This window comes from Streptomyces sp. SP18CS02, from assembly GCF_036322365.1.
Classification (GTDB): Bacteria; Actinomycetota; Actinomycetes; order Streptomycetales; family Streptomycetaceae; genus Streptomyces.
The window spans coordinates 1-56995 of sequence record NZ_JAQYXC010000275.1 but is presented as its reverse complement, the minus strand read 5'-3'; the positions used below and the strand labels follow the sequence as shown (position 1 = coordinate 56995).

50 protein-coding genes, 7 pseudogenes and 1 CRISPR repeat array (1 of these 58 cut by a window edge) are annotated in these 56995 nt (G+C 68.8%); of the genes and pseudogenes, 32 read left to right on the top strand and 25 right to left on the bottom strand.

The features are described from left to right. On the top strand, positions 1–24 hold the final stretch of the coding sequence (locus tag PUR26_RS11310; RefSeq protein ID WP_329871716.1) for a TetR/AcrR family transcriptional regulator. It extends 537 nt beyond the left edge of the window; the window shows 24 of its 561 coding nt (coding positions 538–561); the start codon falls outside the window, past its left edge; the stop codon is at positions 22–24. A gap of 9 nt (positions 25–33) precedes the next feature. Here the strand turns inward: PUR26_RS11310 and PUR26_RS11305 are convergent. The 6 genes and pseudogenes from PUR26_RS11305 to PUR26_RS11280 form a co-directional block, all read right to left on the bottom strand. Beyond that, positions 34–488: pseudogene (locus PUR26_RS11305) on the bottom strand (glycoside hydrolase family 3 N-terminal domain-containing protein); the annotation flags it as partial. 141 nt (positions 489–629) lie between these two features. Next, positions 630–1721: a DUF1996 domain-containing protein gene (locus PUR26_RS11300; RefSeq protein WP_329871714.1), complete on the bottom strand. Its 1092-nt coding sequence runs from the start codon at positions 1719–1721 to the stop codon at positions 630–632. A 131-nt stretch (positions 1722–1852) separates the two neighbouring features. After that, positions 1853–2299: pseudogene (locus PUR26_RS11295) on the bottom strand (discoidin domain-containing protein); the annotation flags it as partial. After that, positions 2287–2643 (bottom strand): annotated as a pseudogene (locus tag PUR26_RS11290) (discoidin domain-containing protein); the annotation flags it as partial. The pseudogenes PUR26_RS11290 and PUR26_RS11295, both read right to left, overlap by 13 nt. A gap of 1711 nt (positions 2644–4354) precedes the next feature. Further along, positions 4355–4861, bottom strand: a complete 507-nt coding sequence (locus PUR26_RS11285) for a DinB family protein (RefSeq protein WP_329871713.1) — start codon at positions 4859–4861, stop codon at positions 4355–4357. Between the two features lie 131 nt (positions 4862–4992). After that, the gene (locus PUR26_RS11280) at positions 4993–5145 is read right to left on the bottom strand and encodes a hypothetical protein (RefSeq protein ID WP_329871711.1); all 153 of its coding nucleotides are present in this window, start codon (positions 5143–5145) and stop codon (positions 4993–4995) included. 134 nt (positions 5146–5279) lie between these two features. Here PUR26_RS11280 and PUR26_RS11275 point away from each other — a divergent pair, with 134 nt between their 5' ends. Continuing rightward, positions 5280–6488, top strand: a complete 1209-nt coding sequence (locus tag PUR26_RS11275; RefSeq protein ID WP_329871710.1) for a hypothetical protein — start codon at positions 5280–5282, stop codon at positions 6486–6488. Between the two features lie 145 nt (positions 6489–6633). Here PUR26_RS11275 and PUR26_RS11270 read toward each other — a convergent pair. Further along, a pseudogene (locus tag PUR26_RS11270) lies at positions 6634–7440 on the bottom strand (Tn3 family transposase); the annotation flags it as partial. On the opposite strand from PUR26_RS11270, the gene PUR26_RS11265 reads away from it, so the two are divergent. Continuing rightward, complete coding sequence (locus PUR26_RS11265) at positions 7439–7912, top strand: hypothetical protein (protein ID WP_329871709.1); 474 nt, start codon at positions 7439–7441, stop codon at positions 7910–7912. The pseudogene PUR26_RS11270 and the gene PUR26_RS11265 sit on opposite strands and share 2 nt — an antisense overlap. Positions 7913–8783: 871 nt before the next feature. Here the strand turns inward: PUR26_RS11265 and PUR26_RS11260 are convergent. Then, positions 8784–9005 (bottom strand): XRE family transcriptional regulator, encoded by a 222-nt coding sequence (locus tag PUR26_RS11260; RefSeq protein ID WP_443077035.1) that lies wholly within the window; start codon positions 9003–9005, stop codon positions 8784–8786. Continuing rightward, positions 9002–9346, bottom strand: a complete 345-nt coding sequence (locus PUR26_RS11255) for a transposase (RefSeq protein WP_443077034.1) — start codon at positions 9344–9346, stop codon at positions 9002–9004. The genes PUR26_RS11260 and PUR26_RS11255 overlap by 4 nt, the downstream gene beginning before the upstream one ends. A 509-nt stretch (positions 9347–9855) precedes the next feature. Between PUR26_RS11255 and PUR26_RS11250 the strand changes: the two genes are divergently transcribed. Continuing rightward, complete coding sequence (locus tag PUR26_RS11250) at positions 9856–10005, top strand: hypothetical protein (RefSeq protein WP_329871707.1); 150 nt, start codon at positions 9856–9858, stop codon at positions 10003–10005. Between the two features lie 586 nt (positions 10006–10591). Then, on the top strand, positions 10592–11812 hold the full coding sequence (locus PUR26_RS11245) for a hypothetical protein (protein WP_329871705.1): 1221 nt from the start codon (positions 10592–10594) through the stop codon (positions 11810–11812). Positions 11813–12336: 524 nt separating this feature from the next. Here the strand turns inward: PUR26_RS11245 and PUR26_RS11240 are convergent. Beyond that, entirely contained in the window at positions 12337–12531 is a 195-nt protein-coding gene (locus tag PUR26_RS11240) for a hypothetical protein (RefSeq protein WP_329871704.1), read from the bottom strand. Between the two features lie 340 nt (positions 12532–12871). On the opposite strand from PUR26_RS11240, the gene PUR26_RS11235 reads away from it, so the two are divergent. Continuing rightward, entirely contained in the window at positions 12872–13108 is a 237-nt protein-coding gene (locus PUR26_RS11235) for a hypothetical protein (protein ID WP_329871703.1), read from the top strand. Between the two features lie 409 nt (positions 13109–13517). Continuing rightward, positions 13518–14374 (top strand): IS5 family transposase gene (locus PUR26_RS11230; RefSeq protein ID WP_329871702.1). Its coding sequence is split into 2 segments (ribosomal slippage): positions 13518–13860 and positions 13860–14374, totalling 858 coding nucleotides; the frame shifts between segments, so codons are not numbered across the junction. A 59-nt stretch (positions 14375–14433) separates the two neighbouring features. Here the strand turns inward: PUR26_RS11230 and PUR26_RS11225 are convergent. Then, on the bottom strand, positions 14434–16791 hold the full coding sequence (locus PUR26_RS11225; RefSeq protein ID WP_329871700.1) for a hypothetical protein: 2358 nt from the start codon (positions 16789–16791) through the stop codon (positions 14434–14436). Positions 16792–16883: 92 nt separating this feature from the next. Here PUR26_RS11225 and PUR26_RS11220 point away from each other — a divergent pair, with 92 nt between their 5' ends. Beyond that, positions 16884–17090 (top strand): hypothetical protein, encoded by a 207-nt coding sequence (locus PUR26_RS11220; RefSeq protein WP_329871698.1) that lies wholly within the window; start codon positions 16884–16886, stop codon positions 17088–17090. Between the two features lie 42 nt (positions 17091–17132). Further along, the gene (gene mobF, locus PUR26_RS11215; RefSeq protein WP_329871696.1) at positions 17133–18935 is read left to right on the top strand and encodes a MobF family relaxase; all 1803 of its coding nucleotides are present in this window, start codon (positions 17133–17135) and stop codon (positions 18933–18935) included. A 140-nt stretch (positions 18936–19075) separates the two neighbouring features. On the opposite strand, the gene PUR26_RS11210 is transcribed toward mobF, so the two are convergent. Beyond that, on the bottom strand, positions 19076–19522 hold the full coding sequence (locus PUR26_RS11210) for a hypothetical protein (protein ID WP_329871695.1): 447 nt from the start codon (positions 19520–19522) through the stop codon (positions 19076–19078). A 901-nt stretch (positions 19523–20423) separates the two neighbouring features. Here PUR26_RS11210 and PUR26_RS11205 point away from each other — a divergent pair. The 4 genes from PUR26_RS11205 to cas2e all read left to right on the top strand — a co-directional run bounded on the left by PUR26_RS11205 (position 20424) and on the right by cas2e (position 23555). Beyond that, positions 20424–21236, top strand: a complete 813-nt coding sequence (locus PUR26_RS11205; protein WP_329871693.1) for a hypothetical protein — start codon at positions 20424–20426, stop codon at positions 21234–21236. 11 nt (positions 21237–21247) lie between these two features. Next, positions 21248–22158 (top strand): IS5 family transposase gene (locus tag PUR26_RS11200; RefSeq protein ID WP_329871691.1). Its coding sequence is split into 2 segments (ribosomal slippage): positions 21248–21596 and positions 21596–22158, totalling 912 coding nucleotides; the frame shifts between segments, so codons are not numbered across the junction. A 69-nt stretch (positions 22159–22227) separates the two neighbouring features. Next, positions 22228–23211 carry a type I-E CRISPR-associated endonuclease Cas1e gene (gene cas1e, locus PUR26_RS11195; RefSeq protein WP_329871690.1) on the top strand — a complete coding sequence of 328 codons (984 nt, stop codon included), beginning with the start codon at positions 22228–22230 and terminating at the stop codon, positions 23209–23211. Further along, positions 23208–23555 (top strand): type I-E CRISPR-associated endoribonuclease Cas2e, encoded by a 348-nt coding sequence (cas2e, locus tag PUR26_RS11190; protein ID WP_329871688.1) that lies wholly within the window; start codon positions 23208–23210, stop codon positions 23553–23555. The genes cas1e and cas2e overlap by 4 nt, the downstream gene beginning before the upstream one ends. A 21-nt stretch (positions 23556–23576) precedes the next feature. After that, positions 23577–24092: direct repeats of the CRISPR family, unit length 28 nt; unit sequence GTCGTCCCCGCGCCTGCGGGGGTAGTCC. A 457-nt stretch (positions 24093–24549) separates the two neighbouring features. Here the strand turns inward: cas2e and PUR26_RS11185 are convergent. Continuing rightward, positions 24550–25200, bottom strand: a complete 651-nt coding sequence (locus PUR26_RS11185; protein WP_329871686.1) for a TetR/AcrR family transcriptional regulator — start codon at positions 25198–25200, stop codon at positions 24550–24552. A 61-nt stretch (positions 25201–25261) separates the two neighbouring features. Here PUR26_RS11185 and PUR26_RS11180 point away from each other — a divergent pair, with 61 nt between their 5' ends. The 4 genes from PUR26_RS11180 to PUR26_RS11165 all read left to right on the top strand — a co-directional run bounded on the left by PUR26_RS11180 (position 25262) and on the right by PUR26_RS11165 (position 30128). Next, the gene (locus PUR26_RS11180) at positions 25262–26065 is read left to right on the top strand and encodes a 2OG-Fe(II)-dependent halogenase WelO5 family protein (RefSeq protein ID WP_329871685.1); all 804 of its coding nucleotides are present in this window, start codon (positions 25262–25264) and stop codon (positions 26063–26065) included. A 29-nt stretch (positions 26066–26094) separates the two neighbouring features. Further along, complete coding sequence (locus PUR26_RS11175; RefSeq protein ID WP_329871683.1) at positions 26095–27138, top strand: threonine/serine dehydratase; 1044 nt, start codon at positions 26095–26097, stop codon at positions 27136–27138. 692 nt (positions 27139–27830) lie between these two features. Further along, a complete protein-coding gene (locus PUR26_RS34655) occupies positions 27831–28436 on the top strand; it encodes a hypothetical protein (RefSeq protein ID WP_443077032.1) in 606 nt (201 codons plus the stop codon). A gap of 129 nt (positions 28437–28565) precedes the next feature. After that, entirely contained in the window at positions 28566–30128 is a 1563-nt protein-coding gene (locus tag PUR26_RS11165; RefSeq protein ID WP_329871681.1) for an FAD-dependent monooxygenase, read from the top strand. An 844-nt stretch (positions 30129–30972) separates the two neighbouring features. Here PUR26_RS11165 and PUR26_RS11160 read toward each other — a convergent pair. Next, entirely contained in the window at positions 30973–31425 is a 453-nt protein-coding gene (locus PUR26_RS11160) for a winged helix-turn-helix transcriptional regulator (RefSeq protein WP_329871679.1), read from the bottom strand. 129 nt (positions 31426–31554) lie between these two features. On the opposite strand from PUR26_RS11160, the gene PUR26_RS11155 reads away from it, so the two are divergent. Further along, on the top strand, positions 31555–32751 hold the full coding sequence (locus PUR26_RS11155) for an MFS transporter (protein ID WP_329872004.1): 1197 nt from the start codon (positions 31555–31557) through the stop codon (positions 32749–32751). A 203-nt stretch (positions 32752–32954) separates the two neighbouring features. On the opposite strand, the gene PUR26_RS11150 is transcribed toward PUR26_RS11155, so the two are convergent. Both PUR26_RS11150 and PUR26_RS11145 read right to left on the bottom strand, forming a co-directional pair. Then, complete coding sequence (locus tag PUR26_RS11150; protein ID WP_329871678.1) at positions 32955–33182, bottom strand: hypothetical protein; 228 nt, start codon at positions 33180–33182, stop codon at positions 32955–32957. 187 nt (positions 33183–33369) lie between these two features. Further along, on the bottom strand, positions 33370–34251 hold the full coding sequence (locus PUR26_RS11145; protein WP_329871677.1) for an alpha/beta fold hydrolase: 882 nt from the start codon (positions 34249–34251) through the stop codon (positions 33370–33372). Positions 34252–34409: 158 nt separating this feature from the next. Between PUR26_RS11145 and PUR26_RS11140 the strand changes: the two genes are divergently transcribed. Further along, complete coding sequence (locus PUR26_RS11140; protein ID WP_329871675.1) at positions 34410–36404, top strand: AfsR/SARP family transcriptional regulator; 1995 nt, start codon at positions 34410–34412, stop codon at positions 36402–36404. Between the two features lie 30 nt (positions 36405–36434). Here the strand turns inward: PUR26_RS11140 and PUR26_RS11135 are convergent. The 3 genes and pseudogenes from PUR26_RS11135 to istB form a co-directional block, all read right to left on the bottom strand. Further along, positions 36435–36766 (bottom strand): annotated as a pseudogene (locus PUR26_RS11135) (IS701 family transposase); the annotation flags it as partial. An 87-nt stretch (positions 36767–36853) separates the two neighbouring features. Next, positions 36854–37699: a hypothetical protein gene (locus PUR26_RS11130; RefSeq protein WP_329872021.1), complete on the bottom strand. Its 846-nt coding sequence runs from the start codon at positions 37697–37699 to the stop codon at positions 36854–36856. Positions 37700–38366: 667 nt separating this feature from the next. After that, positions 38367–39146, bottom strand: coding sequence for an IS21-like element helper ATPase IstB (gene istB / locus PUR26_RS11125; RefSeq protein ID WP_329872002.1), 780 nt, complete (start codon positions 39144–39146; stop codon positions 38367–38369). Positions 39147–40233: 1087 nt separating this feature from the next. Here istB and PUR26_RS11120 point away from each other — a divergent pair. From PUR26_RS11120 to PUR26_RS11105, 4 genes are all read left to right on the top strand, one after another. Continuing rightward, positions 40234–40644: a hypothetical protein gene (locus tag PUR26_RS11120; protein WP_329871673.1), complete on the top strand. Its 411-nt coding sequence runs from the start codon at positions 40234–40236 to the stop codon at positions 40642–40644. 82 nt (positions 40645–40726) lie between these two features. After that, the gene (locus PUR26_RS11115; protein WP_329871671.1) at positions 40727–41470 is read left to right on the top strand and encodes an ATP-binding cassette domain-containing protein; all 744 of its coding nucleotides are present in this window, start codon (positions 40727–40729) and stop codon (positions 41468–41470) included. Between the two features lie 3 nt (positions 41471–41473). Further along, a complete protein-coding gene (locus PUR26_RS11110; RefSeq protein WP_329871669.1) occupies positions 41474–42727 on the top strand; it encodes a DUF7224 domain-containing protein in 1254 nt (417 codons plus the stop codon). Then, positions 42724–43323, top strand: coding sequence for a hypothetical protein (locus tag PUR26_RS11105; RefSeq protein ID WP_329871667.1), 600 nt, complete (start codon positions 42724–42726; stop codon positions 43321–43323). The genes PUR26_RS11110 and PUR26_RS11105 overlap by 4 nt, the downstream gene beginning before the upstream one ends. Here the strand turns inward: PUR26_RS11105 and PUR26_RS11100 are convergent. The 3 genes from PUR26_RS11100 to PUR26_RS11090 are packed head-to-tail and all read right to left on the bottom strand — an operon-like array spanning position 43228 to position 44759. Next, complete coding sequence (locus PUR26_RS11100; RefSeq protein WP_329871665.1) at positions 43228–43830, bottom strand: DUF5958 family protein; 603 nt, start codon at positions 43828–43830, stop codon at positions 43228–43230. The two genes, PUR26_RS11105 and PUR26_RS11100, sit on opposite strands and share 96 nt — an antisense overlap. A gap of 16 nt (positions 43831–43846) precedes the next feature. Beyond that, complete coding sequence (locus tag PUR26_RS11095) at positions 43847–44473, bottom strand: DUF6000 family protein (protein WP_329871663.1); 627 nt, start codon at positions 44471–44473, stop codon at positions 43847–43849. After that, complete coding sequence (locus PUR26_RS11090) at positions 44466–44759, bottom strand: DUF6207 family protein (RefSeq protein WP_329871661.1); 294 nt, start codon at positions 44757–44759, stop codon at positions 44466–44468. The genes PUR26_RS11095 and PUR26_RS11090 overlap by 8 nt, the downstream gene beginning before the upstream one ends. Positions 44760–45136: 377 nt before the next feature. On the opposite strand from PUR26_RS11090, the pseudogene PUR26_RS11085 reads away from it, so the two are divergent. From PUR26_RS11085 to PUR26_RS11040, 9 genes and pseudogenes are all read left to right on the top strand, one after another. After that, a pseudogene (locus PUR26_RS11085) lies at positions 45137–45588 on the top strand (lamin tail domain-containing protein). A gap of 529 nt (positions 45589–46117) precedes the next feature. After that, on the top strand, positions 46118–46303 hold the full coding sequence (locus PUR26_RS34650; protein WP_443077031.1) for a hypothetical protein: 186 nt from the start codon (positions 46118–46120) through the stop codon (positions 46301–46303). Between the two features lie 843 nt (positions 46304–47146). Then, positions 47147–47530 (top strand): hypothetical protein, encoded by a 384-nt coding sequence (locus PUR26_RS11075; protein ID WP_329871659.1) that lies wholly within the window; start codon positions 47147–47149, stop codon positions 47528–47530. A gap of 26 nt (positions 47531–47556) precedes the next feature. Next, on the top strand, positions 47557–47904 hold the full coding sequence (locus tag PUR26_RS11070) for a DUF6233 domain-containing protein (protein WP_329871657.1): 348 nt from the start codon (positions 47557–47559) through the stop codon (positions 47902–47904). Between the two features lie 37 nt (positions 47905–47941). Continuing rightward, a pseudogene (locus PUR26_RS11065) lies at positions 47942–48476 on the top strand (IS5 family transposase); the annotation flags it as partial. 491 nt (positions 48477–48967) lie between these two features. Further along, complete coding sequence (locus tag PUR26_RS11055; protein ID WP_329871655.1) at positions 48968–49147, top strand: DUF6191 domain-containing protein; 180 nt, start codon at positions 48968–48970, stop codon at positions 49145–49147. Positions 49148–49450: 303 nt separating this feature from the next. After that, positions 49451–50209 carry a GntR family transcriptional regulator gene (locus PUR26_RS11050; RefSeq protein ID WP_329871653.1) on the top strand — a complete coding sequence of 253 codons (759 nt, stop codon included), beginning with the start codon at positions 49451–49453 and terminating at the stop codon, positions 50207–50209. A 49-nt stretch (positions 50210–50258) separates the two neighbouring features. Next, positions 50259–51536, top strand: coding sequence for an MFS transporter (locus PUR26_RS11045; protein ID WP_329871651.1), 1278 nt, complete (start codon positions 50259–50261; stop codon positions 51534–51536). A gap of 51 nt (positions 51537–51587) precedes the next feature. Beyond that, positions 51588–51986, top strand: a complete 399-nt coding sequence (locus tag PUR26_RS11040) for a hypothetical protein (RefSeq protein ID WP_329871649.1) — start codon at positions 51588–51590, stop codon at positions 51984–51986. A 10-nt stretch (positions 51987–51996) separates the two neighbouring features. Here PUR26_RS11040 and PUR26_RS11035 read toward each other — a convergent pair whose 3' ends face one another. The 3 genes from PUR26_RS11035 to PUR26_RS11025 form a co-directional block, all read right to left on the bottom strand. Continuing rightward, entirely contained in the window at positions 51997–54162 is a 2166-nt protein-coding gene (locus tag PUR26_RS11035) for a hypothetical protein (RefSeq protein ID WP_329871648.1), read from the bottom strand. 55 nt (positions 54163–54217) lie between these two features. Next, on the bottom strand, positions 54218–55036 hold the full coding sequence (locus PUR26_RS11030) for a hypothetical protein (RefSeq protein ID WP_329871646.1): 819 nt from the start codon (positions 55034–55036) through the stop codon (positions 54218–54220). Positions 55037–55535: 499 nt separating this feature from the next. Then, a complete protein-coding gene (locus PUR26_RS11025) occupies positions 55536–56549 on the bottom strand; it encodes an NAD(P)H-dependent glycerol-3-phosphate dehydrogenase (protein ID WP_329871644.1) in 1014 nt (337 codons plus the stop codon). Positions 56550–56995 lie beyond the last annotated feature (446 nt).

The window sequence follows — 56995 nt, the reverse complement described above, 5'->3', positions numbered from 1 at the left end:
GCAGCCTTGACGGCAACCAGCTGATCAGGGGCAGTCGTCGGCCACGAGGTGTTCGGCCGTGGCGCCCGCTCCGGGGGTCTGGATCCCCCTGATCAACGCGGCTCCGGTACGGGCGGTCAGCTCGGGGTCCTGGGAGAAGCACCCGAAGTGGCACCCACCCAGCGGGTTGCGGTGCAGGTTCGGATCGGGCGCGAGCCCGATGTCGGCGCCTTTGGGACGGCCTCCGAGACGAGCGGTCCTCCCAGGTCCGACAGTAGCTGTTCGTCCCATGCCGCGCCGAGGGCCGAGACGGCAGGGCGCAGAGCGGAGGTGCGCCGCTCGTCCCACGCCTCCCCTCGCACGCCCGCCGGGCCGTCGGAGCAGACCATGTCCCTGAGCCCGATCGCCTTCTCGACGGCCGTCCTCCAGGTCGCGGAGCCGGTGAGCAGACGGACCTTCTGCTCCGGACTCGGCTTCTCGACCAACCGGCCCGGGGTGTCTTCACCTATCGCTACGCCCTGCTTCCTTCCGGGAGAGCGTGTTCACGGTCCCGCGCCGGTCGGACCAGGCGCCGGGCCGGAACAGGGGAAGGCCCGGCCGCCCCCGGGATGAGCGGGGACGGCCGGGCTTCGGCGGATCTGTCGGCCCGGTCAGGGCAGACGGTGGTCTGCGTTCAGCACGGCACCGCGTTCGGGGCGGTACAGGTCGAAGCCCCGTGTGTCGCACTGCAGGCCGCCGACGATGCAGTGGTCGACCAAGGCCTTGAGGGTGCGCTCCTCCCACGCGTTGAAGAAGTCGTAGTGGAAGGAGTAGCCGCGGCCGCTGGCCAGGCGGACCTGGGACATGTCGCCGTTGACCGGCCACGCCATCTTGAACTCGATCATCGGCAGGGCGACCGGGTGGGAGGCCGGGCACATGTTGTCGTTGGTGCCGGGCTTGACCACCGGGTAGGCCATGTGACTCTGGTGGTCGGGCGTGTCGAGGTACCGGCCGTTCCAGCAACTGGGGGCCTGCATGCGCAGGTTGAGCTGTACGTCGGGGCGGCTCGGACAGCTCGCCGGGATGTCGGTGTTGAAGAAGCTGTCACCGCATTCCCAGCCCTCGACGAAGCCCTTGTGGCCGCGGAACTCCTGGGCGCTCTGCATCGGGTTGCCGACGACGAACCGCAGACCCTTGGGGAAGGGCCGCACGCTCCGGTAGTCGGTGACGCCCGCCTTGTAGTAGATGACCTGCGGGCCGACCGGCAGGATCTTCTGGTCACCCTTGTACAGCGAGGGCATCCAGTACGCGGAGGCGTCCGCGGGCGCCTTGCAGGTGGTGTTCCCTCCGTAGAGCGATCCGGTGGTGCTGGCGGCGTTGGTGGAGGTGTTGCCCATGAACGTGTGGTCGTGGGACTTGCCGAACTGGCCCGGGTAGACGATCGGGTCGTCCGGCGCGGTGTGGGTGACGGAGCAGCCGGCCTGGAACTCGTGATGGTAGGCCGGGGGAGGGGTGGCTGTGGACGGAGTGACGCCGGTGACCGGCGGGTTGGCGGGGATGTAGCCGTCTCCGTCGGCGTCGTCGCCCGACGCCTGGGTGGACACGGACATGGTGTGTCCGCTGTGAGCGTCGGCCGCGACGACGGCGGGAAGGATGCCGTTGTCTGTGCCCGCGGCCGAGGCGATGGTGCCGAGGCCGAGGACGCTGGCGATGAGGGCCGTACCGAGGAGGAGTGCGGGGAGCCGCTTAGGACTCGATCTCATGGGGATCTCCTGCCCGTGGGGGGCGCGTGGACTGCGAATGCGCCACGCGACCGGTGTGATGGGTTCCCGTGCGGTGGTGCCGGGGTGGCGGGGCCGAGCGGCAGGCCCCGCCACCCGTCATGGCGGCGTCATCAGCTGTAGACGCCGAACTCGTGGAGGGAGTAGCCCCAGTCGGTGCCGCGCGCGGTGAGCTGAAGCTTGACGTACCGGGCGGTGGCGGCTGTGTCGACGGTGTCGATGTCTCCGTTACCGGTGGTGGTGTGGACGGTCCGCCAGGTGTTCCCGTCGTCGGACACCTGGACCTCGTAGGACTTGGCGTAGGCGGGGTCCCGGACGAGCTGCAGCGTGCGGATGGGCTTGACCGAGCCGAGGTCGACATGGATCGACTGCGGGTCGCTCCAGTCGCTGGCCCAGCGCGTTTTGGTGTTGCCGTCGGTGGCGTTGGTGGCAGGGCAGGGGCAGTCGCCGTAGGAGGCCCGGGCGGAGGAGGCGGTGGTGGGCTTGTTCAGGGCGTTGTTGGTGACGGGCGGGGCGACGACCTTGACGGACTTCGTCTCGCTGTTGTCGCCCCGCCCGTCGACAATTCGAGCCGGCAGGCCTTGGCGTAAGCCGCCTCCCAGCGCAGAACCACCTGGCTGAGCGCGACGGAGCTGCCGAGGTCCACCTGCACCTACTGCCCGTCGGACGCGGCGCTCGCCCAGCGGGTACCGAGATCCCCGTCGACCGCGTCGCCGGCCGGCGTCCCGTAGTGCTCCTGGCTGGAGACCGTAACCGGCTTCCCCTGAGACAGGAGCACAGGAGCTGCCTGCGCCGCAGTCGTCGGAACCACCGCCAGGAGCGCGGCGGCCAGCGCGGTGACAACGGCACCCGCGAGACCGCGCCGTACACGCCCGCGGGCTGGTGGCGAATCCGCCAGTGGCATGCCAAATGTAGACATAAAGGGGGATCTCCTTGAAGCGGGAGAGGCATTCGGGAGAGCGCTCTCCGAAACCATGCCCTCCCTCCCGGGCGCGGTCAATAATCCAGACAACGCTTTTCCTTAATTGACTTGAGTGACGAGGGAGGTCCCTCCGAGGCCAGTTCACTCTCGCCCGGCGAGAAACCGTGCCGACCTGCGAATTCTCGTCCGCATGCCGCTCCGCAGCCACGCCAAGCCCGAGGACGCCCGGGCCGGCTCGTGCGGCGCCCAGCCGCCCCGCCCGACACCATCCTGCCCCGCCCGCTCCGGCCATCGACGTTCAGCCGTCATCACCGGCAGGAACCGGAGACGGCACAGCTCACCCACCGGGTCCTCGGAAAGCCCTGGAAAGCGGGGAGGGCTGATGCCCCTTGCCCGGGCCGGTCTCTTGTTTCAGCAGCCGGCGGGGCGGCCACGAGACACGCCTCCGGGTCGACCGGCGGAACGCAGGCACGGAGCGGTTCCTCGACCGCTGGTGGGTGTCGGACCGCCGACTGCACGGGCATTTCACGTCACGGGGCGGGAAGCCTCGACGAGCAGGGAGGCGCTCCGTCATTCGTCGCAGTCCGAACTGACGGCTCGCCCACAGACATCCGGAGCTCCGGCAACACACCCGCTCGGGGCACCACCGGCTGCCGCCCCTTGGGTGCGGGCACCCCAGTGGTCGTGCGCTCCTCGCTCTCGACCGGGTCGGTCAGAGCCCCGCGCCGGACGGACCGGCCCAGTTTCCTGAGGCGGCACGCCCCCGGACCTCCGTGGCCGCCAGTGTCGTTTCCCGACCGCTGAGTGCTTCTTACCGCCATCGCCACCGCCCGGAACTCGGCTCATCAGCGACGGCTCCCCGTACACGCGCGACGATGTCCCGTACTGATCGGCCGCCACTGATCGGCCGCCTGTCGGGAGAGGGGCACCGGCGGGAGGGGGGATCTGGTCCATGGAGTCCCCCTCGACGAAGCAGTGCGCCGCGTTTCTCTCCTGGAGGGCTGCCGACACCTCCCATGCGACGGTCGTCTTGCCGACGCCCGCACCGCCGCCGAGAAGTACCAATTCGCAAACAGGCATGGTGGGAAACCACAGCAGCTTCCCCTCGGACCGGTGCCCCCCCCATGCCGGAGAGCCGAGAGTCGCCTCTGGACGACGCGGCCGGCCATGTCGCCGACCTGGAGATCTTCGCCGTCCCCAGGTGCAGCCCCGCTATAGCAAGGCCGCAATCCGCCGGAACCCGCGACATGACACCCGTCCTGCTTCAGTCTGGCCGCTTTCCACGCCCCGCCTGCCGCGCTCACCTGGCCGAGAGCCGGAGAGCGAGCGCCGCTACCGTGTTCATTGCCCAATTCACCATGAAGCTCGGACCGTCGGCGTGAAAGAGTTCATGCTCATGTACCGCGCAGCCTTCGACAGTCGCCTCGGTAGCTTCGCCTCCGCGGCCACCGCATGATCGGAAGCCGTTCCCGGCCCGAGCTGGTTTCAGCGGTTCCGGTTCAGATTGCGGCCCGCGGAGGGAAGCGCCATCGCGGAGCTGGCGCACCTGTGGCGCGGGGCTCGACGGCAGTCCGCCCGCGCGACAGCCGCAGCGCCATGCGCTGCTCGGTGCGCGTATCGCCCAACCTCGACACCGCTGCTCCCAGACGGTCGGCGACGGCCGACCGGTCATCGTGGTCGTGGGCGCTGTGTCTCACCTGCCGGTGGAACCATCGGCCTGCTCCCGAAGAATGTCGGCATGGCCCGCATGACGAGCCGTCTCTTCGATCATGTGTACCAGTACCCAGCGCATCGATCGCACAGCCTTGGCTTTGCCTGCCGCCCGAGCGCACGAACGATCCAAGTCGTCACAACCCTTGATGATTTCGCTGGATCGTTCGATGGCACTGCGATAGGCGGCGAGAAGACTGTCCGCACTGTCACCCTCGGAGATATCCATACTGAGATCCGGCTGACCGATGTCAGCACCCGCGAAAGCCCATACGAACCAGTAGAGTTCTGCCGAAGTCAGGTGCTTGACCAAACCGAAGACGCTGGTACCAGAGGGCACCCCAGATGTTCGCCCCTGCCCGTCGTCAAGACCCTGCGCCTTCGAGGCCACTGATTCACGGACGTAGTCCAGGAAAGCAAGCAGTGTCGACTTCTCGTCGGAGTCGGTGCCAGGAGGGCTTGTATCGCGGCGTCGTTGTGTCTCTGTCACCGAGGCACCCTAGCCTGATCCACATTCGTTCCCCCGAGAGCCGGCCCGGTGATTCATCAGCGGCGGGGCTGGATCGGGGCAGGAAGGCGGTGGTTCCGGGGCGAGGCCGAAGAGGCCGTGTTTGCCCGGGTTCAGCTGGTGGCCGGAGCCGTGGCGTACTCCTCGTGGGTGACGGTCAGCCAGTGGACGACGGCGTGGTCGAGGGCCTCAAGGTCGGCCTCGCCGGAACGGAGCAGAAGCTCGCCCAGGTCGACCAGCGGTTCAATCGGGCGTCTACCGTCCATCTCGGACTGCCGATCTTCCGCGAAGCGGCCGGCCGCACGGTCACCGCAGGCGAGCGGCCAAGGGCCTGAATCGGGTCGAGACGGAGTTCAGGGATGCCCGCATCCGCTGCGTCCTGCTCCAGGGCATCGCCAAAGTGGTCGCGCTGGCGAACGAACTGGAGAAAGATTTGCTGATGCGTCGGCACGCGCGGAAGCGGAAGGGGGGCGGCGAACTCGACGGGATTGACGAGACCGTGGTGCTCCTTCGCCCCGAACGTGCTGAAGCCATCCGCCCTACCCGCCGCGTCACCGTCGACCTCGGCGTCCCCCGACCCACGACCTCCGGAGTCGCGATGACCACCTCACTCACCCCCCACACCGTTCAGCGGTTGGCAATGGTCCGGTTCCTCTTCGATCAAGGTGTCGGGCTGGCTCGGCGCGCGGAGCCCCTGTCCGCGCCAGCGGTGAACCACTTCCAGGACTCAGTCGAGATGTTTCTGCGGCTTGCTGCCGATCACCTGAAAGTCAACCTGCCCAACAACACCGCGTTCGCCGAGTTCTGGACCAAGCTGGAGCCCGCGCTGCCGGGCCCGCTGCCTAGCAAGAACGCGATGGACCGGATGAACAGGCTTCGGGTCGCCTTCAAGCACCACGGCACCGTCCCGTCCAGCACTGCCATCGAGCAGAGCCGGGCTGACGTGACCACGTTCCTGATCGATGCCACGACACTTGTCTTCAGTGTCGATTTCGAGCGCGTCGACATGATTGACCTCGTCAGGCGGCAAGCCACAGTGGACCGTCTGCGAACAGCGCAGGCACACGCGGACGCCAAGGACATCGGAGCGGGCCTTGCTGGCCTTGCGGACGCGTTCACGGAGCTCCTTGACCACTATGGACGCTCCGGGCTGCCGGAACTGTCCGGCCCCCTGCATCTGGGGCCTCGGATCGAAAAGCCGCGTCGGATTGTATATCAGGGTGAGTCGGCTTTCCTGAAGCCCTACGACCAGGGCCTCAAAGCGATCTCTGCGATGCAGGAGACCCTGCAGGTGCTGGCCGCTGGAGTTGATCACTACGAGTACGCGAGATTCAAAGCTCTGACTCCAGAAGTGCTCAGGCATACCCCCCGCATTAACCGCCGCGGGATCGTCTCGCCCTTCCACGAATCGCGTTCGGTCGAGGACTACGAGTTCTGCTACCGGTTCGTGATCAGCACAGCATTGCAAATGGCCGAGGCTGACCGAGTAATGGACTTGATGCCTGAACGGCAAGAGTACAAGTCGCGGGCCGTGGATCAGAGCCCTGGGGACAGGGTGAGGAGGGTCGCCCTTCCTCTCCCGCCCCGGCCCCCGGCGCAGGACTGCTGAACGATGAACATGCCAACCAATCGACCCCTTCGAGCAAGTTCAGAGAAGACGTGCACCAACGCCGACTGGAGCAGGTGCAGGGGGCCAGTATGGACGCATGCTGGGACTCTTTGTCGGAGCCAGTCAGGTCGCCGTCCTTGCTGTAGAACAGATCGCGGTTGGTGCTGTTCCAGTTCTCCACGACCAGCCCGTCGTCGATCTCGCGACGCAGGTCGGTGTCCGCGAGGTAGTCGCAGCTGAACGCCGTACGCACCGCCCGCCCGTTCCTCGCCGTCGGCGCGTCGGGCTTCGAACTGGACGTCGCGGGCAGGGACCACGTCGACGTTGCCGGGGGGCAGGTTCGCGGTGGCTCGGGTGATGATCGCAGGCCGGCTGCCGGGCGCCGAGGCTCGCGGTTGTCCCGCAGCGCACCCAACCCGTGCTGGTGCAGCCGAGTTGGTGTTCGTAGAAGGTGGGCCGACGCGCACGGTGACGTCTTGGGCGCGGCCGGGCCTCCAGGGCTGCGGGTTGCGTACGGGGGTGAGCGTCGCGCGGAACCGGTTGACGACGGCCTGGTCCACTGGTGAAGAGGCAGTGTTCCGCCCCTGCGCGTTTCCTCGGTGATCCTCGGATGCCATGGCCCGTCGGCCGCGCGGTCCCGCTGTGCTCCGGCGCCGTCTGCCGGCTCGCCGGGTACCGGATCCCCGGGCGGCTCCGGCGGTCTTTGGACCGGCGCGGAGTTCTTCTCGGCATGGGGACCCGTGGTGTCCTGGGCAGCACTGGCTCTGTTCACGGATACCGGTTCCGGTCCGCATGGTCTGGAGCGGTTGTTTTCTGTTTCACTGCTGCCTCGGACAGGTGTGCAGTCGGTGAGATCACCGGTTTCGGACGTTCCTCCCGGTGTGCCATGGCCGAGAGGCGCAAAAGTTCGGGGCTGGCATGTCCGGCGGCGGCCAGTAGTCTCACGCACCATGGGCATTCAGATCGATGCAGTGGTGGGTTACCCGGTCGATGATGAGGTGGAGAGGGTGCTCGGGTTGGCCGAGGCGGTCGGCGAGCCTGTCACTGTCACGTTCATGTGGGAGGGGCGTGAGGAGGCGGAACGCGTGGTGCTGGTGCCCGCGGCAACGCTGGCGCTCTGGGAGCATTGGGCCCCCAGCGCCTACCCGGCGAGTGTCGGGGGGAAAGAGAGCCGGGGTGTGGCGGAGGAGCCGGAACTGGCCCGCCCGGCGGAATTCGGCGCGTTCACGCTTTTTCGTCGTCGCGCAGGAGGGCGCACGGCGGTGGCTCGCAAAGGCGTGGTGGTCGCCGAGCTGCTGGACCCCGACGAGGCGCACTGGCTCCAGGAGACGGCCCGCAGTGTCTGGCAGGGCTTCATGGATCCCAAGCAAAAGGCGGCGTTCGAGGAGTTCCTTGCCCGGCAGGCGTGCCTCGATGATCAGTGATGTGCCGGCCCGCGCTCGTGGCTTTGACCGATCTTCGGGCTCTGGTCCGGTTGGTAGGGCGTGGCGAGGCTCGGTCCCGCCAGCGGGACTCGTGGGGGCAGGAGCCCGAAGCCTGCGCGGCCTGGCGTCTGGCGCTGGAGTGTCTTGATGAGGTTGGCTCGGTCTTTCCTGACGCCGGAGTTCCCAGGGCCGGGTCAGGCCTGCGGCGACGGCGTCATGGGCGCATTCGAGGTGCCGGGTGAGCGGCTGGGACTGGGCAGTCCGGTTGCGGTTCTGGCTGATCCGGTCCACTTCGGCAGTTGGTCACCGTGCAGGGGTGTAACCATGTGGGCGAGGGGCCGCACGTGCCGGCGGGTGTATCCGGCTCGTGTCCGTGCTGGTCATCAGAGTATTTCGCCGTGGTCGGCCCGCTGACATCCCCGTTGCGGCCGCTTTCGCCCGTGTCCCTGGCCGGAGCGAGAGGGAAGGGACGGGCGGGATGGGCGGCGCGACCGCGGCCGGGGCCGGGGCGTTTCTGCGCCCTGCTGCCGCAGTCCGACGTGCCGCCGCCGTTACTCGCCCGCGCTTCGCTTCTCCATACGGTCGAGGACGCCGGCAGCGAAGGCTTGCTGGACCTGGGTGAGTTTCCGCCCTTGGATCCCGATGACGAGGACGAGGAGTTCGGTCGGCTCCTGGGCATGGCTGAGGACCCGTTGAGCGCGCTGATCGCTGCCGAACGGCGCTCTGGAGCCGAGCGTGGTCGGTGGGTCAACGAGAACGTCGTCCAGGACGAGTACGGCGACTTCGTTCGCGCGGGACGGTCGCCGTGGGCTTCCCCTGACGGTCATCCGTGGTCTGCCGTGCCAGACGATCTATGAACCCGGGCGGGTGATCAGGCGGCCCGGAGCCAGTCCCGGTAAGCGAGAGCGAGGTCGTCATCCCGACGGATCCCGCGTTCGAGGGCGGAGAGTGTGGCCTGCCAGACGCCGAAGTGGCCTGCTGCGGCGGTAGGGGTGATGTTCTTGGACTGCCGCAGAGGTCGCAGGCCGGCGATGGCGGGAACGGTGACCGGGGGCGAACACCGGAACATCTCCCGGGCGATGGCCCGCTTCAAGAGCCGGATGATCCCCTTCTTCGTCCGACCGGCGGCGTTTGCCGTGCCATGCAATCGCGGGGGCGGGATTCTGCTGACATGCGGCCCAGTGCGATGCGATGGAGAGCGGCGTTGGCTGCTCGGTCGCCGCCTCGTGAGAGGCGGTGCCGGCTGGTTCTGCCGCTGGAGGCGGGGACCGGCGCGGCCCCGCAGAGCGCGGTGAAGGCGGCCTCGGTCCGTATGCGTTCGCGGTTGCCCTCCGCCGTGATCAGCAGTTGGGCCGCGGTGTCGGGGCCGACTCCATAGGTGGCCCGTAAACCGGGATTGTGTACGGTGACCTCGCTGTCCAGGGCTTTGGTCACGACCGGGTGCCGTGCGGCCGAGCGGCGCGGGTGATGTCGGCGCCGTATGAGGACGCGCCTTCCACGCCGATCGCGATCACGTGGCCGTGGGCATCCAGGAAGGCCAGGGCGACGGCATACCCGGCGGGCCGTGGTGACGAACTCCGCGTCTGCTAGGCGGCCGCCATTGGCGCGGATGACGGCACCGTGGAAGGTGTCGGCATCGGAGTCGACCCCGCCGAACACAACCTGGTCCGCGGTGTCCGCTCCGCGTCTCTGATGCCATGGTGCTGATGTCTTCCCAACCGGAGGCCGGCACCGGCCGGGTGGCGCAGACAGGACATAGAGGGGCTTCTGACCAAGCTCCTATCAGGTCATGTTCCGCCCGGCCGGAGCCATGAGAACAGGGTCCGGCGGCCGGACAGAACAACGGGAGGACAAGCCAGCAGGGCGTCGGTCAGCGCCCGAGCCACGACCACCGGAACCTGAGTATCAGGCGGTACCTGCCGGGAGCCCGCGCGGTCTGCAAGGTGCGACGCCGCGACATCACCGAAGCCGTGGTGGGTGTGATCACCGGCACCGTGCGCCCGCCGCAGACGCTCGTGCTGGGCCGCCTCGACGAGACCGGAGGGCTCCGGCAGGTCGCCCGGTACGCCGCTGCGCCCGGACGCGGCGCGTGACCTGGCCGAGCGGCTGACCCAGCAGGGCCCCGGCACCCGTGGGAGGGCGTACGGTTCACGACCTCCTGGGGGTCGCTGACGACGCTCGACGTCGTGCTGGTCGAACCGGAGCTGGTCGCCGAGATCATGGTGGGCACGGTGCTGGAGCGCGGCTCGTGGTGGCACCCGGTGCGCTTCGCCCGGCTCCGGTTGGACGTTGCGGCCACGGACGTCCGCCCTTCGGTGCGGGCGCCGAGCCCGCCAGCGGCTGACCGCCCTCCCGCCGCCTCCGAAGCGGTACGGCGTCATGGGCCGGTGAGGATGTCGTGGGTGCCGATCCCGTGCGCCGGATGACGTGCTGCACCCCCTGGGCTATCGCGGGCCCGTACTGCCAGGTCGTGGCTCTGTCCATTGAGAACGGGACAGCAATTCGTCACTGGTTCGGGAGGCATGGGGCCACCGAGGCGGAGACGGATTGTTCACGAGTTTCGACAGCGCCCCGCCTTCGTCGTGCACCCGATCGTGCTCGACCAGGAGAGCCTGTCCCGTGGGACCCGACCAATATCGCCTGGCGGATCGGTGTCCGGGTCGGGCAGGGTGCGGGGTGATGAGCGATGAATACGAGATGTCATACGCCCGCCCCGACTCCGTCGAGGGTCTGCTGCAACGGGGGCGTGGCCTGGGCGCGGTGCGAGCGCTCCAGGACCCGCGGCGATCTGCCGTGTTGGTGTATGACGGGATCCGCCGGGACTGGCGGTGGGACCAGACCGACGAACGGTCTCTGTACCTGGCGCGGCTGGTCCATGATCTAGACCTGTCCCCCACGCCGATCGTTGACCAACTGGCGGGGGATGAGGAGGCTTGCTTGCGGGCCTGTGAGGTGCTGGAGCTGCTGGCCCTGGCCGGATCGGTCGAGGCTAGAGAGGGGCTTCGGGCGTATGTCCGCCAAGGCGAGCACTGGGTCCGCGTACTGGAGTCGATATCAGCCGGCTGGCCGGCGGAGTGGTGGGAAGACCTCGGTGACGTCGCACGCGCCCGGATCGGCGCAGAAGCGGAGCTTCCGTGGTTCTCCGAGCCGTGGACGCGGTTCGGTGTCGAGGTCCAGAGCCATCCGTTCGTTCCGCGGCCGTCACTGGCCGGGCTCAGCACCGCAGAGCTCCTTGCACTGCTCGCCGACACTCGCACGGAAGACGCCACGAAGGTCGACGCGCTACGTGCCCTGAACGGCCGAGAGCCTGCTGAGGGGCTGATCCCGCTGGTTCCCTCTCTGGGCACGTCGGACGGCCGCAGGCCCTTGCCCCTGCTCGGGAGGGCAGTTGAGTGCCTGGGTACTCTCGCCGTACCGGCAGCACACGGCTGGGCACAGGAGGACCGCCCCTGGCTCGCTCAGCTGGGTGCGGACGTCCTGGTCGACCATGCCGGCCCCGAGGCTTTGCCGGGGCTGGTGGACGAACTCGTCGAACAGTGGACGGCGCGGACTTGGTGCGGTCCCGACCGGACGGCCCGGCGCCTGGCCCGGTTCGGACCTGACGCCTCCGGCGCGGTGCCCTACCTGCGGCGCTTCTGGCTGGGCACCCCGCACTCCTACGAGCGGGCCGCGTACCTGGAGACGTTGGCCGCTATCGATCGGGACGGCCTCGAGTACGTGTATACCGAGTCTCTCTGGGACTGCGAGGAGACGACGCGGCTGCTGGCGATCACCTCGGCACCCACCAGCCCGGAGACCCTGGGCCGGATCGCCGTACTGCGCGATGATCCGATGGAGACGACGGAGGTGAGAGCCGCGGCCCGAGCACGGCTCGTGACCCCTATCGGCCGACTGTCCTGACCCTGTTCGAACGAGCCAGCCCGACCTTCAGGGCGCCTCCCTTTCTCGTGAACAACGGACCCGGCCTGATCCGGGCGCCTCCCGAGCCGCTGGAACAAACGCTGTCGAGATTCACAGATCGCCCGTCCGTTGCCGTCCCAGGTCAGCTCGAAGACGCCGGGTGCGCTGCTGACGCGCTTCGCGCGGAGGCTGACGCGGAAGCGCCCGCGTCCGGTGCGCAGGTCCTCGACGAATGCGGCCACGGTCTGATGGAAGCGGCGGGGTGAGGTGGTGAAGGTCGGCGGTGAAGCGGGGCAGGGCCTCGTAGGTGGGCACGGCGAACTTCTCCAGGACGCACGAAGCCCCCGGCCGGTGGCCGGGGGCGGTGGTGGCTGTTCGTGTTGCAGGGCGTCGGTGACGTGGTGTGCTCTGCGGTTGCGGGTGGTTGGGGCAGTCGTGCGCTCGATGACGGTGGAGTAGGCGGGAGTGGAACTCCGGGGCGGGCGGGGCTCATGGGGGCGGGGCGCAGCATTCGCACGGCACCATCAGCTGTCGCCGTAGTGGTCTCGCATGACCTCCACCCACTGCGCGGGCCAGGCCGCCTGGCAGCCGGAGGCTCGGGGCCCTGTGACGCGCTCGGCGACAGGGAAGTCGGACTGCGCAGAGCGCGCCTGGAGCACGTCCAAGAGCAGCGGGGCGTGGCAGAGAGGGCAGGGCTCGCCGTACCTGGTGGTGTTCATGCGCGGGAGGGTGCACACGTCGGCGGCTTACCGTCTTGGGCTGCCGGGACGGCCCGTCTGGCGGGCGCTCCGATAAGGACCTGGTGATGGCTTTCCGCCCGGCGGGAAGGACCCCGGATCGTGCTTTACGCAGGTCAGAGCGGTTTTTCATGGGTCGGTGATCAGCAAAGCGGAGGTCCGCCCGGGTGACGTGGCGGTACTGCTTCCGTGGCGTGATGGTCGGCGACGGCCACCGCCGGGCGGGTGCGCCGCTGCGCGCCCCTCAGGCGAAGCCGGTGTCCCGCCCGGCGTGTGGAAGGGCCGGGGCCTGAACGCGCTCGGCCTGACGGCTGGGCACGTGATGACCGAGCGGCAGGCCGAGCTGATCCTGGGGGAGGGCCGGCACTCGGACGCCGACCGGATCGAGCACGAGCGCCTGGAGGCGGGCGACTATTCGGCGAAGGTACATCGGGTGACGGTGCTGGGCAGGCCCGTCGAGCACAACCAGTCGCCCGAGACCGACGACGCCAAGGAGCGGACGGCTTGGCTGGGGATGGACCTGGTGCTCCGGGCCCCGTCGACGGCGCACATCGCGTAGGCGCTTTGGGGAAGACAAGACCCTCCAGGTGCTGGAGCTGTGCCAGGACATCGCCCGCCCTTCGCGCTCCGGCAGAGTCACGACCTCGTTGCCCCTCAGCAACCCCCTTTGTGCCGGGCGACCCTATCGGCGCAACGCAGGCGCCAGCCACGCCTTTCCGAAACTCGCAGCTGAGGGCGTCCTGCCGCATACGCCGCCGATGTACCGGCGGCTGTCCTCGCGGCTGGCCCAGGCCCGGCGGGAGGGCCGCTTCCCCGATCTGATCGACACCACCGCGAAGTCCATGCCCTGCCGGCCTGGCCGGACGCGGACGCGTTCGTCGCCGAGATGCCCGCCTGGTTTCGCCTGGACCGCACTACGGGCTGGAACTAGCGCGTGTCTCTTTGATGGGTTGATCAGTTGATCGGATGTGTGTGTCCGATTAGTGATCACTGATGCCATGTGGGACCGGATCGAGCCGCTGATGCCGACCGATCCGGTCCGCGGCCGGCGATGGGCCGACCACCGCCGCACCCTTGAGGCCATCGCGTGGAAGTACCGCACCAACTCGCCCTGGCGGGAGCTGCCCGACGAGCTCGGCCCGTTCCAGACCGCCCACAAACGCCTGATCAGATGGGCCGTCGACGGCACCTGGGAGAGGATCCTTGCCGCCGTCCTGTCGGCGGCGGATGGTGACGACGACATCGACTGGACGGTGTCCGTGGACTCCACCGTCGTGCGGGCTCACCAGCATGCCGCCGGAGCACGCAAAAAGGGGCGGCCCGTCCCGGCGAGCCCGCTGATCACGCTCTCGGACGCTCCCGCGGCGGACTGACCAAGGTCCACCTGGCCGCGGACGGCGGTGCACGGCCGCTTGCCTTCACCGTCACCGCAGGCCAGGCCGGTGACGCACCCGCTTTCGAAACGGTGATGTCCCGCATCCGCGTGCCCCGCAGCGGCCCGGGCCGGCCGCGAACGAGGCCCTTCGCCGTGCTGGCCGACCGTGCCTCCTCGTCCCGCGCCATCCTCTGCCACCTGCGGCGGCGCGGAATCCGAGCGGTCGTTCCACAGCCGTCCGACCAGATCGGCCACCGCCTGCGGCGGGGCAGCCGAGGCGGCCGACCGCCAGGCTTCGACCGTGAGGCCTACAAGCAGCGGAACACCGTCGAACGGTGCATCAACCGCCTGAAGCAGTGGCGCGGCCTGGCCACACGGACAGGCAAACTCGCCATTGCCTACCAGGCCGCACTCCACCTCGCAGGCATCCTCATCTGGACCCGACGCTGACCAAAGAGACAGAACCCAGCCCCCGGGTGCCCCGGCCACGCGGCCGGGGCACCCGCACGTCAGGACGTCGGGACGGTGACCGAAGCAGCGGAGTATTCGCCGTACCAGCCGCGGTACGGCGGGTTGAACTTGCCTCCAGCCTGTGTGCCGAAGATGTGCACGGCCATCGTGGGCTTCTCCTCCGGGGACGTGACGGCGTACTTGTACACGGAGGCCAAGTCGTCGCGCCCGTCGCCGTCGAAGTCGCCGCTGGTCAGCTGCATGCTCTTGGCGGACCCCCAGCCGAGCTCCCTCCACCCCTGGAGAGGAGCGTTGAAGGCGCCGTTGGCCTGCGAGATGAAGGTATGCACGCCGACCGAGCCGTCCGCGTAGTCGTCCAGGGCGCCGATGTCGTCGCCGCCGAGACCGTCGAAGTTGCCGCTGACGATCGTCGTCCGCTCACCGCCACCCCAGACACCGGCCTCCACCCTCCAGGAGCCGAAGGAGGCATTGAAGGTGCCGTCCGCCTTCGCGGTGAAGGTGTGGAGGCCGAGATCGCCGTCGGCGTAGGTGTACAGGGCGGCGATGTCGTCGCGCTGATCGCCGGTGTTGAACTTGCCGCTCACGATCTTCATCTGGCTCGTTCTGCCCCAGCCGGGGAGGCTGTCGAATGCGCGCACCGGTCCCGTGAACGTGCCGTCGGGCTGGGCGAAGAACGTGTAGAACGACCAGTCGTCGCCCGCGCCCGCGCGGGTGTAGAGCGCGGCGACGTCGTCCCGCCCATCGCCGTTGTAGTCACCACTGGTGAGACGCATGTCGCTGTAGTCGCCCCAGTCGGAGTTGGCCTTCCAGGACTTCACGCCCGGGAAGTAGCGGCCGTCGGGCTTGCCGACGAACGTCTCGAAGGAGAACGACTTCTTGCCCTCGGCATCGAGGCCGTTGTCGTTGAGGGTGACGATGTCGAGTACGCGGTCGCCGTTGAAGTCGCCCTTGACGGACTTACGGGAGAGCGCGACCGGGCTCTTGAAGTCGGAGTGCTTGGGGTTGCGGAACGTGTTGTACGTAGTCGCCCCGAAAGTGAACGGCTGGTTCATGCCCTTGTCGTTGACGCCGCTGTACTCGTACAGGAACGGGATGTCTGTCCGATTGTTGAGGGTCAGATCGTTCTGCTCGCGCAGCCAGTCCCAGTTGGCCTTGAACTCGAGGTAGATCCGCGGATCGGTGATGCGCAGCGCCGACTCGTCGGCGACCCCAACGGCCGTGTTGTTGAAGTTGTCGGAGCCGGTGTGGACGACACGGTGTTCACCGTCGGCGTCGTCCCAGGACAGGAGTACGTACTTGGAGTGCAGTCCGCCCGAGACCCCGTTGAGCTGGTTCGTCGTGACCGTCCACAGCTGGACGTCCCGGTCCGGGTGCGCCGCGTTCGGTTCCAGGGCCACCGCCTTCGCCGAGGTGCCGGCCGTCACGATCCGGAACTTGCACCGCTTGCCGTTGGCGCCGACCTCGTCGACCTTGGCGAGGAGTGCGTTGTCGACCTCGATGCGACCGCCCCACGAGGCCATCGCGATGTGGACCTCCGGGCCGGTGGAGCAGTCGAGCGCCTTGATGCTCCTGGCGACCGGGTCGTTGAGCACGCCGCTGTCGCTCCTGGCCTTCCGCGGGTAGCGCCACGCGGCGACCGTGCCCCCATGGCCGCTGAAGTCGCCGGTCCCGGCGGTGTCGACCTCCGGCCAGAGGCTGTTGGCCCCGCCCGCGAGCTCCTTCGCGCGCATGGTGTTCCAGGTGTGTTCGTACCCCTGGTAGATCTGCGCGTCGCCCGAGCTGATGACCATGTTGTCCGCGAGCCCGGGAGTGCTGCCACCCAGGTTGTGCGAGGACTGGACCACGACGTTCGTTGTCGTTGTCTTCGTCTGGCCGTCGTACAGCTCGCTGAATAGCCAGAACTTGTCGTGATTGATCTCCTGGGTCTGCATGCAGCCCCGATTGCAGAGGACCACGCGCGGCTTGCCGTCCGGGGCGTTGCCGAGAGCCTGCGCTAGGCGGGCGGCCTCCGGGACGATGGTCGTTACCGGGGGGATCGGCTCCGTCGAGGAGCCGTCGCACCTGGACCTGAACTCGCCCCATGGGCAGCGCTCGCTCAGGACCCGCACATCGACCTTCCTGTCGTTGGCGGCGGTGATGAGCGCGTTGTTGACGTCCTTGTCCTCCATCTCGTACAAGGACACCCGGATGCTGGTCGTCGAGGTCGCCTGGCCGATCAGCTTCAGGAGCCGGTCCTCGATGGCCCGGTCATGGCCGGCGGTGCCTCGCGGAGTCGGCTTGTTGAACACCACCTCCAGCGACGGCGCGGTCTCCGCCGCCGCCGACGGCGCCGATATCGACACGACAGCCGCTGTCATGGCGCTCAGCGCCAGCGCGGCAAGTCTTCTGATTCTCAAAGATCCACCTCAGTGCCGTTGACGTCTGCGGCCCGCCGGAGCCCGGCGGGCCGCAGAATCTTGACGGAACGTTACGACATGGAGATGACAAGGTGGGCGCGGTCCCGGCCGAGGGCGTCCACCCGGGCGTCCGCCTCGTCGGATTCGCCGACCCAGCGTTCAGCCCCGGCCCCGGCCCCTGCCCCGGCCCGGTCCTTGCCGAAGCGGACGTGCAGCTCGACGGGCTGGGGGACGCGGCGGCGGTCGTCGAGGTCCAGTTGGTTCGGCGGCTGCTCCCGCCTGGCGGGACGTGCTGCTGATCGGCCTTTTCTTGCAGTTCAGAGCCGTGTGGCGGGCTCTGCATGACAGTGGAGATCAGGGTCATCCGGGCCGGTCAGATGTACCGCTACTACTTCCGCGAGACCGTGGTCGGTGACGGCCGCCGCCCGGCCCGCACGCCGCTGCGCGAAGCCCAGGAGCAAGCCGGGGTCCCGGCCGGGCGATGGATGGGGCGCGGACTTGCCGTGCTCGGACTCGCGCCGGATGAGGAAGTCACCGAGGCGCAGCTGCGGAACCTGTTCGGTGAACGGGGCCGGCACCCGGGCGCGGACCGGATCGAGGCCGACCGGCTCGCCGCGGGCGACTCCCCGAAGGAGGCGTTCAAGGCCGGCGCCCTCGGTCGCCGGGTGACAGCCACGGGGGTCGATTTCGTCTTCCGCCCGCAGCCGACGATCTACCTCCTGTGGGCCCTGGGGGATGAGGAGACCCGGCGGGTGATCGAGGCCGCGCACGAGCGGGCGAGCGTACGGGTGCTGGAGTGGATCGAGGACGAGGTCGCCGTGATCCGGTACGGCAAGGACGGCATCTATCGGGTCCGGCCGCCGGGCGGTCTGGTTGCCGCCCGCTTCCGCCACTACGAGGCGCGTTCCGGGCGGCCCTTGCTCCATGACCATCTGCTTCTGGGCGTGAAGGGGCAGCGCTTGGACGGGAAGTGGGGCTCGATCCACACCACGGCCCTGTACGAGAACACCGTGGCGGCCTCCGCGCTCTACAACGAGCTGGTCGCCTCCGAGGTCTGCGAGGCGCTGGGGCTGGCGACCGAGCCGCGCATCGTCACCCCGGGGCGCCGGCCGGTGATGGAGATTGCCGGGGTGCCCAACGAGCTGATCCGCTGGACCTCCCGGCGCAGCGACCAGATCGCCGCCTGCCTGGCAGAGCTGGAGCACGAGTACGTCACCGCCGTCGACGACGACGGCGAGCCGCGGTTCCTGCCCGTGGTCTCCGAGCGGGCCCGCGCCAAGATGAACCAGATCGCCGCCCGCAAGACCCGCCCGCCCAAGCAGAAGACCCGGCCGCTCGCGCAGCTGCGCGCGTGGTGGAAGGCGAGCGCGATCCTCACCTCCCGTGTGGCCGCCGGCGTCATCACCTCCCTCCTCGAGCACGCCCGCGCCGCGGCCGCCGCGATCCGGGCCCGCGTCGCGGCCGTGGTCGACATAGCGCTGGCGGCCGTCGACGTCGCCGCGACCGTGTTCGTGATGAACGACGGCGGCCGCTTCCACCGCCGGCACCTGCTCGCCGAAGCCCGCCGCCATCTCGCCCTGGTCCTGCGCGGCCGCCGCCGCGACCCCGGCCTGGACGAGGAGATCGTGGCGGCCGCCATCTCCACGCACTGCCTGGACATCAGCGAGCCGAAGACCACCGTGGGCCTGCTGGCGGACTACCGCCTCTACACCGCCCGGTGGGACCTGGCCGACCTCCCCGCCCGGCCCCGCCCACCCACTTCCGCGCCCGATCCGGACCGGCAGCCCCCGGCCGATCCCGGCGAGCCGGCTGCGCTCCGGCCGCCGGGCCAGGATGCGGGGGAGTGGGAGATCCCGCGCATCCCACTCCAGTACGACCGGGCCGTCCTCGCCGGTGCGGTGGTGCGGGAGAAGCTGCGCACCACCACTACCGCCGCTGTGCGGGGCCGGGCGTACGACGTCGTCGCCCACCAGCAGGCGGCGATGCCCAAGCAGCTGCTCGCGCTCGAGCCGGCCGACGTCCACCGTCCGGGAGTGGACGCCACCGTGCTCGGCATCCACTCCACCGAGTGGAGCCCACCGGGTGGAAGTGGACGCCATCGACGGGGATGGGGCCGCGCATCCACCCGGTGCGTTTCTCCTTGACCTCGGCTCAGGCCAAGGGGAAATGCACCGCCTCCCTCCACCGCACCGCGTCCACCCGGTGCGCACCACTCCCGCGCGCCGGCCGCACCGGTGCGCGCACCGCCCACCGAGTGGTGCGCACCGGATGGACGGTGGTGCGGTCAGCGGTGCGCTCCGGGTGCGGAGTGCGCCGCGTGGGGCAGCGAGAGGTGCTCGTCGCGCATCGCCTCCAGGGTGGCGCGGGTGTCTCCGTGGTCGTCGGGGTCGGGGATGACGTTCTCGATGAAGCGGATGATGCTGCGGGCGATGCCGGGCACCGCCGTGGTGGGGGAGTCGCGCGCCCAGTCCCGCAGCGCGGACAGCAGCACGCACCCGACCTCGTCCAGCACGAAGGAGTCCGCGCACAGGTCTGCGTCCTCGTCCAAGGCCGTGACGGGCCAGATGATGTCCTCGGCCAGCCGCAGCAGGACGAACGCCAGCTCCGGGTCCGCTTCCGCCCGCCCGGCGACAGCGGCGCCGCCACCCATCTGCAGCGCCAGGAGGTAGTCGAAGCCCCGCTCCACCTGCTCGGGCGTCAGCGGCGTACGGGACGGGATCAGGTACGGCATGAATCTCTCCTCACGATGACCGCCATGCGACTCACGGCGTCGTCTTCGTATGGTCGGCGCGCTGCCCTGTGGACAGAGGGACGGAGAAATCTCCCCCCAACTCGAACCGGACGAATCGGTACTGCAAGGGCCAAACGACGCTGATCTGACGGTTCCATTTTGATCTCCGACCGCCGTTTCGCCTCACTTCGCAGCAACTCAGGCGGAACGTCGGCAAAGGACGACGACGGGGAGTAGGCGAGCCGGGCCGTGACCCGTCGCGCAGTCGGGACCAGAGCGACAGGCAAGTTCGGAGAAGCGAGCGTGCTCGTGCTTGCAAGGGGCTCCGTAGGGTCGTCCGCAGGTGCCCGGTGACACTTTGTGGAGCTCGAGGTGCTGCTGGAAATCGTGCGTGATCTGGTGCCACGGAAAGCCGACCACGCGCAGCCACCGTCACCACCGCAGCAGGTCGGAGACGTCGTAGCTGCGGACGCTTCCCGGGCCGGTTGTACCGGGGTGACGAAAGCGATCAGGTACCGGGCGTACAAGATCGACGGCCCGCTCCTTATCGGAGGTCATCCACGGCACCACACGCATACCCACTGTGGCAGGCGATCGATCGGACATCGCGAAACAACCCTGCAAAAGGGTCGTCAGTGGACAATCGGCAAAACGCGAGTTCGCCGAGGTAGACCAAGTCGCAGAGGCGCTTTCCTGCCGTGGTGTCCGCAGAATTCAGACCATTCGAGATGCGATCCAGGATGACTCCGTGGGCGCAATGCCCACAATTTCACCGCCCTTTGACGTCTTCTGTCAGCCCGTCAGCTGTCAAAGCTGGCCTACTTCAAGCCTCTGATCGGCCATCGCTTGACGGTCCTCGATCAAACGTTCATATTGAATGAATTCTGTAAGGATCATGTAAATGGGTGGGGACCTGTATGCGTGCGAGCTGGCGACATATGCGCCGAAGACTGGGGGCATCGGCAGCCATCGCCGTGGTCGCCTCGGTTGTTCCTTTGACGGCGGGGACACCCGCACAGCCAAGACCCCGGCGCCGCCGCCAGGGTCATTGCAGGCTGCGTCCGCTCTGGCAGCGGAGACCGGTGAGCAGGTCGAGGTGGTGGCTGAGCGCTCCGAGTACACGCGGACAATGGCGAATCCGGACGGCACGTACACGCTGACTCAGTCGACGACTCCGCAGCGTGCCCGTGCCAAGGACGCATCCTGGCGAGACATCGACGTGGCGCTGGAGAAGCGTACGGATGGCGCGGTGGGCCCGAAGGCCACGGTGGTGGACCTGTCCTTTACCGATGGCGGCAACGGTGAGGACCTGATCCGCCTTGCCTCAGAGCGTGGAGCGCTCGAGCTGGGGTGGCCGAAGGCCCTGCCTGAACCCGTCCTCGACGGTGCCATGGCTACATATCCCGAGGTCTACAAGGGGGTGGACCTGCAGCTGACGGCGACGGCAGAGGGCTTCCGCGAGGTCCTCGAGGACTCCAACGACACCCTTGCCTCATCGACGGCATACACGCCCGCCGCGGTGGGGCCGGTGACCGAGACCAGCGTCGTCAACGCGAAATCGCACACCACCACGACGGTCCATGACTTCGCCACGAGCGCGGCTCTGAAGGCCACCGATGCCAACGGCAAGATCACCGAAAGCGAGTACGACGGCCTCGGCCGGGTGGCCAAGGTCTGGCTGCCCAATCGTTCCAAGGAACTAGGACCTGTCTGATAATTGATCTTGTGGTGGGTCGTGGTGAGTTGACGGATGCGGCGTGGGAGCGGATAGCGCCGCTGCTGCCGGGTGTTGACGGGCGAGGGCGCCCGTGGCGGGATCACCGGCAGGTGATCAACGGGGTGTTGCGGCGGTTGCGGACCGGTGCGCCGTGGCGTGACCTGCCGGAACGCTATGGGCCGTGGCAGACGGTCTATGAGCGGTTCGCCCGCTGGGAGGCGGACGGCACCTGGGCCCGCCTGCTGGAGCAGGTCCAGGTCCGGGACGACTCGGTCGGAGCCATGGAGTGGACGGTTTCGGTCGACTCCACGATCAACCGAGCCCATCAGCATGCTGCCGGAGCCCGCAAAAAGGGGCGGCGGCGGGGGACGAACTGGAAGATCCGGCATGCGCGACGGCTGGCCAGGCGCTCGGCCGGTCCCGTGGCGGGCTGACCACCAAGGTCCATCTCGCCTGCGACGGCCGTGGCCTGCCCCTGGCCGTCGTCGTCACGCCCGGCAACGTTAACGATTCCACCGTCTTTGGCGAGATCATGGACGGCGTGAGGGTGCCCCGGACCGGGGCCGGCCGGCCCCGCCGCAGGCCCAGCGCGGTCATCGCGGACAAGGCGTATTCGTCCCGGGCGATCCGCCAGTCCTTGCGGCGCAGGGGTATCCGGGCGGTGATCCCGGAGCGGGCGGATCAGAAGGCCAACCGCCTGCGGCGCGGTCAGACCGGCGGCAGGCCGCCGGCCTTCGACCGGGAGCTTTACAAGGCCCGCAACGTGGTCGAACGCTGCTTCAACCGGCTCAAGCAGTTCCGCGCGATCGCCACCCGCTTCGACAAACTGGCCACCCGCTACAAGGCCGGACTCCACCTCGCGGCACTCATCCTCTGGCTCCGCGAACCCGCCCAAGATCGTTTGTCAGACAGTGCCTAGGACCGGCCAAGGGCTACGGGCAGGGACTGCTCACGCTGGCCCCGGTGCGGGCGGAGACGGCGGTGCCACGTGGCTGAACCGTGGTGGCGGACCGGCCCACAAGAAGTGCACCGGCTGGAGGACCGCGTCTCCAGCCTGTACGTCGAGCGCTGCCACATCGACCGCGACGACAACGCCGTCGTCCTCGTCAACAAGACACGCGTGGGGCACGTCCCGGCAGCCTGGCTCGCTGTCCTCCTCATCGGCCCCGGCAGCCGCATCACCCACGCAGCCACCACACTGCTCGCAGACTCCGGCACCTCCCTGTGCTGGGTCGGCGAGCAGGGCGTCCGTCTCTACGCCTCGGGTCACGGCGCCGCGCGCGGATCCCAGCTGCAGCTGCGGCAGGCATGGCTCGTCACCCGGCCCAAGGAACGCGTCGCGGTCGCCCGCCGCATGTACGACATGCGCTTCCCCGGTGAGAGCACCGCGGGCCTCACCCTCCAGCAGCTACGAGGGCGCGAAGGCACCCGCGTCCGCCGGCTCTACGCCCATCACTCCCAGCGCACTGCAGTGGCCTGGACCAAGAGGGATTACAAGCCCGGAGACGCCTTCGCCGCAGGTGATGACGTCAACCGGCTGCTCTCCGCCGCGAACTCTGCCCTGTACGGCATCTGCCACGCCGTCATCACCGGAATCGGCGCCAGCCCAGCTCTCGGCTTCGTCCACACGGGATCCGCACTCTCCTTCGTCCTGGACATCGCCGACCTCTACAAGGCCGAATACACCATCCCGCTCGCATTCGACCTCGCGGCCAAGGGCCTGACCTCAGAACGAGACGCACGTACGGCACTCCGCGATGCGCTGGTGCGCGGTAAGTTGCTGCCCCGCATCGTCGACGACATCAAGAACCTCCTGGTTCCACAAGGCGACACCCTGCTGGAGGAAGAACTGGGAGGCTTGTGGGATGACGGAGACGGTGTCGTCAGCGGCGGCCGCAACTGGGGGGACGCCTTGAGCGCCGACAGTCACCTGGACGTCATCCCGGACACGGGCGGGAGCTCCGTCCCGTGAGCGCTGCGACGACGGTCGTGGTCCTCATCGCCGCCCCTCCAGGTCTCCGGGGCCACCTGACCCGTTGGTTCATCGAGGTCTCACCAGGCGTCTTCGTCGGAAGCCCCAACACGCGCATCCGCGATGGACTCTGGAAAATCCTTGCCGACCGCATCCGGGACGGCCAAGCAGTCATGATCGAGCCCGCACAGACCGAGCAGGGATGGACGGTGCGCACAGCCGGTCAAGACCGTTGGACACCCACCGACTTCGACGGACTGACCCTCATGTCGAGGCCGAGAGGAAACGCCCACGAAGCATGGACGGCCGCGAAGCAAGTGAAGGAAAACGGCATGATCACATGACAACAGGCCAGGTCAGCAAGTGTCGTCCCCGCGCCTGCGGGGGTAGTCCGCCCAACAACAAGAGTCAGTCCATCAACCAGGTGTCGTCCCCGCGCCTGCGGGGGTAGTCCTGCACGCTCCAACGGGCGTACCAGCGCCTGACCGTCGTCCCCGCGCCTGCGGGGGTAGTCCCTGCGGGCTTCTCGTCGGACGTTGCCTTGCTTGGTCGTCCCCGCGCCTGCGGGGGTAGTCCGGGGCCCTGGAACCAGTCGGTGATCTCGGTGGCGTCGTCCCCGCGCCTGCGGGGGTAGTCCCGTCTCCTGAACGGGGTCGGGGGAACGTTCCGGGTCGTCCCCGCGCCTGCGGGGGTAGTCCTTCTCGATCTCGGCCAGCCGGGCCCGGTAGCACGTCGTCCCCGCGCCTGCGGGGGTAGTCCTGTCACGTTGAACGTGGCGAATGTCAGAGCAGCGTCGTCCCGGCGCTTGCGGGGGTGGTCCCACCACCCCGCCAGAGCCCGGGCTTCCCGCCCGGTCGTCCTCGCGCCTGCGGGGGTACGGCCTCGGTACTAATAGGGGCTCAATATTCAACTGTCGCCAGTTCCCGTGGAACCCGGCGTGCTAGTGACTTTGTGCGATCCCCAGTGAGCGTATCGGCTCCAGGTTTCGCCGGTCTCCCTGATCAGGCGGGTGGTGGTCTCGTCGTGATAACTGAAAGCGTCCGCGACGACGGAAGGGGGCACGATCGTCACACGTCCACTGCTGACGAGCCCGCAGGCGAACATCCAGCTGAGCACGTTTATCTTCGCCAGGAGTGCCTCGAGCTGTCCCCATTCTTACTGAGAGACCTTCCAGTGCGCGGACGTGGTCAAGGAGCGGATGCGGCTCAAGGCTGCCTCCCGCGCCGAGGTGACGGTTACCACGGCAGAGTTGAGTACCGCCGCCTGAGGGTAACGACCCGGGAGTCGTACGAGGTCGGCTCGCCTGGCTGTCTGGTGTGGTCTTCACGGCCCGTTCGTTCATTTCCCTGCCTGAGTCGGATTCGCGGCGTGGATGAGCTGGCGGAGGGCGCCGTGGTAGACCTCGTGGTCCACGACGGCGGGCACGATCGCGGTCAGGTGGCCGGTCAGTACCGGGAACTCCTCGGGGTCGAGTGCGGCCAGTGCCTGGCGGGTGGTGGTCTGGGCGGCCTTGGGGGCGCGGTGGTCCACGAAGCTGGCGCTGCCCAGGGTGAGCAGGTATAGCCGCCGGTAGGTGATGATCGCGTCCTGGGGGGTCATGCCGGCGGCGAGGGAGTCGGCGAGCTGCGGTTCGACGAGCCGTTTGAGGAGCTGGGGGCTGAGCCAGGGGCGGGCGCCGCGCAGGGTGATCAGGCCCGGGTGGGTGGTCAGCAGCTCGTATAGGGCGGTGAACCGTTTTTCCGTGGCGGTCGGCCAGTTGGTGCCGGGCGGGATGTCGGGCAGCTGGGCGGCGAGGTGATCGGTGACGAGGTCGAGTAGTCCGGCCAGGTCGGTGCAGCGGCGCTGGAGTGAGGCCACGGAGATGCCCAGAGCCGAGGCCAGGGTCCGGAAACTCAGTGCGTCGGGGCCGTGCTGATCCACGATCAGCAGGGCTTGTTCGGCGATGTGTGCGGGGGTTGCGAGGTCCAGGGAAGCGGATTGCCTAGGCATGCGAGTCAGCGTACGGTACATCGTATCGTCACGGTAGGCTCCATCTCCTCACGGAGGCGACATGCCCCGCACCACGGCGCTCGACCCGCTGTTCACGGCGTTAACCACCACCGCCTTCACCGACCGGCACCTGGCCAACCTCGCGGCCGGAACCCTCGCCGCCGTCCGCGTCCCCGACTTCCTCGACACCTCCGCCTGCCGCAGCTCGCTCGAAGCGCTGGACCGGCTTCCGACCGCCGACTACGACCCGGCCCGGGTGCCGACCCCGATCATCCGGTTCGGCCCGGCCCTCAACGACTACCGCGACCAGGACGGCCGACTGGACGCCGCGCGGTACTGGCGCGAGGCCGAGGCCGCCCGCGCCTCCTGGCAGCGCGCCGGGATGCGCCCGGACCCGATTGCCATCTCCATGGCCCGCCTCGGCTCCGCCTGGGGCGCCGCCGTCACCGCGGCCACCATCGGCGGCCGGGCCGTCTTCGGCGGAACGATCCGCGAGATCAATGCCGGGGCCCTGATCCACTACGACGACATCAACCGGGAGTTTCACACCGGGTTGTTCGACCAGGAGGTCGTGGCCCAGCTCGCCTTCAACGTCTGGGTGACCGTCCCGGCCACCGGCGGGGCGACCGCCCTGTGGCGCCACCGCTGGGAGCCGGCCGACGAGCAGCACCGGCAGGCGTACGGCTACCGGCCCGAGACGGTCGAGCACTGCCAGAGCGTGAGCCTGACCCCGCAGCTCGGCGACGGGCTGCTGTTCAACCCGGCCAACTTCCACGCGGTCGAGCCCAACCCGGGCGGGCGCCGGATCGCGTTCGCGTTCTTCCTGGGCCTGACCACCACCGGCCAGCTCGTCACCTGGTCCTGACCCGCCCCCTAAAGCAACGGAGTAACCTCGTGCACCAGCTCACCTACGGCGACATCAAGGCCGCCGCAGACCGGATCTCGGGGCGCATCCGCCCCGTCACCCTGGCAGCCGTCGATCCGGGCGTGATCCGCACCGGCCACCGCGACCCTCTGGACGACCGCGCCGAGCAGCCCTGCGAGGTGTGGCTGGCGCTGGAGTTCATGCAGCACACCGGCAGCTTCAAGGCCCGCGGTGCGCAGAATTTCATCCAGGCGCACCGCGACGCGGGCACCCTTCCCGCCGCCGGGATCACCATCGCGTCCGGCGGGAACGCCGGCCTGGCGTGCGCGTGGGCCGCCGAGCAGCAGGGCGTGCGCGCCACCGTGTTCCTCCCCACCACCGCCCCGCAGGTGAAGGCGGCCAAGCTCCGCGACTATGGCGCGGATGTCCGCCTGACTGGTACGGAGTACGCCGAGGCGCTCGCGGCCTGCGAGGAGTTCGCCGCCGACACCGGCGCGCTCGCCTCCCATGCGTACGACCACCCGCTGATCGCTGCCGGCGCCGGCACCCTGCTGGAGGAGATCCACCAGCAGCTTCCCGACCTGGACACCGTGGTGGTCGCGGTCGGCGGCGGCGGGCTGTTCGCGGGCATCGCGACGGCGGCTGGGCACCATGGAATCCGCACCGTGGCGGTCGAGCCGACAAACTGCCGCGCGCTCAACGCCGCGATCGAGGCCGGCCGCCTGGTCGACGTCGCGGTCGACTCCATCGCCGCCGACTCCCTTGGCGCACGCCGCACCTCCGCCATGGCCCTGCACGCTGCCCAGCAGGACCGCGTCCACTCCGTACTCGTTCCTGATACCGAGATCGTCCACGCCCGCCAGGCTTTGTGGGACCACCGGCGGGTCGCGGTGGAGCACGGCGCGGCCACCGCGCTCGCGGCCCTGCTCTCACCCGACCAGCACGTACCCGACTGCGACCTGCCGGCCCGGCCCAGAACGCCGAGCCGCAGCTACCGGCCCGCAGCCGGCGAGAAGGTATGCGTCGTCCTCTGCGGCGCGAACACCGACACCCGGTCCCTCATGCACCCCTGAACAGGCATTTCTCAGACGGGGCAGTCGAGGGGACAGTCGCTCGCCTGCCCCCCTTTGCTGTGCGCGTGTTCGACCGGCCGGCCCCGCGGGCCGGGAGCGGTGGCCAAGGGCGTGTTCCCGCCCCCCGGGCGGACCGGCCCCGCCATAGCGGCCGCCGCCCACGCCCGCCGCACCCAGCTCCCGCCGGCGTCCTCGGCCTGCTCCTTGGTTCACGGCCGCGATGCTCTTCGAGGCAGCCACCGCCTGTGCGGCGCCGGCGGTGCCCCTGCACCGCCGTCCGGATGCCGTCCCGGGCGACCGCTCACCTCGTCTCGATGATCCGCCTGGCGGGCGGTCTTCGCCGCTGGAAGGCCTGTGGCAGGACAGCGTCCGGCTGGCCGGACTCATGGCTCGTATCGGTCCGTGGATCGCCCAACGCCAAAGTGAGGAGCGGCCACGTTCTTCCTCCTCGGGCGCTTCAGCCTCCAGCCCGTTGCTGTCAGTCTGGCTGCGCGCACGACACCGTCGGCTCGGCCCAGCCCGTAGGGGAGACACCGGCGCCGCGATGCCCAGCGCCTCCGAGAGCGAGCGCCGCGCGGCCGTCGAGCAGCAGCTGCACGAGACCGTGACGGGCGAAGCGTGGGCCAGGGAGCAGCAGGCCGCCGCTGGCAAGGCCCGCGCCGAAGCTGCGGGCGCGGCCGGCCGAAGTCGTCGTGGACAAGCCGGTGGCCCCGGTCGTGCTGCCCACCCCGCGCCCGGCCGCCGTCATCGTCGACGACGACCAGGAGCTGGTCCCCGAGGAGCTCACCCGGGAGCAGGCCCTGGACTGGCACAACCGCGCCGCCGCCGACCACCAGCTGGTGTTCGACCACATCGACCAGTACGGCGCGCTGTCGGCGCAACGCCTGTTCCCCCGGGCGTTCGTCGCACAGGTGCAGCGCCTGGCCTCCCTCGGGCACCTGAACGTCCGGCGTCGACCCGGGCCCGGGTCGTGCTGCGGGCCGCGATGGAGGCGGCCCGGAAGAACGGCAGCGGCCAGAAGGCGAAGCAGAAGCCACGGCCGGTCCGTGGTTCGGCGCGACGGGCGGGAGCCGATGGGTCTCGGTGCGGCGATCGGTGCGCTGGTCGCCGACGGTACGGGCTTGGACCTACACGGATACGGCCACTCCTCTCTGACCCACCTCGGCGAGCAGGGCTCGTCGCTCCTGATGCTCATGGCGAAGTCCCGGCACAAGAAGGCCGGAGAACATCCGCCGCTACTTCAAGCCATCCCCAGAGGCGATCGCCGCGCTCGCGAGCCCGCTCGCTCCCGGCGATAGCAGCCGATGAGCCTCGTTCCTTGATCGTTCTCAGCGCTAGCTGTGCCAGTCCCGTTCTCCTCGCGGGGTCGGCTCCTTGACACCGCGGCGGCTTTTTGGCCTTTTTGGCCCTCAGCCATAGTCGGCGCCATGGACTATGACGTAGTGGTGGCCGGAGGCGGACCGGTCGGACTGATGCTGGCCTGCGAGCTCCGGCTCGGAGGCGCGCGGGTGGCCGTCCTGGAACGCCTCACCCAAGTGGACCCGACGATCAAGGGCGGGGCGATCACCACGCCCGGCGCCGAGGCGCTCTACCGTCGGGGCATGCTGCCCGCGCTGGCCGAGGTGCAGCGGCAGACGACGGACCGCTTCCAGGCATTCATACGCGAACGGATCGGCGGGGACGGAAGCGGGGCCGCGGGCCAAGGGCTCGGGATCGTCGGGCACTTCGCCGGAATCATGCTGCGCGCCGACCTGGTCGACCGTACGGAGCCGGGCCTCGGCGACGCCGGACCCGCCGCCGAGATCGCTTTCGTGGCGCAGCAGGACATCGAGCGGCTGCTCGGCGAGCGGGCGGACGAGCTCGGCGTCGACGTGCGCCGGGGAGTGGAGCTGACCGGCTTCGACACGGACGACGGGGCCGTCACCGTGCGGACCAGCCACGGGGCCGTACGCACCGGCTGGCTCGTGGGCTGCGACGGCGGCCGCAGCGCGGTCCGCAAGCTCGCGGGGTTCGCGTTCCCCGGTACGGACCCGGAGATCACCTGCCACCAGGCGGTCGTGGAGATGACCGGCGCCGAGGAGCTGACGCTCGGCTGGACCGCCACGGACACCGGGGTCTATGCCCACGGGCCGATGCCGGGCCGCATCGTCACCGTGGAGTTCGACGGCCCGCCGGTCGACCGGGACGCGCCGGTTACCACCGAGGACTTCCAGGCGAGGTTGCGCCGCGTCTCCGGCGTGGACATCACGATCACCGGGGTGCGGACCGCGACCCGCTTCACCGACCACGCCCGCCAGGTCACCGAGTACCGCAAAGGCCGGGTGCTGCTGGCGGGTGACGCGGCGCACGTGCACTCCGCGTTCGGCAGCCAGGGGCTGAGCCTGGGTATCGGGGACGCGATGAACCTCGGCTGGAAGCTCGCCGCGGTGATCGGCGGCCGTGCGCCCGAAGGGCTGCTGGACACCTACACCGCCGAACGGCACCCGGTCGGCGCGGGGATCCTTGACTGGACCCGGTCCCAGGTCGCGGCCATGCGCCCGGACCCGCAGTCCCGCGCCCTGCGTGAGATCGTCAGCGACCTGGCGGAGACGGTCACGGGCACCACGTACCTCACCGCCCGGCTCAACAGCGCCGGGGTGCGCTACGAGCTGCCGGGCGAGCACCCGCTGACCGGCCGCAGCGCCCCGGACCTCGAACTCGCCGACGGCAGCCGCCTCGCGGACCACCTCCACGGCGGCCGGGCGCTCCTGCTCGACCTCACCGACGACCCGGAGCTCCGGGCCCTCGCCGCGGGGTATGCCGGTCGCGTCGACACCTTGACAGTCGGCTGCCCGTCCCGGCCGGAACTGGCGGCGGTCCTCGTCCGTCCGGACGGCTTCACGGCCTGGGCGGCCGACGCGGGGGCGCAGGCGCCGGCGTCGACGGCCGGGCTGACGGAAGCACTGGAGGAGTGGTTCGGAGTGCCAGAGGGTGCGGTGACGCCGGGCTGATGCGCCGCTCTGCTGACTGACTACTCGAACCACGAGCGCAGCCTCCTCGGCTTTCCCGAGCCCGCCGAAGACGAGCCCCTTCCCATCGAGGAAGGGGGGCTGCGGCGCCGGCACGAGGCCGCACTGGCCCACGCGGCTGCGCTGCGGCGAGCGCGCGCGGAACGAGCTGCTCGACAACGCACCACCACGGACTCGGATGCACAGGAGCGTGCCGCTCCGTACGAGGAGCCTGCGGCGTGACCTGCGGACGGCCCGAGGAACTGCTCGGGCTACGAGCAAGACATCTGCTCACGTCGGCACAAGTCGAAGGGGCCCTGACGGCGCGTTCTCCGCGATGGACCTCATCACCCGCCACCCGCACACCGGCGAACTGCTGTCCACGGTGAAGTTCATGGTGCAGACCCTCGCCGCCGCCGGCGGCTGTCCTACGACGGGCTGCGGGCCGCCGAAGGGCAACAAGGGCGGGCGCCGCCCGGCCGTCCCGGCCGACGAGACCGAAGCCGTGCGCGCCACACACCTGGCAGGCTGGTCCAGCCGCCCTCGCCCGCGAGCACGGCGTCAGCCGCGGTCGCATCCGCACCGCCGTCGCCGACCTCCTGCCCGAGCACACGGCCGCCGACTCGGGCGCCCCGGCCCGGGAAGTGCCGGTCGTCCTCGACATGCCGGGCAAGGTCGCCGACTTCCTCCGCACCACCGACCTGGAGCCCGCCGAGCGGACCGCGCTCGACCAGGGCGTGACCGTATGACGAGGTCAGGGCGAACCAGATCCTGCCGGAAGGTGATGGCGGTACCGCAGGGGAGTTGCCACTCCAGCGGCGTCTCGGCACCGGGCCTCCAGCTCAGTTCACTGGGTGGAAATCTTGTGGACGGTGGTGTCGTCGGGGTTCAGCCGCTGCCCGTCCGCAGACAGAACTTCCAGCCGGCGGAGGCGCTGTCCCTGCCGACGGTCGACCAACTGTGAGTGGGGTTCGTCGGGGGCGAAGAAGTGCTGTTCGCCCCACTGCCGCAGTGCCACGATGACAGGGAAGAGTGCCTTGCCTTTCGGAGTCAGTACGTATTCGCGGTAGGCGCTGCCGTCCGAGGCGGGGACGGATTCGAGGACACCGCCGGCGACCAGCGTGCGCAGTCGCGCGGCGAGGATGTTCTTCGCCACGCCGAGGCTGCGCTGGAATTCCCCGAAGCGCCGGCTTCCGTCGAAGGCGTCCCGCACGATCAGCAGGGACCACCAGTCGCCGATCGCGTTCACCGACCGGGCGACGGGACATTCGCTGTCGTCGAAGCGCGTTCTGGTCACCATGACGTTCCTCTCTCACGCTGGTTGCAACATGCTACCAAAATGGTTACCGTCACCAATGGTGGCAAGATGAAACCAGGTGCGCGAGGAGTGCTGATGCCCGGCAAAGGTGACGCTGTGACACGACGGACCATGGCACGAAGCGGGGAAGGTTCCGCGTTCGTCCTGTCCCGTGGTGTCGTCATACTGTTCGCCGTCGCCTGCGGGGCCGCAGTGGCCAACGTCTACTTCTCTCAGCCGCTCCTGGTGACCATGGGCCACGACCTCGCCATGAGCCCGGGGCTTGTCGGCAGCGTGGTCACGCTCACGCAGGTCGGATACGGTCTGGGACTCTTCTTCCTCGTGCCGCTGGGCGACGTGGCCGACCGCAGACGGCTCATCGTGGCCCAGCTGCTGCTCCTCATGGTGGCTCTGGCCGTGGTAGCCACCGCTCACACGGCAGCGACCCTGCTCGCGGGCATGGCCGCGGTGGGACTTCTCGCGGTCGTCACGCAAACTCTGATGGCCTTCGCCACATCACTGGCTCCTCCCGCCGAGCGCGGACGCGTCGTCGGGCTGGTCACCAGCGGCGTGGTCGTCGGAATCCTGCTCGCCCGCACCGCATCCGGCCTCCTGGCCGATCTCGCGGGCTGGCGCTCCGTCTACGTCGCCTCGGCGTCGCTCGCCGCTCTGCTCGCCCTGGTCCTGTACCGAGCGCTGCCGCGCCACAGTGACGCTGAGCGGACAACCCTGCGCTACGGGCAGCTACTCCGCTCCACGATCACTTTGTTCGCACGGGAACGACTGCTGCGGCGCCGAGCACTGTTCGGTCTGCTGATCTTCGCCGCCTTCAGCACCCTATGGAGCAGCATCGCGCTACCCCTAAGCGAGGCCCCGTACTTCCTGCCCCACAGCGTGATCGGGGCACTGGGGCTGATCGGTGTCGCCGGCGCCCTGGCCGCGACGGTGGCAGGCCGCCTCAACGACCGCGGACTCTCCCGGCGGACCACCGGCATCGCCCTGGCACTGCTTGCCGCCTCGTGGTTGCCCTTGTCATTCACCCGCAACTCGCTCTGGGCTCTGGTCGTAGGGGTGGTCCTGCTCGACCTCGCCGTGCAAGCGGTTCATGTCACCAACCAAACCCTGCTCTACGCGCGGCACCCGGACGCGGGCAGCCGACTGATCGGCGGATACATGGTCTTCTACTCGATCGGCAGCGCCACCGGCGCCCTCGCCGCGACTTCCCTCTACGCGCTGATAGGCTGGGGCGCCGTTTGCGCACTGGGTGCCGCGTTCAGCTGCCTCGGGTTCGCGCTGTGGGCTTGTGGGGACCGAGTGGGCCAGGAGTAACCCCGACTGTTCCCAGGTCGCCATCCACAGCTTGGAGGAGACTAAAGTCCTCCAGGCCCCGGCTCCCGTCATCGCGAAGGCGCTCGGTTACCACGACAAGACAGCCACTCGCTTGGTCACCGAGGCCGGCGGAACCTGGAGCCGATACGCCCCCGGTGACCACACACGGTGAGTTGTCGCTCCGCTCCCGCTGGCGTGCCTCGTCACTCGGGAAAAGTGAAGCCCAGTTCGCGAAGGCGGGGGCAGGCGGGCTTTGAGGCACTGCTCCACCGACGCAGCATCGGTACGCACGAGGATGTCGTCACGCAATGGGCGCCACTGGCCACGAACGTCCAGGGCTTCCGCCTCTCTGCCATCCGCTCAGCATCAACCTTGAGCAGCACGGTTATGCCCTGTTCGGCCAGCGCCTCCATGATCGCGACAATGCCCACCGGTGACCCTCCCGAAGTGGCTCGAACGCACCACGGTGAACCTATCCGTCCGAGGGGCACGAACACGGACCTCGCTACCCAGAGTGACCAACGAAGGCTGTCCAAGCTGGAATACGCGACACCTCAACATGCGGGCCTACCAGTCCCGAGGCCGGAACAGCCCGGTCCCCGCCCGCCGCACGCACCGTCAGGAGCGGGCGAGCAGCTTCCGCAGCGCCTCCGCGATGTCCTCCGGGGCCTCCTCGGCCATGAAGTGGCCGCTGGAGACGGTGGAGTGGTCCAGGTCCTGGGCCCAGGCGCCCCATAGGGCGGCGGCCTCGTAGCCGAGGGCCGCGCCCCAGTCCTGCTGGAGCACCGAGACCGGCATGGCGAGCTGGTTGCCCGCCGCGCGGTCGGCACGGTCGTGGTCCACGTCGATGCCGGCGGAGGCCCGGTAGTCGGCGACGATCGAGAAAACGGCCTCGCGGCACGCCATGAGGTAGGCCGCCCGCACGTCGGCGGGGACGGCGTGCGGGTTGTTGGCCCAGACGTCCAGGAAGTAGCCGAAGAACTCGTCCGAACTGGCCTGGATCATCTTCTCGGGCAGGCCGGGCGGCTGGGCCATCAGGTACAGGTGGAAGCCGACGGCCGCCGTGACACCGTGCAGCGCCTCCCACATGTCCAGGGTGGGCAGGACATCGAGGCAGGCCAGGTGGGTGATGACGTCCGGGTGGTCGAGGCCGGCGCGGAAGGCGACCAGCGCGCCGCGGTCGTGGCCGGCCAGCGCGAAGCGCTCGTGCCCGAGGTGCCGGGCGAGCGTGACGATGTCCTGCGCCATGGTCCGCTTGGAGTAGGTGTCCGGGCCGTCCTCCAGCGGCTTGTCGCTGTCGCCGTAACCGCGCAGATCGGGAACGATGACGGTGTGGTCGGCGGCGAGGTCGGTGGCGACGTGCCGCCACATGAGGTGGGTCTGCGGGAAGCCGTGCAGCAGGACGACCGGAGAGCCCGATCCGCCGACCGCCACGTTGAGGGACACGCCCTCGGCGGCGGTGACGCGCCGGTACTCGAAGTCCGGGATGGTGGGTGCCATGGTGCTGCTCGATTCTGGTGAGTCGTTACTGAGGTCCGGTGGGGCGACGGCCGGGGGCCGCTCGCTCCTCCATGTCCGAAGCCTGCGGGCGGCGAATGAGCAACCGATGAGCGCTGTACGTTTGGCCTCGTGATTCCCTGGCAGAACGGACGGCGGCGATGGGCCTGACGCTGGGCGTCCTGGGACCGGTGGAAGCCCGGGACCCGCAGGGGGACCCGGTCGCGCTCAAGGGGCCCAAGCACCGGGCGGTGCTGGCCCGGATCCTCGTCGCGCGCCGCCGTGTCGTGCCCGTCGCGCGGCTGGTGGAGGACCTCTGGGAGAAGCCGCCGGCGGACGCGGTGAGCGCCGTGCGCACCTTCGTCGCCGCGCTGCGCCGTGCCCTCGAACCCGACCGGCCGCCCCGCGCCAAGCCCCGGCTGCTCGTCACCGAGGGGCCCGGCTACGCCCTGAAAGCGGCCGAGGAGGACGTGGACGCCTGGCGCTTCGAGCGGGCCATCGCCTCCGCCGCCGAACTACCGCCCGCTGAGGCCGTCAGCCGCCTCACCGAGGCGCTCGGCTGGTGGCGGGGCCCCGCCTACGCCGGTCTCGACGACACCGGCTGGGTCCGCGCGGAACGCTCCCGGCTGGGGGAACTGAACTGCCAGGCCGTGGAGCGCCGCGCCGAGGCGCAGCTCGCCTTGGGCGCCGCCGCCCAGGCGGTCCCGGACCTGGACGCGTACGTCACCGAGCATCCCCGGCGCGAGGACGGTTGGTACCTGCTGGTGCTGGCGCTCTACCGGTCGGGGCGCCAGAGCGACGCCCTCTCGGTCGTACGGCGGGCCCGGCGGCTGCTCGGCCGACAGATGGGCATCGACCCGGGACCGAAACTGCGCCGGCTGGAGACCGACATCCTGCGCCAGGCCGGCCACCTCGATCCCGGTCCGGGCGGTACGGCCGCCCAGGTCTGGGCGGAGGCGACCGCGGCCTACGAGCGCGCGGTCCCCTCGTACGCGCGCGCCCGGCTGGAGTCCACCGCCGGGCTGATGCGCGACCTGGCGGTCACCGGCGGCGGGGGCCTGGAGGCGGCCCGCCGCCACCGGGTGTCCGCCGTGGCGGCCGCCGAGCAGCTCGGCGACCCGGAACTCACCGCCCGCGTCATCGGCATCTACGACGTGCCGGCGGTCTGGACCCGCTCCGACGACCCCGAGCAGGCCCAGTGGCTGGTCGACGCCGCCGAACGCACCCTGCGACTGCTGCCCGCCGGCGTCCACGACCCGGCCCGTGCCCGGCTCCTCGCCACCATCGCCGTGGAGTCCCGCGGCACCCTCCCCGCCGCAGTGGCGGCCTCCGAGGAGCGGGCCCGCGCCTACCAGGCGGCCCGGCAGGCCGAGCAGCTCGCGCGCGGCCTGGAGGACGGGCCGCTGCTGGCCTACGCGCTCAACGGCGTGTTCATGCAGACCTTCCAGCGCGCGGGACTGTCCCCCCGGCGGGACACCCTCGGCGCCGAGATCGTCTCCCTGGCGCAGCGCAACGACGTCGTGACGTACCAGGTCCTCGGACACCTCATCCGTCTCCAGTCACGCTGCGCGGTGTCCGACCTCGCCGGAGCCGACCAGCACGCGGTGGCCGCCGACCGGCTCTCCCAGCGCTACGACCTCCCGCTCGTGGGCGTCTTCACCACCTGGTACCGGGCCCTGCGCACGGCCCTGACCGGGCCGCTCGCCGCGGCCGACGAGGCGTACCGGGAGGCCGACGCCGCCCTGGAGGGCGCGGGGATGCCGGGACTGCGCAACGGGCTGCTGCCGCTGGCCCGGCTCGGGCTGTACCTGTCCCACGGCGTCGAGCCGCCCGAGGACGCCGCCGAGGCCGACTGGGGACCGTACGAGAACTGGGTGCGCCCGTGGCTCCTGGTCAGCTCGGGGGAGACGGAGGCGGCGCGCGCGGCGCTGGAAAACATCGCCTCGCCGCCGCGTGACCTCATGTTCGAAGCCCTGTGGTGTGTGGTGGGCAAGGCGGCCGCGGCAGTGGGTGACCACGCAACGATGCGCCGGGCGGTCCGCCAGCTGCAGCCGGCCGAAGCGGAGTTGGCGGGTGCCCAGAGCGGTCTCGTCACCTTCGGACCGGTCTCGGCATGTCTGCGGGAGCTGTCCGAGGGACTCGACGGCCACCGGTAGGGCACTGCTCGGTGCGTGACCCGTATCGGCCCAGTGCCGCCGGTCTTCCCGGTGCCGGGGGCGGACCTCGGCTCTCGCCCAGTCGAAGACCCGTGGCCCGTGGGAGCCGGTGCCACATGAGCGGCGTTTCCACTTCTGCCTCGGCAGATCGTGGAACAGGTCGTGCACCGGGTGGTCCATGGCCCAGCGGGAGACGACGGTGTCGTGGCGGGGGGTGGCCAGGACATGGAAGACATCGGCCCGCTCGAGCTCGGTCCGCCAGCTTTTCGAGTAGCCGTATCCGGCGTCCGCTGTCACCCAGCCGAAGGGGAACTTCTCCTGATCGTGTCGTCGATGCCGGCCCGTCGGCATCGGTCACGGTCGGGGTCTTCCTCGCCTATGCCACCAGTCGCGGCCGCACTCTCATCGACCGGTGCCTCTACCTGCCCGCCTCCTGGACCGACGGCGTGTCAGGAGAGCGCCCGGAGGGTGTGCCAGCTCAGCTTTTTCGCGTCATCCTGGAGGCCCTTCGTCCATGCGTCGCCGAAGGCTTCCGCGGCCTCGTCGATCTTCTGACGCAAGATTCCGCCCTTCCTGAATATTGTTTTGATGTCCTTGATGGCGTCGTACGCCTCCTCGCATTCGGGAAGTTCTCTCATCTTTTTGAGGACGTTCGGAAGTCCGGCATCGGGTGACCCCGGCGCCGCTACCTCCGCCCATGCTTGCTTTGTGGCGGCCGCGCAGTCGTTGATGGTCTTCGCGAGAGCGTTGCTCTTCTCCGAGCTTTTCTTGACGGCGTCGTCCGCTGCCTGTGCGGCAAGAATCTCCGAGACCTTAACTCTCTGGGCGACCTGAGCGTCGGCAACATCGACCTCGTAGATGGAGTACCGGAGGTTGGCTGGGTCGTACCACTCGTAGCTCACGCTTTCGCCCGGCAGGATCACCGCCCAGCCAGTAGCCCCCTGCTCTGCCAGTGCCTCTTCCGCTGCCGTGGCGGCGGTCTGGCGGACCCAGTGAGTGGCCCCACCCAGGTTGGGTTCCCGCATCGGCCCCGCGATCGGGCCTTCCCCCCTCAGCAGGAGCACCCTGCCGTATATGGCGTCCTTGCTGTCGGAGATATTGGTGAGTTCGGCGCAGTTGTGCTCTTCGTTGACGCGCAGCGCGTACATGCTCTCCCAGCCTGTCGCCGGCGGAATCTGCTGCCCGCCTTCAGGGCACGCCAGAAGCGGCGTCGTCGCTGGATCCCTCGCCTGGAGGGGTGCGGCAGCGGCGGGGGCCGATATCAGGCTCAGCAGCAGGGCCGTTGCTGTTGCCATAGCTGCCGTGTGTCGTTGGCTGTGTCCGCTGGGCATAACCGCCTCCCGTGCTCCCCATCCGGACACCTCCATCATCTCTCCGGCTGAGTGGCGCCACCACTGTGGCCCGCAGACTATTACGCGGTATCCGCTTTCCCGGCGGTGGCTATGACGACTTCTTGGGGAGTCGTTTGTAGAGGAGTTCGGGAGGCGTGTGACCCAGGGTGCAGTGATCAACATCGACAAGTTTTGATGTCGATAGTGTGTGCGATCACGGGGTTGCGGGGTCTGCTTCATAATCCAGCTGTGGACATATCCGATGAGGGACAGCCGCTCGATCCCGTCTGGCTTGAGATCAACAACAACGTGTGTGGTGCCCTGGCAGGAGTCCCGGGTGCATCGTTGGTCGCCGAGCGGTTCATCGGGGCCGGCTGGAGTTCCAGATCAGGCTCGTCGTGGGAGTCGTATGAGGTCGAGACCAGCTGGTGCCGCATCGAGGTCGACCCGACCGACGGGGACACGCTCCTGAACGGAGTTGTCGATCCTCAACGGCTCGAGGATCTGGCTGCGCTGCTGACCCGGTTCGGTCTGCGGTTCAGTCTTGAGCTCTATGGCGATGACGGGGAACTGCTGCGGGAGATCGAAGCTGGAACCCCGTCACCGCCTCATGACGCAGCTCCGCGGTCTCTCAGCCGGCTGTTCGCTCCGCTTGGGCTCGGGTCGACGCGAGCCGGTAGGAGTCAGTGCCGGTCTCGATGATGGTGCCGTTGAACGTGAGCCGGTCGACGATGGCCGCGCAGAGCCTGGGGTCGGTGAAGGTCTTGGTCCAGCCGCCGAAGGACTCGTCGGAGGCGATGGCGACGCTGTTCTTCTCCTCGCGCTCGGTCAGGACCTGGAAGAGGAGTTCGGCGCCGTGGCGGTCGAGTTCCATGTAGCCGAGTTCGTCGATGCAGAGGAGATCGACGCGTCCGTAGCGGGCGATCGTCTTGTTCAGCTGCTTCTCGTCGGCGGCCTCGACCAGTTCGTTGACCAGCTTCGTCGCGAGTGTGTAGCGGCCGCGGTAGCCCTTCATGGCGGCCTCGGTTCCCAGCGCGATGAGCATGTGGGACTTGCCGGTGCCGGAGTCTCCGATGAGGCAGAGGGGCTGGCTCTTCTTGATCCATTCGCAGCTGGCGAGGGTGTGGATGGTGGCCGGGTCGATGTTCGGGTTGGCATCGAAGTCGAAGGACCGCAGGGACTTCTCCCGGGGGAAGCCGGCTGCCTTGATCCGCCGCTCCGAGCGGCGGCGGGCCCGGTCGTCGCACTCGGCCATCAGCAGTTCGGCGAGGAACCCGCGGAAGGTCATCTGGTCCTTGATCGCCCGGCCGGCGATGTCGGAGAACTCGTTGCGGATCGACGGCAGCCGCAGCAGGCGGCAGACGGAGTGTGTGACATCCAGGCGGAATGAATCTTCGCCGGGAGCACCCAATGAGGGCGGGACGGCCCTGAAGAGGTTCTTGGACCAGGCATGGGGCCACCGGGCCACGGCCACGCGCGCAGGGGATGACCGTCTGCTGAGGAGCGTCTCTGGGGGGCCGTTGGGGGGACTGCGCGGCGTGAGGGAGGCTCCGGCCGTCGGCATCCTCGCTGCCGCTCCGGACGATCTTGCGCGCGTACAAGCAGGCCCGGGCCCGGTAACCTCCCTCGCCACCGAACCCGTCGAGCGCCAACTGCATGCCGCCGGGGACCGGACGGCCGGTGGATCAACGGGCCAAGGGGTCGGAACTGCTGCCGCCAGGCGAGGCCGGACGCCGGCAGCGGGGTATCACCAGGGCTTGAGCGGCACGCCGAGCGGGCGGCCGAGGCCGCCTGCGCTCGACACCCTCACCGAGGCCCTGGGTAGCGCCGAGCCGGAGCTCGCGCAGGCATTCCCCGCCAAGGCGGCGCCCGCCGGCGCCTGGGCGTTGCCCTCGACGACCAGGCGACGGAGCCGCCCGCCGCTGCGGCGAGTGTGCCCGCCGTGCTGAATAGGCGAGTGAGTGGCTTCGCACATGCTCCGGACCCTTCCGCGAGCGCGCCGTTCGTCACGCGACCGCACGACGTCTTGCGCCAGGCCGACCCGGCCGAGCAACTTGCCAGCAGCTCGTACACGCCTGGATTGCGGAACGTTCGGCGATGACATGGCATCAGCGGTCGAGTCCGGCGACGGTGCTCCAGCGGCAATGGAGGCCCTTGCCTGACCGGCCCGGGCCATGTGGAACCACCACCTGCGCCGTCACCGGCGATGCGTAGGAGCGGATGCGGATATGCACCAGTCAGGCATTCAGAGGTGCGGGATTGCGAAATCCGCAGCTGATGCGGGCCGGACGTTTCGGCCGCCTGGCTTGTTGAGCGGTGCTTGAATGCGCCAAAGGCCGTGCGCGAGGCATCAAGTGTCAGCCTCATCATGGCCAGAATCGAACAAAGGCGCGGACTCTAGTGACGGTTAACCGTATGGTCTTTCTCTGCGGCTCGCGGGGGCGGGCCTGCATCTGAGCTGCGCCATGAGCGCATGCAATGCGACAGGGGGAAGATATATGCGCACTTCTCGCAGGTCCGCGACGATCGCGGTCACCGCTGCCGTCGTCGCCACTCTTGGGGTCGGACCGGCGTCTGCCGAAGGAGGCTTCAGCGCGTCCATCAGCGCATGGCTGCCGGGTAAGGATTCTCGACAGTGGACGGACAACAACAGGGACAACGACCCGACCACAGTGGGCTTCGCCGGCTGCTCAGTCGACACCGGACGGTTCATCTACGCAGGTCTGCAGCTCAAGCTGAATCGCGCCTCTCTGCCCGACCCGGTTCTCGCCCGCGATGACAACCACTGCAACGTCACGAGCTTCGGTGACCGGTCGGCGGGAACGTACTACTTCCACTACTCGAACCTCAACGGTGCCACAGGCGTTGCGGCTCACCTGACCGTGAACACAGTCGTGGTCAAGTACTGACACTCTGGGAGCGCCCGGCCGCAGTTCACGTTCCTGCCAGGCGCTCCCCAGTGCTGCTGAACCATTGAAATAGAGGATTCTGGTGCCACTGCAATTCCTGGACTGCACTTTCGCCTATCGTGCCGGCACACCGGTGATAGACGCTTTGACCATGGCTTTTCCGGCCGGTTGTACCGTGCTTCTCGGGCCGAACGGTGCCGGGAAGTCGACGCTGCTGTCCCTCGGGGCGTCCGCGCTGAATCCGGATTCCGGTGAAGTCCGTTTGGGTAGAAGGAACAGCGCGCGCGGACGTGACCGTCGGGGCTATCGCCAGGCCGTCGGCTGGCTTCCGCAGCAAGTCAAGGCGATCCCGTCGCTCACGGTGAGGGAACAGGCCGCCTATGTGGGCTGGCTCAAGGGGCTGTCACGCGCCGAGGCGTGGGAGCGGTCCGCCGCTGCGCTGGCCCGGGTCCGTCTGACGGAGCTCTCCGAGCGTGGCAGTCATGAGTTGTCGGGTGGTCAGTTACGCAGACTGGGCATCGCGCAGACGCTGGTGCACGAGGCGCAGGTGGTGCTGCTGGACGAGCCGACAGCCGGTCTCGACCCGGTTCAGCGCGGGATCTTCCGTGACCTGCTCGCTGAGCTGTCGTCGTCGGTGAATTTCATCGTCTCTACACACCAGACCGAGGATCTCGCCGACATCTACGACACCGTCGTGGTGTTCGACCGGGGGCGCCCCGTCTTCGAGGGGTCCGTCCCCGCCTTCTTCGCCACCGCTCCCGCGGATGTGGCGCCGGAGCGGCGCGCGGAGAGCGCCTACCGCGGTCTCGTGCGCGGGGAGGTGTAGGGAGTGCGTTTGAGTACCGTGCTGAGGTCGGGTCCTTCGGTCTGGGCTGCGACCGTGCTGGTGCCCCTGCTGGTGTGGTCCGGTGCCGGAAACACCACCTCGACCATCGCGTACGCGCCCTCGGTGTCGGCTCAGTCCACCATCGTCCTCGGCTATGTGAGCGCGGTGTGCGGGGCGTGCGCGGCGTGGGAGGCATCCCGGCTGAAGGAGGGTGGTGTCTGGTCGCTGGCTCCGGCGCGTGGTGGCCTGGCCATGGCCGGGCTGCACCTGGGGCCGGTCGCCGTGCTGGGGGTGGTGGGGCTTGGTGCATCCCTCGCTGTCTACGCGTCGGCGGCCTTCGCCGACCCATCGCCGATGGGCGCCGTGATTCTGGCTACTGCCTTTGCGGTGGTGCTGGCCCATATCGCGCTGGGCTGGCTGCTCGGACGGCGCATGCCGCGGGTGCTGGGGGCGGCCGTCATGCTGACGTTCGGATACCTGTGGGGATTCTGGCCCGGTGCCGTGGGGGATATGCCGTGGCTGCGGCATCTGAACGGTCAGGGTGTCACCGAGTGCTGCGGACTCGACCGCGAGCCGTCCTTGCGGAGTATGGCCGCCACGTGGGCCTTGTCCGCCGCCGTCGTCCTCACCGTCGTCCTCGCCTCCCGTATCCGCCGGCGCGGTGTCCGGTGGTGGGCCTGCGGCGGAGCCATGGCTGCGGGTGTGGCCGCGGGCATGGCCTTCGCGGTCCCTCTCGGCTTCGAAGGAACCCAGGCGCGTGACACCGCTCTGCTCACGTGCACCGGACAGGCACCCGAGGTATGTCTGTGGCCCGAGCAGTACGCGCAGCGAGAGCGGATCTCCGGATGGGCCGCGGATGCTTCTCGACGGAACGCGGCAGCGGGAGTCGAACCGGCTGGGCGTGTCGAGTTCGGCGAAACCGCACCGGATGAGACGACCGTGAGGACCATCGTGTCCACCGCGTCCATGCCGGTGGATCCGCCAGCATGCGCCTTGCGCCCGAACGCTTCCTACCCCGGGGACGCGGCCTACGGGCCGCTCGACGCCTGGCTGGCCCTGACCGGCGGAGCCGACCCCTCCATTCTCAGCGAGCGGTGGCCTGCGCAGGACGTGCGGCTGGCCGAGCAGGTCCGGCAGCTGCCGCCCTCCGCGCAGCGAGCCTGGTACGAACGCAACCTGCGCTCGCTGCGCGACTGCTCCATCGCTCCCGATCTGGCCCCCGCGTCGTATGCGGCAGGGGCCGGGGATGGGCCGTGAACTGGTGGCTGCGGGCCCACTGGGCAGCCTGGTGCGCCGGGACCGTCGTACTCATGCTGGTGCTCGCTCCGCTGCTCGTCGGATCGAGCCTGCCCATCCCCTCCCTCTTCGCCGGGATGGCCGGCGCCCTACCCGTCCCTCTGATGCTCCCGGCGATCCCGGCGGCCATGGCGCTCTACGCCGCCCAACGTGTGCCGCACGGCTACGAGTTGACGTCTGTGCGCCCGCAATCCCGTTACCGGACGGTGTGGATCGTCGGGATCTGCTTCCTCGCCGCGGCCGCCGCCGTGCTGGAGATGGTCGTCATCGACTTCCCACTGGCCCTGGCCGTCGTCAGAAACCTCGCCGGATACATCGGCACCGGGATGATCGTCCAGTATCTCGCCGGCCGGCAGTACGGGCCCATCGCCGTCGCCGTCCTGCCCCCGACCTGTGCGCTCATCGGCCTGGGCTCGGGCGGCCGGCCTTTCAGCTGGACCTGGCCCCTCCATCCGACCGACTCACCGTGGGCCGCCGCGGCAGCCCTCGGCCTGCTGGCCCTGGGCCTCACCGTCGGCCCTCGCCGCCCGCCTTGGCGCTCCGGCGGTCATACCTGACAAGGGCGCGCGGGACGGCACTGCCGGGCCCGCCCCGGGGCGCAGTCTCGTCCGCTGCCCGGACCTCGTCTCCGCCCCGGGCAGGGCACGGCACCCCGCCTGCCGGATACGGACGGGAGAGTCCTGTCGGCGCGGCCGCGGGCACCAGCCCGCGGTCCCACACGTGACTGATCGTTTCTGCGGTGAATCCGGCCACTCACACGAATGAACGCCGCAGATTGTGGGCCGGGTGGCCGTGAGCGGGTGCCGGGGGCTGCTCGTCGGGGAGGGGCCAGAGGTGGGGGAGGGCGGTGGCCAAACCCAGTCGAGAACCGCAGGCGTGTGCGTCGGGCGCAGCCCGGCACGGCGGATGCTCTCGGGTCCGTCTTCGGTGACGGCGCGGGCCTGGACGCAGTGATGGCGCAGGAACAGGAGTATCCCGGCCTGATCCTGTGAGTCGTGAGTGTCGAACCACTCGATGCCCTGTGACATTGGGCGCAGGCCTTGGGCGAGTTCGTTGAGGATCATGCTTGCTCGGTCATGATCAGCTACCGGAATCCAGCGAGGCGAAGACCTCAGCGGTCTCGTCGGCGAAAGCGCAAAGCTGCTGCACGGCCTGCTGGCAGTTGTGCGGGTCGAGAGCCGCCACGGCCCGGACTTCGAGCCAACGGTCCCAGGGGCCGCCCGGGGCGAGGAACCGTGCTGCGTACTCGGAGCCGAGCATCTCATCGACGTACAGGAGCGTCCCAAGGACGATTGCTTGGTCGTAGTCGAGGTCGGGACGCAACAAGTAGTGATCGAGGTATGCACTGAGGAGTTCGGCATCAGCTGCAGTGCTGAACTTCGCTAGGGCGACGCAGTATGCCGCGCCCGCATACGGCCCCTCGCTGGCGAGTAGGAGCCGGCCTATGAGCTCGCGGAACTCGGACCTGTGGGCCACAGCGACCATCCAGGCGGCAGTCTTGCGCTCGCGCCATCCACCCTCGAAGAGGACGCTGAGCTCCGCCGGAGTGATTTCGTACGCAGCCTGAGCCAGATCCCGCACAAACGCGGAGCGCTCGACCGGGCTCAACCGGAAAACGCTCCCGCCCAACCGAAGGTATCGCCGATCAGGCGTGACGAACCGCCGAACCAGATCCTGCAACTCGGGATCACTCCTGATATCACGCATAGCCGCATCCTGGCCCGAGACGGCACGCATGTGCCACAGGTTTGCCGACTGCCTCATTCGACCGGCGGTTAGCGCGTCTTACGCTTGGAGACTTCGGTCTTGCGGAAGGCTTCCATCGCGCCCGCACCCCGCTCTCGCCCCGAGTGCGCCACACCGGAGTGACGCCGGAGGTCCTCCACTGCTGCTGGAGCCGCTCCATCACCGCGCGGACGGTGTCCTCGTCGGCGGCGCTGATGTCCAGGACCACGAGGCCGGGCTCGGCGATGTACTGCTCGTCGATCTGCATGACATCACCGACGATCCCGCGCCAGCGGCCGGTTCGCCTGTTGCTGGAGAAGCGTCCGTTCGAGCGACGCTGGGCACCGGCTGGCCCGATGCCGGAACCAACGCTCGTCCTGCCCGGGGAACCGTCCCAGGCAGAACGAGCTGCCCTGCGGGGCTCGTTCGCAGCTTGGCTCGGCGGCGGGCGCCCATACATCCACGCGGTCCGGCCTGGCGGATCAGTCCTACAGCCCTGACACGAGGACCTTTTCGCATGAAAATTCGATTGGTACGGGTTCGGTAACACGGCGCTATGTGGAGGCCCATGCTCCGTACAGTGCTCAACCGCCGGGCCCGATAAGGGAGTAGCCGGGCACTCTCATCACCGCAAAGGACGTACTGATGCTCCGTACCCGCACAATGGCCGCTGCCGGCACCGCGGCCGCGTTCGCCGGCCTGCTCGCCCTGCCCGCCCCCGCGCAGGCCGCCGGCTCGGTCCACCTCTACAAGATCTACTACGACAGCCCCGGCAGCGACCGCGGCGCCAACGCGAGCCTCAACGCCGAGTACGTGCAGATCCGCAACACCACCAGCGCCGCGGTCAGCCTCAAGGGCTGGACCCTCACGGACGCGGCCAACCACAAATACACCGTCGGCGCCTTCACCCTCGGCAAGGGCAAAACCGTCACCATCGCACCGGCAAGGGCACCAACACCACAGCCAACCGCTACCAGCAACGCGGCTGGTACGTCTGGAACAACGACCGCGACACCGCCACCCTCAAGCGGGCCAACGGCGCCAAGGTCGACACCTGCTCCTACAACTCCACCAAGTACGACTGCACAATGTGCTGAAACCGGGTGGCGCCCGCCGCCGCAAGGGCGGCAGGCGCTGCCAGCCGGCCCCGGGCACTCGCGCCGCTGCCGGACCTCGTCGGCTCCGCGCCCTGACAGGAGCACGGTAAGCGCCGGATGCGCAGAGAACAGCCCCGCCGGCGCGGCCGCGATTCACCAGGCACGCGGCTCTGCATCCGGCTGATTGTTTCTGCGGTGAATCCAGCCACTCACACGAATGAACGCTGCCCCGAACCACCCGCCGGGGCGCTGCGGTTCCCGCTTTCTGGATGAGCTACAGCCGGAATCAGGGAAGGGCAGCGACGGTATGGCCAAGACCAGGCTTCACATCAAGGTGGCGGTGATGGCGACAACGGCCCCGGCGATGCTCGTGACGATTTCGCCCGGCCTCGGTGGCCGGGGCGGCCCAGGTGCAGGCGGCGCCGTCACTGGTGGAGGCGATCGCTGCCCTGCCGGCGGACACCGAGCGGCGTGAGGGCTACGACCGGGAGAAGGAGTTCGGCAACTGGATCGACGCCGACCGCGACGGGTGCAATACCCGCGCCGAGGTCCTGCTCGAGGAGGCCATCGAGGCGCCGACCGTGACCGGGCGCTGCACCATCACGGGGGGGGCCGCTGGTATTCGTACTACGACGACCAGTACCCCACCGAGCGGATCGACATCGACCACCTGGTGCCCCTGGCCGAAGCCTGGGACTCCGGCGCCTACGCGTAGGAGCGCAGCCGGCGGGTGGCCTACGCCAACGACTTGTCCGTCGCTCATCATCTGGTGGCCGTCACGGCCCGCTCCAACCGGCAGAAGGCCGACCGGGATCCCGCCGAGTGGATGCCGCCGCACTGCCGCTACATCACCGAATGGGTCGAAGTGAAAAACCCTAAGGCCTCACCGTCGACGAAGCCGAGAAGACCACCCTCCTGCAGGAAGCCGCACAATGTCCTCAGGCGGAAGCGGTGATCGCCCCCGGTCGGTATGTCTGAGCCCGCCGCCGCAGGCGACGTCTGCTTCGGCTGGTGGAGCAGCTTCCTGGCCGTGCCCTCGCCGGCATGGGGAAGCCTGGGATGTGAGCGGTGCAACGCAAGCCCGATCCGCCCCTGCAGCCGACCGCGACCAGCATCCCCTGCATCGCGCCGCACCCCGCCGAACGACACTCTCAAAAGCACACCGCGCGGCCTGCGCCTCTGAGATAGAACCATAGAAACGGCCGCACCGGGCGGGGAAGCGGGGGCGGCCGCGATGCGCCCTGTGGCCGGCAAGCGCAGCGGTACTCCAGACCGCAGCCGGAGTTGGTCAGGGGTCCGCAAGCGCAGGTTCTCGGCCGGGATGTCGGCGTGCGGCCGGGCGGCGATCCCGGTGGTCCCGGCTGATCCGTGCGAGCGCTGGACCGGCTTCAGCGTGCCGTACCCGCAGACAAGGCGACCGCTGCCGTGAGGCGGGCGGCGCTGCTCTGAATGGAGACGATCAGACATCACAGTGACACGGCAGAACGCCGCCGGAACCCTTCTCCCCGGTCACGTCGTGCACGGCCGTGTCGCTCACCAAGAGGAACCGAACAAGAGCATGATTCTGGTCACGGCCGGAACTGAATTCCCCGATGACCTGCGCGCCGCGCAGACCCGCCTGCACCAGGCGACCGCCGAGCTGGCCGCGCTGTGCCGCAGCCTGCCCTGGAGCGTGGAGCCACTGCCCGGCTGGCCCGGCACCGAACACCCGCACACCGGCGAAATGACCGGCGGCCGGGACGCCAGCCCCGGCTGGACCGAGGAACAGAAGACGGCAGTCCAGCGACTGCGCACCGAGTGCGTCGATCTGTCCGCCCGGGTCGCGACCCACCCGTTCTGGGCCACGGTCGAGGCCGGAACGCGCATGCAGACCCGTATGGAGCTGAAGCAGGCCACCGCGCCCACCGCGACACCGGTGCTCGACGTGGCCGAAGCCGCCTGACCGCTGCCGTCCGACTGGACTGGACCGTGCCCGACACCCTGCCGCCGCCCTACCCGCCCGACGACGAACGGCTGGCCGCCATCGAGGCATATCTGACCGTGCAGCTCATGCACGTCAGACAACAACGCGCAGCCGTGGCACGCCGCCAGGAGATCCAGCAGCGCACGGCCCCGCCGCCGGTGCCGGCCTACCGGATCCAGCGCGGCCTGGACGCCATCCGCACCCCCGTACAGGTACACCTCGGCACCTGCGCCCTGGCAGGCAAGGGCGCAGCCGGCGTTACAGAGGAGGCCGCGCGGCGGGCGCTCGCCGACCAGGTCCGGCCGTGCGCGGTGTGCCGGCCCGAGACCGAACTGGGCATGATCGACGGCTAGGGCGTGTCCGGAAAGGCGATGGCTCGTTGCTCCGTTTGTGGTGCGTCGACATGAACTGACGGATGATCGTGGGCGTTGATTGCTCCGTTGCCGGCTCCGGGCCGGATGGGCCGGCCTGTGCGGGACCGGCGCCAGGTGGTGAACGGGATTCTGTGGAAGCTGTCCACCGGTGCCGCCTGGCGTGACCTGCCCGAACGGTACGGGCCGTGGAAGACGGTCTACGAACGCTTCCGCCACTGGTCCGCCGATGGCACCTGGGACAGGCTGCTGGCTCATGTCCTGCAGCGTTCCGACGCCGTCGGGACCGTCGACTGGACGATCGTGTGTGTCGACTCAACGACAGTACGGGCCCATCAGCATGCAGCCGGGGCCCGAAAAGGGGGCTTTGGGAAGGCGAAGCACTCGGCCGGTCCCGCGGCGGGCTGACCAGCAAGATCCACCTCACCTGCGACGGCCGGGGCCGGCCGCCGGCGTTCACGCTCACCGGCGGGAACGTCAACGACTGCACCCAGTTCGTAGCCCTTGTCCGCGACGACGCGGTCGGGCCGGGTCCGGGGCCTGCCCGGGCCCCGACGTGCGATCCGGATCCGGTCCATGACTGCCTCGGCGAGTGTGCGGGCCCGGCTGAGGGTGGAGGCGGCCCGGGACTGCACGGCGTGGAAGTCGAGGCGGCCCTGGCGCCAGATCATCGCCTCCCCGTCGAGTACAGTCCCCTCCCGGCAGCGCCATGCCGGCGAGCGCGAGGTCCATCCACGTGCCGGTCACGTCCCGGCCCGAGCGGGACTGGAGCCGCACCGTGTCCGCCTCCCGGAACATCACCACCCGGTGGCCGTCATTCTCCAGACTGCGAGGTGTCTCATGAGACACCGGCGGCTGAGCCGCCTCTCTTACCGCCAAGTCATTGGCTCGGCTTGCACTGGCCGTTGTGCACGGTTGTCAGCAGACTGTCAGCACGAACCATCAGTGCCCGGAAGGTGAGAACCCTTGCTCTTTGCGACTGGCAGTGTCGTCATATGCCTATGGCTGATCCTCTTTACCTGGGTCGGCTGGCGGCGGCGCAGGTATGGCGGCGGCGGAGCATCCACTGCTGAGGCATGGGGCGAGCTCTTCCATCCGTCACAGCGGCACGTGCAACAGGGACGACGCCGAATCCGGTGCACCCCCCAGCTCTGTCGACCTCGACTCCGGCAAGGCGGTTATCCGCCCCGCGCAGAGCGCCACGACCAAGTACGACGCGCCGTAACCGTTCGGCACGTCGCCATCCGCCCGAGCGCGGCTGCCCGGAGTCCTCGGTTTCCTCCAGCCCTGCGCCTCTACGGACCGGCAGCAGCCGGTCATCTTGCCGGACCGCTGCCCCCGCACCAGCAGGCTATGTCCGCGCCTTGGCGGCCGATCAGCGGCGAGTTGGTCTTCTCGCCGTCTACCTCCGTAGGCGCATGAGCTCGGAGCGTATTTCTACTCCAGCAGCTTTTCGCTGGTGCAGTAACTTGCCAACGCCCCTGGAAATGACCAGCTGCCGCAGAGCAGGACAACCGGAGGATCATCCATGCCCCGAGAGGCGCCGTACCTCGCAGTAGCCGACGTGCTGCGCGCGCGGATTCTCTCCGGAGAGTGGGAGATCGGGGAGTGCCTGCCGTCCCGGGCTTGGCTTGCCGTGGAGTACGGGGTCGGACGCAACGTCATACAAAGGGCCATGGACCGTTTGATCATCGAGGGTCTCCTCGAAGGCCGTGCCGGCTCGGGCACCTACGTCCGCAGGCCGCGAGAGCGCCTCCGGCTGGTCCGCTCGCGGCACCGCGAACGCCGGGAGAGTTCTCTTCCTTGGCAGGGCAGGAGGGAGCGGGGCAGGGCCGACGCCTGGGATTCACACAGTCAGGTCCGAGTCCCAGCTCCCGAGCCAATCGCCGAGCGGCTCACCATCAGTCCCGGGGACCTCTGTGTCTGTACGCATTACGAGTTCCTCGCCGACGGGCAACCTGTCCAGCTTTCCGAATCCTGGGAGCCGATGGCGATCACGGATGGAACGCCGATCGTGCTGCCCGAGATGGGCCCCCTGGCGGGTAAGGGTGTGGTCGAGCGCATGCGTTCCATTGGCGTGGTCATCTCGACTGTGGTCGAGGTGCCGCGCCCGGCTCGTGCCACCCAGCTGCAGGCGAACCTCCTGGGGATCAGCATGGGAGACCTCGTGCTGCAGATCGAGCGGACCATCTTCGACACGGACGGACGTCCGGTGGAAACAGCCGACATGGTCATTCCGGACATGTGCCGGGAGGTGGTCTACGAGTTCGGAGTCGACCATCCGTAATCGTTGAAGCCATTAGAGAGACATCGAAAATTCGACAACAGGGTATTCCATGGCAAAATCCTCCCGGCTTGACCTCTTGCAAAATCGGGACTTCGTGCGATTGTTCGCTGCCACTGCGCTGGGTCAGTTAGGCGACCGCATCATCTTTCTGGCCTTGCCTCTGGTTGCCATCGTGGCATTGCATGCCGACGAGTTCCAAGTGGGCTTACTGGCCGCGATGACTTCGACAGGATCGCTTCTGGTCGGGTTGCCGGCGGGCGCGTGGGTGGACCGCATGCGGAAGCGATCGGTGATGATCAGCACTGATCTCGCTCGCGCGCTGTTCCTTTTGACGATTCCGATGGCATGGTGGGCGGGCCTTCTCACCATCTGGTGGCTCTATACAGTCGCCTTGGTTCATGGAGTGTTGACTGTCTTCTTCGATGTTGCGTACGTCAGCTATCTCCCGCACTTGGTGGGACGGGGCAATCTCGTGGAAGGGAACTCGAAACTGTCGGCCATACGCTCGGTGACCAGTATCAGCGGGCCGACGGTGGCGGGGCCGCTGGTCGGCCTGGTTGGAGCGCCTGCAACGCTTTTGGTGAGTTCGGCTGGGATGGCTATGTCGGGGCTGCTCGCGATTACCATCAGGAAACGCGAAGAGAAGCCCGAGCCGAGCGAGCGTCCGCAATTGGCTGGCGAGATCAAGGAGGGGCTGAAGTTCGTCGTCAAGTACCCCACCCTCCGTGCGATCATGCTGGGGGATGCGGTATTCAACCTCTTCCTGGTCATGTATCAGACCATGTTGCTGGTCTTTTTGGAGCGGGAGATTGGTCTCCAGTCCTTTGGTATCGGCCTCATTTTCTCAGGGATGGGTTGCGGTGCCTTGCTGGGCGCACTTTTGGCAACCAGGGTCTCCAGTCAAGTCGGGCAAGGTCAGGTCATCTGGCTGGCATCGCTGTTTACCTGTCCGTTGACCGCGCTCATGCCGTTGGCCCGAGCGGGTTGGAGCGTGTATGTGGCTGCGATCGGACTCGCGGCTCTGTCACTGGGTGGAGTCGTCCGTGTGGTGGCTCAGTCAAGCTTCCAGCAGGCCCTGACGCCGGATCGGCTTCTGGGTCGGATGAGCGCAACAGCTCGGTTTGTTTCCTGGGGTGGCATTCCTCTCGGTGGGATTTTGGGTGGAGCCTCGGGCTCTGTGTTCGGAGCGGTAGGCACTTTGTGGATTGGTGCAGCGGGTATGACACTGAGTGTTCTTCCGAACTTCCTGTCACCGCTTCGGACAATGCGCACGGTGCCCACGGAGAACGCTCCCGGATTCGCGCGTTGTGGTGTCGCTGATGGCTGACCAACAGGCGCGTACGACTTGTAGGGCCAAGCGTCTTCACTCAGAAATGAAGTGGGTGCGGTCGAAGGGGATGACGAAAGCCGATTGTTTGGTGGCCTGCTCGCGCAGGGCTGTGTTCTCAGCGAGCAAGACGGCGATGACGGTAGCGGCTGCGTCGACCTGGTCCTGAAGTTGCTGTCGCTCTTGCCGATTGTTCCTGAGTTGGCGTCGAAGATCAGCGATCTCCTGCGTCTGCCGTTGGTCGTGGAGACCTGCGGGCTCCGGCCGATGTGGTCGTCCCAATCAGCAAGCACGTCGGTGGCGCGGTTCATGGTGGCTCGGCTGACGCCAGCCTCCCGCCAGAGGTTGTTCTTTGTCAGCTTGCCGTCGGTATGGGCCGGTCGGCCGGTGAATAGTCGCTCCACAGCTTCCCGTAGTGCCTTCTCGGCCCGTGCCGAGACCTTGACCTGAGGGGCCTTGCTCATGCGCCGTCTGCCTTCTTGAGCGCGAGTTCGACGTCACGGATCTGTTCGTCGATGGCAGCTCGGCGGTTCGGGGGCAGCCGTGGCTGGTCACGGAGTCGACTCAGCGAATCGTGCTCGGCTTTCCAGAACGGTAGGTGTTCGGGGGCGATGATGCTGTTGCTGCAGCGTGCGGGCTGGCAGCGGTCGATGAGTGGCCCTCGGTGTCCCGGGGGCACGATGGCATCTTCCAGGCACTTCGCGCCGACGGGGTTGTTCTCGTCCATGGTGCAGTGGTTGAGCTTTCCGAACCGGATCGACAGGTGCGTGCGCTTGAGCAGGCCGTGTTCGACGCGAATGTCCCCTCGCTGGGCCTTTCCGTTCGCTCGGAGGGCTTCGGCCTTCTCCCGGACGGCAGCGAAGGCCGAACGCATCTGGTCTGCGCCGGGCCCGAAGCCGATGGCCTCGCCGCGGCTGTCGGCGTCGAAGAGGTCCCTCAGCCGTTGGAACCGACGTTCGGCGATGGCGGTGGTGAGGAGACGGGCCCAGGAGGGGTCGTGATCCATGTAGCCCTGGGTCCAGCGGTTGGCCAGGGCTCGGGTGGCTGCGTGCTTGAGCTGCATGCCGACAGCGATTTCCGATCCGGGATAGTCGCGGGTGAGCATGGCCATGGTCCGGCGGAACATGTGCGGGGTGACCTTGCTGGGAGGGATCTCGGCGAGACCGGTGACGCTCCGGTGACGGTTGACGTGCTGGATGAAGCACCTGATAGCGGTCTGGCTGGTGAAGCCGCTGCCGTGGAAGCGCGGGGTGACCGCCGCGAAGGCGAGGGTACCGCTCATCGACAGGTGCATGGCCGTTTCGATGGCCTGGGCAACCGGTGCGATGATCCACCGGTGGGCGGTGGGCAGGTCGGGATCGAGCTCGCGTTTGACCGACTTCACCGCCGGGGTGCCGAAGTACTCGGTGAGAGCGTCTTTGGTGATCTCGCGGATCTCGCGGATCTCGCAGTCACGCATCATCGACAGCGCGGCGACGAAGACATAGCAGGCATTGCGCAAAGCCAGGCACTCCACTGCGAGTTCGCGGGGCTGGAGACTGTCGTGCCAGGGGCCGCGGCTGCCGTCCGGCCTGGTCACCTCGCACAGTCCGTCGATCAGACTGGTGCGGATGCGGCCTTCGGCAACGAGCCGTTCGGCGGCGGCCCGGCGGGCCAGGCCGATGCGCTTCTGCTTGGTGAAGAAGGCCATCTTGCGGGACTCGAACCCCATCAGGAAGGTCAGCAGCTGCCAGTTCACCGTCGGTTTCTCCGTGAGCTGGTGCACGGGGACCTCGTTGCCGGGGTCGGCGACCCACGCGGTGAAGCGGGTGTCCGCCTCGGCCGTGGACAGCGGGCGGGCTTCGATCTGGAGACGGTGCCAGTAATCGAGTGCGCGCAGGATGTCGGGGCCGAAGTCGTTGATGTAGGTCCATGCAGCGCGGACGAGCGGGAACCATGTCTCCGGCCGGATTACAGGGGTTTTCAGTTCGGGGACGGTGGGGTGGCCGACGACGGCGTTCGTGCTGGTGTCGGGCAAGGGATCACGTGCCAGCCCGCTGCTGGCCAGTGTTCCCCGGAAGCGGTGCAGGGTCTTGATCACGTGGACGTGTCCGGTGGCGCTGGCCGCTTCGCCCTGCTGGCAGCGGTGCTCGATGTAGGTCTTGAAGTCGTCGTCGCTCCAGTCGCCGACCCATGGGGGAAGCTGTCGGGAGACGCCGTAGGCGTGCAGGGCTCGCAGGTGTCCGATGCGCTGGGAGACCGTGTGCGGTGCCACCGGGTCGGGCGGAAGATGCAGCCCGCGGGCGAGTACGGCCGGGTGGCGCGGGTTGAACCAGATCATGGCCATCTCGCGGGCCAGGAGATTCCAGTGAGGGTCCAGCTCGCGGAAGAGCACGCGGAAGCCGCAGGCAGCCAGGTTCGGTGCCCTGCGGACGATGCCGTTCAGGTCCCAGCAGCCGGTGTCGACATGCTTGCAGAACGCCTCGATCGTCTGCCGGTAGTGCGTCGCCGAGGTCGGACCGTAACGGGCGTCCTCCACCAACTCCACCCACTCGTTCGCGAGTTCCCCGGCCAGCGTCGCGCAGGCGAAGCGTGCCGGATCGAACGTCACTGTCCGGGGGCGGCCCTGACCGTCGACCGTCGACACCTCGCGGACGCCGACCCGGGCCGGGGCCGCAGGGCGAGGAACAGGAGCGGGGAAATCACGGGTGTAGTGTCCGCGTCGGGGCATGGCCAGCGTCCTCCAAGTCCATCAGGGTGCGGGCGATCGTGATGTAGGAAGCGCCGCCGGCGGCCGTCCACTCGCGGAAGGCGTCATCGACCTCCCGCATCGGGTCCTTCAGGTAGCGGATGTAGCGGTAGGTGGTCGACGGGTGTGCGTGGCCAAGGCGGCGCTGGACCACCAGCAGCGGATTGCCGGTCATGTGGTCCAGCAGCGTGGACATCGGCAGTCCCTGGTCCTCGGCATCGTTCAGGGCCTCGCGCGTCAGGAAGATCAAAAGTCGCAAGGCGAAGGTGTGCCGAAGGTCGTGGTAGACCCAGCACCGCCTGGGCAGCACCGGCGCGGGCCGGTCGCCGGCCCACGCCTTCATCCGGTCCCAGGCCCTCCAGCGGATCTTGTCCCAAGCCGAGAAGGTGAGCATCCTGCCGCCCTGACCGGTGAACAGCGCAAGCGGATCGAGGCCGTCACCGGTCTCTACCACCGCCAGACGCCGAAAGTCCGGCTTCATGTTCTTGACCGTGCGCGTGATCGTCCGGCCGTCGAGTACCCCGCGGACCCTCGTGCCGTCGGCCTCCAGGCTCTGGATTACGAACAGCTCTCGGTGCCGCCGTCGACGTGAGCGTTGGGCCTTCGCCACGATCTCCGGACGTTCGAGCAGCAGGTAGGGATCGAGCAGTTCCATCGGGTCCGGTGCGACATAGACCGAGCGCGGCCGTCCGAACTTGGCGCAAGCCTTCAGCTCGACGTCCGCGAACGCCGGCCGCCGGCCATCCACCAGACCGAGCTCGGGCAGGAGCAAGGTGGACCACTCTTGGATCCGCATCCCCGTCATCAGCGCCAGCTCGCAGGTGGCGCGGTTTCGGTGGGGCCGCCAGCCCCGGAACGAGACATCCAGTCCGGCGCCCGGAGTCAGTCCCCCATAACGGATCAGTGACGGCTGTCATGCTCTCGCATCCCGTGTCGTGCAGCCAGCGCTTCGCCGGATGGTGGCTGATACTGGCCGCTGCAACACGGTGCCGGAGGTTACGCGGGGCGCTGGACCAGGCCGGCCGACGCGTTGTCCTCCCAGCCGTCCTCGATCTGCATGTAGCCGAGGTAGGCGGCGGACCCCGCTGTCCAGCAGCACTCAGCCCCGACAACCCTGTCGTCGCCGGGCGGGCGCCAGTGTTCTCCGTGACGGGGTGGCGGGGGACGAGGAGGGCGTCGGGAGAGGGCGTCCCGATCCCCGGGTCGGCCAGCCCCGTCTCGGACCTGGACGCAATGTTTGTCCTGGTGCTGTTGCAGAGCTGCTGTGCGGGTCAGCGCTCGGGTTTGGGGGACCGCTGCATGAGCGCGGCCGCGGCTTCATCGGGGGTGAGTTTGTCGTGCAGCAGGGCGGCCATCACCTCGGTGATGGGCATCTCGACGCCGTGCGCGTGGGCCAGGCTGAGGATTGCTTCGGCGGACTTGACGCCTTCGGTGGTCTGCCGGGTGGCCGCCGTGGCCTCATGGATGGTCATGCCCTGGCCAACGTGGGTGCCGAAGGTGCGGTTGCGGGAAAGCGGCGAGGAGCAGGTCGCGACCAGGTCGCCGAGGCCGGCGAGGCCGGAGAAGGTGAGCGGGTCGGCGCCCATCGCCAGGCCGAGACGTGTGGTCTCCGCCAGCCCGCGGGTGATGAGCATGGCCTGGGCGTTGTGGCCCAGGCCCATGCCTGCGGCGATACCGACCGCGAGGGCGATCACGTTCTTCAGCGCCCCGCCCAGCTCGTAGCCAATCACGTCGGTGCTGGTGTAGGGGCGGAAGTAGGGCGTGTGGCAAGCCTGCTGGAAGCGGCGAGCGGCGTCCTCGTCGCGGCAGGCGATGGTGGCGGCGGCGGGTTGGCCGGTCATGATCTCGCGAGCCAGGTTCGGTCCCGACAGCACCGCGACCCGCTCAGCGCTCAGGCCGGTCACCTGTCTGATGACCTCGCTCGCGCGCTCACCGCTGCCCAGTTCAATGCCCTTCATCAGCGACACGATCACCGTGCCGGGCTCGATGTGCGGCGCCCACGCGGTCAGACTTGTGCGCAGGGACTGGGCGGGGATGGACAGCACCAGGTAGTCCGCGCCCTCCAGTGCGGCGGCCGGATCGGTCGTCGCGGTCAGAGCGGCGGGCAGTTCGATCTCCGGGAAGTAGCCGGGGTTGCGGCGTGTGCGGTTGATCGCGTCGGCGATCTCCGCGCGACGGGCGTGCACCGTGACAGTGCTGCCGGCGTCCGCGAGGATCTTGGCGGCGGCAGTGCCCCAGGACCCAGCTGAGAACACCGCCGCACGGCCCGAGCGGTGCTGGCTCACTGCACGGTCCCTCTCGCTGGATACTGGTTCGCCGCCCAGGCGGCCGCCGGGCCCGGCCACCCTACCGGCCCGCCTGCCGCTACAGCGGCCAACTACATCGCCCAGGAGGGCGCCTGTACGAGCACCGCGCGCCCCATAGTTCTACCAGGATGCTGCCCCGGCCTTCCGGTATACGCGGGCGGTATACGGCCAGCCTGACGAGGCCATCGACAATCAGCGGGGCCTGGGTGCCGAACCCTGGACTATGCGTCATCATGTCAGCGGCATCGGACATAATCCGGCTGTGGATTTGAGACCGGAGCTGTTGCCCCCGCCTGTGGGCAGTCGGCGGCTGGACGAGCTCAGCTGCGAGATCGACCGGATCGCCCACTTGGTGGCTCGCTGTCCCGGCAAAGCTGACGAGGCGATCCGCGCCTTCAATCACGCGACAGGCCATGAGTACGGGG

Excerpts from the sequence above, each read along its gene's own strand:
- PUR26_RS11280 (WP_329871711.1), bottom strand. The coding sequence starts at position 5,145 with ATGGACGGTAGACGCCCGATTGAACCGCTGGTCGACCTGGGCGAGCTT.
- PUR26_RS11265 (WP_329871709.1), top strand. The coding sequence starts at position 7,439 with ATGGGCATTCAGATCGATGCAGTGGTGGGTTACCCGGTCGATGATGAG.
- PUR26_RS11130 (WP_329872021.1), bottom strand. The coding sequence starts at position 37,699 with ATGGCAACAGCAACGGCCCTGCTGCTGAGCCTGATATCGGCCCCCGCC.
- PUR26_RS11055 (WP_329871655.1), top strand. The coding sequence starts at position 48,968 with ATGGCGGCGGCGGAGCATCCACTGCTGAGGCATGGGGCGAGCTCTTCC.
- PUR26_RS11155 (WP_329872004.1), top strand. The coding sequence starts at position 31,555 with ATGGCACGAAGCGGGGAAGGTTCCGCGTTCGTCCTGTCCCGTGGTGTC.
- PUR26_RS11245 (WP_329871705.1), top strand. The coding sequence starts at position 10,592 with ATGAGCGATGAATACGAGATGTCATACGCCCGCCCCGACTCCGTCGAG.
- PUR26_RS11100 (WP_329871665.1), bottom strand. The coding sequence starts at position 43,830 with ATGATCCTCAACGAACTCGCCCAAGGCCTGCGCCCAATGTCACAGGGC.
- PUR26_RS11045 (WP_329871651.1), top strand. The coding sequence starts at position 50,259 with ATGGCAAAATCCTCCCGGCTTGACCTCTTGCAAAATCGGGACTTCGTG.
- PUR26_RS11140 (WP_329871675.1), top strand. The coding sequence starts at position 34,410 with ATGGGCCTGACGCTGGGCGTCCTGGGACCGGTGGAAGCCCGGGACCCG.
- PUR26_RS11185 (WP_329871686.1), bottom strand. The coding sequence starts at position 25,200 with ATGCCTAGGCAATCCGCTTCCCTGGACCTCGCAACCCCCGCACACATC.
- PUR26_RS11160 (WP_329871679.1), bottom strand. The coding sequence starts at position 31,425 with ATGGTGACCAGAACGCGCTTCGACGACAGCGAATGTCCCGTCGCCCGG.
- PUR26_RS11120 (WP_329871673.1), top strand. The coding sequence starts at position 40,234 with ATGCGCACTTCTCGCAGGTCCGCGACGATCGCGGTCACCGCTGCCGTC.
- PUR26_RS11075 (WP_329871659.1), top strand. The coding sequence starts at position 47,147 with ATGATTCTGGTCACGGCCGGAACTGAATTCCCCGATGACCTGCGCGCC.
- PUR26_RS11240 (WP_329871704.1), bottom strand. The coding sequence starts at position 12,531 with ATGAACACCACCAGGTACGGCGAGCCCTGCCCTCTCTGCCACGCCCCG.
- PUR26_RS11090 (WP_329871661.1), bottom strand. The coding sequence starts at position 44,759 with ATGCAGATCGACGAGCAGTACATCGCCGAGCCCGGCCTCGTGGTCCTG.
- PUR26_RS11300 (WP_329871714.1), bottom strand. The coding sequence starts at position 1,721 with ATGAGATCGAGTCCTAAGCGGCTCCCCGCACTCCTCCTCGGTACGGCC.
- PUR26_RS11050 (WP_329871653.1), top strand. The coding sequence starts at position 49,451 with ATGCCCCGAGAGGCGCCGTACCTCGCAGTAGCCGACGTGCTGCGCGCG.
- PUR26_RS11235 (WP_329871703.1), top strand. The coding sequence starts at position 12,872 with ATGACCGAGCGGCAGGCCGAGCTGATCCTGGGGGAGGGCCGGCACTCG.
- mobF (WP_329871696.1), top strand. The coding sequence starts at position 17,133 with ATGACAGTGGAGATCAGGGTCATCCGGGCCGGTCAGATGTACCGCTAC.
- PUR26_RS11180 (WP_329871685.1), top strand. The coding sequence starts at position 25,262 with ATGCCCCGCACCACGGCGCTCGACCCGCTGTTCACGGCGTTAACCACC.
- PUR26_RS11165 (WP_329871681.1), top strand. The coding sequence starts at position 28,566 with ATGGACTATGACGTAGTGGTGGCCGGAGGCGGACCGGTCGGACTGATG.
- PUR26_RS11205 (WP_329871693.1), top strand. The coding sequence starts at position 20,424 with ATGGGTGGGGACCTGTATGCGTGCGAGCTGGCGACATATGCGCCGAAG.
- PUR26_RS11210 (WP_329871695.1), bottom strand. The coding sequence starts at position 19,522 with ATGCCGTACCTGATCCCGTCCCGTACGCCGCTGACGCCCGAGCAGGTG.
- PUR26_RS11145 (WP_329871677.1), bottom strand. The coding sequence starts at position 34,251 with ATGGCACCCACCATCCCGGACTTCGAGTACCGGCGCGTCACCGCCGCC.
- PUR26_RS11095 (WP_329871663.1), bottom strand. The coding sequence starts at position 44,473 with ATGCGTGATATCAGGAGTGATCCCGAGTTGCAGGATCTGGTTCGGCGG.